This is a genomic window from Nocardioides sp. Soil796 (genome assembly GCF_001429525.1).
Taxonomy (GTDB): Bacteria; Actinomycetota; Actinomycetes; order Propionibacteriales; family Nocardioidaceae; genus Nocardioides.
Genome location: NZ_LMSQ01000020.1, coordinates 230,500 through 288,170 on the forward strand (window position 1 = coordinate 230,500; position 57,671 = coordinate 288,170).

General features: G+C 68.9%; 50 protein-coding genes and 1 pseudogene (1 of these 51 running past the window's edge). 11 read left to right on the plus strand and 40 right to left on the minus strand.

Annotated features, from left to right (window positions below):
- From ASH02_RS26485 to ASH02_RS27400, 3 genes and pseudogenes are all read right to left on the minus strand, one after another.
- Positions 1 to 318 (minus strand): annotated as a pseudogene (locus tag ASH02_RS26485) (hypothetical protein); the annotation flags it as partial.
- 108 nt (positions 319 to 426) lie between these two features.
- A complete protein-coding gene (locus tag ASH02_RS27165; protein WP_056683529.1) occupies positions 427 to 1,590 on the minus strand; it encodes a helix-turn-helix domain-containing protein in 1,164 nt (387 codons plus the stop codon).
- Complete coding sequence (locus ASH02_RS27400; protein WP_082563877.1) at positions 1,587 to 2,693, minus strand: LuxR C-terminal-related transcriptional regulator; 1,107 nt, start codon at positions 2,691 to 2,693, stop codon at positions 1,587 to 1,589. Before ASH02_RS27400 ends, ASH02_RS27165 begins: the two co-directional genes overlap by 4 nt.
- A gap of 306 nt (positions 2,694 to 2,999) precedes the next feature.
- Here ASH02_RS27400 and ASH02_RS22215 point away from each other — a divergent pair, with 306 nt between their 5' ends.
- Entirely contained in the window at positions 3,000 to 3,533 is a 534-nt protein-coding gene (locus ASH02_RS22215) for a hypothetical protein (protein ID WP_156388744.1), read from the plus strand.
- Positions 3,530 to 4,042 (plus strand): hypothetical protein, encoded by a 513-nt coding sequence (locus ASH02_RS22220; protein WP_056683538.1) that lies wholly within the window; start codon positions 3,530 to 3,532, stop codon positions 4,040 to 4,042. Before ASH02_RS22215 ends, ASH02_RS22220 begins: the two co-directional genes overlap by 4 nt.
- Positions 4,043 to 4,047: 5 nt before the next feature.
- Here the strand turns inward: ASH02_RS22220 and ASH02_RS22225 are convergent, their stop codons facing one another.
- Complete coding sequence (locus ASH02_RS22225) at positions 4,048 to 4,974, minus strand: NAD(P)H-dependent flavin oxidoreductase (protein WP_056683541.1); 927 nt, start codon at positions 4,972 to 4,974, stop codon at positions 4,048 to 4,050.
- A gap of 155 nt (positions 4,975 to 5,129) precedes the next feature.
- On the opposite strand from ASH02_RS22225, the gene ASH02_RS22230 reads away from it, so the two are divergent.
- Positions 5,130 to 6,326: a TetR/AcrR family transcriptional regulator gene (locus ASH02_RS22230; RefSeq protein WP_056683544.1), complete on the plus strand. Its 1,197-nt coding sequence runs from the start codon at positions 5,130 to 5,132 to the stop codon at positions 6,324 to 6,326.
- A 32-nt stretch (positions 6,327 to 6,358) separates the two neighbouring features.
- Here the strand turns inward: ASH02_RS22230 and ASH02_RS22235 are convergent, their stop codons facing one another.
- From ASH02_RS22235 to ASH02_RS22355, 25 genes are all read right to left on the minus strand, one after another.
- Positions 6,359 to 7,126, minus strand: a complete 768-nt coding sequence (locus ASH02_RS22235) for an enoyl-CoA hydratase/isomerase family protein (RefSeq protein ID WP_056683548.1) — start codon at positions 7,124 to 7,126, stop codon at positions 6,359 to 6,361.
- Positions 7,123 to 8,910: an acyclic terpene utilization AtuA family protein gene (locus ASH02_RS22240; RefSeq protein ID WP_057295470.1), complete on the minus strand. Its 1,788-nt coding sequence runs from the start codon at positions 8,908 to 8,910 to the stop codon at positions 7,123 to 7,125. Before ASH02_RS22240 ends, ASH02_RS22235 begins: the two co-directional genes overlap by 4 nt.
- A complete protein-coding gene (locus tag ASH02_RS22245; RefSeq protein WP_156409833.1) occupies positions 8,907 to 9,716 on the minus strand; it encodes a TIGR03084 family metal-binding protein in 810 nt (269 codons plus the stop codon). Before ASH02_RS22245 ends, ASH02_RS22240 begins: the two co-directional genes overlap by 4 nt.
- Positions 9,713 to 10,471, minus strand: a complete 759-nt coding sequence (locus tag ASH02_RS22250) for an enoyl-CoA hydratase/isomerase family protein (RefSeq protein ID WP_056683557.1) — start codon at positions 10,469 to 10,471, stop codon at positions 9,713 to 9,715. The genes ASH02_RS22245 and ASH02_RS22250 overlap by 4 nt, the downstream gene beginning before the upstream one ends.
- Positions 10,468 to 12,465, minus strand: a complete 1,998-nt coding sequence (locus ASH02_RS22255; protein ID WP_057295472.1) for an ATP-binding protein — start codon at positions 12,463 to 12,465, stop codon at positions 10,468 to 10,470. The genes ASH02_RS22250 and ASH02_RS22255 overlap by 4 nt, the downstream gene beginning before the upstream one ends.
- 11 nt (positions 12,466 to 12,476) lie before the next feature.
- Positions 12,477 to 14,066 (minus strand): carboxyl transferase domain-containing protein, encoded by a 1,590-nt coding sequence (locus ASH02_RS22260; RefSeq protein WP_082620981.1) that lies wholly within the window; start codon positions 14,064 to 14,066, stop codon positions 12,477 to 12,479.
- 130 nt (positions 14,067 to 14,196) lie between these two features.
- On the minus strand, positions 14,197 to 14,424 hold the full coding sequence (locus ASH02_RS22265) for a hypothetical protein (protein ID WP_056683566.1): 228 nt from the start codon (positions 14,422 to 14,424) through the stop codon (positions 14,197 to 14,199).
- Complete coding sequence (locus tag ASH02_RS22270; RefSeq protein ID WP_057295474.1) at positions 14,421 to 15,473, minus strand: peptidyl-prolyl cis-trans isomerase; 1,053 nt, start codon at positions 15,471 to 15,473, stop codon at positions 14,421 to 14,423. Before ASH02_RS22270 ends, ASH02_RS22265 begins: the two co-directional genes overlap by 4 nt.
- On the minus strand, positions 15,470 to 17,758 hold the full coding sequence (locus ASH02_RS22275) for an RND transporter (protein WP_082620982.1): 2,289 nt from the start codon (positions 17,756 to 17,758) through the stop codon (positions 15,470 to 15,472). Before ASH02_RS22275 ends, ASH02_RS22270 begins: the two co-directional genes overlap by 4 nt.
- A 2-nt stretch (positions 17,759 to 17,760) precedes the next feature.
- A complete protein-coding gene (locus ASH02_RS22280; RefSeq protein ID WP_056683572.1) occupies positions 17,761 to 19,059 on the minus strand; it encodes an MlaD family protein in 1,299 nt (432 codons plus the stop codon).
- Entirely contained in the window at positions 19,059 to 20,312 is a 1,254-nt protein-coding gene (locus tag ASH02_RS22285; protein ID WP_056891609.1) for an MlaD family protein, read from the minus strand. The genes ASH02_RS22280 and ASH02_RS22285 overlap by 1 nt, the downstream gene beginning before the upstream one ends.
- Complete coding sequence (locus ASH02_RS22290; protein WP_057295475.1) at positions 20,309 to 21,757, minus strand: MlaD family protein; 1,449 nt, start codon at positions 21,755 to 21,757, stop codon at positions 20,309 to 20,311. Before ASH02_RS22290 ends, ASH02_RS22285 begins: the two co-directional genes overlap by 4 nt.
- Positions 21,754 to 23,049: an MlaD family protein gene (locus tag ASH02_RS22295; protein ID WP_056683582.1), complete on the minus strand. Its 1,296-nt coding sequence runs from the start codon at positions 23,047 to 23,049 to the stop codon at positions 21,754 to 21,756. The genes ASH02_RS22290 and ASH02_RS22295 overlap by 4 nt, the downstream gene beginning before the upstream one ends.
- A complete protein-coding gene (locus tag ASH02_RS22300) occupies positions 23,046 to 24,425 on the minus strand; it encodes an MlaD family protein (protein ID WP_056683585.1) in 1,380 nt (459 codons plus the stop codon). The genes ASH02_RS22295 and ASH02_RS22300 overlap by 4 nt, the downstream gene beginning before the upstream one ends.
- The gene (locus ASH02_RS22305; protein WP_056683588.1) at positions 24,422 to 25,645 is read right to left on the minus strand and encodes an MlaD family protein; all 1,224 of its coding nucleotides are present in this window, start codon (positions 25,643 to 25,645) and stop codon (positions 24,422 to 24,424) included. Before ASH02_RS22305 ends, ASH02_RS22300 begins: the two co-directional genes overlap by 4 nt.
- 5 nt (positions 25,646 to 25,650) lie before the next feature.
- A complete protein-coding gene (locus ASH02_RS22310) occupies positions 25,651 to 26,496 on the minus strand; it encodes an ABC transporter ATP-binding protein (RefSeq protein ID WP_082563881.1) in 846 nt (281 codons plus the stop codon).
- Positions 26,497 to 26,540: 44 nt separating this feature from the next.
- On the minus strand, positions 26,541 to 27,416 hold the full coding sequence (locus ASH02_RS22315; protein ID WP_056683591.1) for an ABC transporter permease: 876 nt from the start codon (positions 27,414 to 27,416) through the stop codon (positions 26,541 to 26,543).
- A gap of 8 nt (positions 27,417 to 27,424) precedes the next feature.
- Positions 27,425 to 28,297, minus strand: coding sequence for an MlaE family ABC transporter permease (locus ASH02_RS22320; protein ID WP_235530134.1), 873 nt, complete (start codon positions 28,295 to 28,297; stop codon positions 27,425 to 27,427).
- Positions 28,294 to 28,815 carry a flavin reductase family protein gene (locus ASH02_RS22325; RefSeq protein ID WP_200950087.1) on the minus strand — a complete coding sequence of 174 codons (522 nt, stop codon included), beginning with the start codon at positions 28,813 to 28,815 and terminating at the stop codon, positions 28,294 to 28,296. The genes ASH02_RS22320 and ASH02_RS22325 overlap by 4 nt, the downstream gene beginning before the upstream one ends.
- Positions 28,812 to 30,107: a bifunctional 3,4-dihydroxy-2-butanone-4-phosphate synthase/GTP cyclohydrolase II gene (locus ASH02_RS22330; protein ID WP_057295476.1), complete on the minus strand. Its 1,296-nt coding sequence runs from the start codon at positions 30,105 to 30,107 to the stop codon at positions 28,812 to 28,814. Before ASH02_RS22330 ends, ASH02_RS22325 begins: the two co-directional genes overlap by 4 nt.
- Before the next feature lie 39 nt (positions 30,108 to 30,146).
- A complete protein-coding gene (locus ASH02_RS22335) occupies positions 30,147 to 31,652 on the minus strand; it encodes an aldehyde dehydrogenase family protein (RefSeq protein WP_056683597.1) in 1,506 nt (501 codons plus the stop codon).
- A gap of 43 nt (positions 31,653 to 31,695) precedes the next feature.
- The gene (locus ASH02_RS22340) at positions 31,696 to 33,243 is read right to left on the minus strand and encodes an acyl-CoA synthetase (RefSeq protein ID WP_235530135.1); all 1,548 of its coding nucleotides are present in this window, start codon (positions 33,241 to 33,243) and stop codon (positions 31,696 to 31,698) included.
- Between the two features lie 185 nt (positions 33,244 to 33,428).
- The gene (locus ASH02_RS22345; RefSeq protein WP_056683603.1) at positions 33,429 to 34,268 is read right to left on the minus strand and encodes a hypothetical protein; all 840 of its coding nucleotides are present in this window, start codon (positions 34,266 to 34,268) and stop codon (positions 33,429 to 33,431) included.
- 78 nt (positions 34,269 to 34,346) lie between these two features.
- Positions 34,347 to 34,832, minus strand: coding sequence for a hypothetical protein (locus tag ASH02_RS22350; RefSeq protein WP_056683606.1), 486 nt, complete (start codon positions 34,830 to 34,832; stop codon positions 34,347 to 34,349).
- 11 nt (positions 34,833 to 34,843) lie between these two features.
- A complete protein-coding gene (locus ASH02_RS22355) occupies positions 34,844 to 35,305 on the minus strand; it encodes a nuclear transport factor 2 family protein (protein ID WP_056683609.1) in 462 nt (153 codons plus the stop codon).
- Positions 35,306 to 35,550: 245 nt separating this feature from the next.
- Here ASH02_RS22355 and ASH02_RS22360 point away from each other — a divergent pair, with 245 nt between their 5' ends.
- From ASH02_RS22360 to ASH02_RS22380, 6 genes are all read left to right on the plus strand, one after another.
- The gene (locus ASH02_RS22360) at positions 35,551 to 36,027 is read left to right on the plus strand and encodes an SCP2 sterol-binding domain-containing protein (protein WP_235530136.1); all 477 of its coding nucleotides are present in this window, start codon (positions 35,551 to 35,553) and stop codon (positions 36,025 to 36,027) included.
- A 50-nt stretch (positions 36,028 to 36,077) separates the two neighbouring features.
- Positions 36,078 to 37,313: an acyl-CoA dehydrogenase family protein gene (locus tag ASH02_RS22365; RefSeq protein WP_057295477.1), complete on the plus strand. Its 1,236-nt coding sequence runs from the start codon at positions 36,078 to 36,080 to the stop codon at positions 37,311 to 37,313.
- Between the two features lie 192 nt (positions 37,314 to 37,505).
- Positions 37,506 to 37,712, plus strand: a complete 207-nt coding sequence (locus ASH02_RS22370) for a hypothetical protein (protein ID WP_156388746.1) — start codon at positions 37,506 to 37,508, stop codon at positions 37,710 to 37,712.
- Positions 37,709 to 37,873: a hypothetical protein gene (locus ASH02_RS26265; RefSeq protein WP_156388747.1), complete on the plus strand. Its 165-nt coding sequence runs from the start codon at positions 37,709 to 37,711 to the stop codon at positions 37,871 to 37,873. Before ASH02_RS22370 ends, ASH02_RS26265 begins: the two co-directional genes overlap by 4 nt.
- A gap of 4 nt (positions 37,874 to 37,877) precedes the next feature.
- Positions 37,878 to 38,207 (plus strand): DMT family transporter, encoded by a 330-nt coding sequence (locus ASH02_RS22375; protein ID WP_056683622.1) that lies wholly within the window; start codon positions 37,878 to 37,880, stop codon positions 38,205 to 38,207.
- Between the two features lie 45 nt (positions 38,208 to 38,252).
- On the plus strand, positions 38,253 to 38,636 hold the full coding sequence (locus ASH02_RS22380; RefSeq protein ID WP_056683624.1) for a VOC family protein: 384 nt from the start codon (positions 38,253 to 38,255) through the stop codon (positions 38,634 to 38,636).
- 11 nt (positions 38,637 to 38,647) lie between these two features.
- On the opposite strand, the gene ASH02_RS22385 is transcribed toward ASH02_RS22380, so the two are convergent.
- The 11 genes from ASH02_RS22385 to ASH02_RS22435 form a co-directional block, all read right to left on the minus strand.
- Positions 38,648 to 39,475 carry an alpha/beta fold hydrolase gene (locus ASH02_RS22385; protein WP_156409834.1) on the minus strand — a complete coding sequence of 276 codons (828 nt, stop codon included), beginning with the start codon at positions 39,473 to 39,475 and terminating at the stop codon, positions 38,648 to 38,650.
- 5 nt (positions 39,476 to 39,480) lie between these two features.
- Positions 39,481 to 40,905, minus strand: coding sequence for a wax ester/triacylglycerol synthase domain-containing protein (locus ASH02_RS22390; RefSeq protein ID WP_200959223.1), 1,425 nt, complete (start codon positions 40,903 to 40,905; stop codon positions 39,481 to 39,483).
- Positions 40,902 to 42,392: an HAD-IB family hydrolase gene (locus tag ASH02_RS22395; RefSeq protein WP_156393674.1), complete on the minus strand. Its 1,491-nt coding sequence runs from the start codon at positions 42,390 to 42,392 to the stop codon at positions 40,902 to 40,904. The genes ASH02_RS22390 and ASH02_RS22395 overlap by 4 nt, the downstream gene beginning before the upstream one ends.
- On the minus strand, positions 42,392 to 44,629 hold the full coding sequence (locus ASH02_RS22400; protein WP_056891615.1) for a glycerol-3-phosphate 1-O-acyltransferase: 2,238 nt from the start codon (positions 44,627 to 44,629) through the stop codon (positions 42,392 to 42,394). Before ASH02_RS22400 ends, ASH02_RS22395 begins: the two co-directional genes overlap by 1 nt.
- Positions 44,626 to 46,170, minus strand: coding sequence for an acyl-CoA synthetase (locus tag ASH02_RS22405; protein WP_056683635.1), 1,545 nt, complete (start codon positions 46,168 to 46,170; stop codon positions 44,626 to 44,628). The genes ASH02_RS22400 and ASH02_RS22405 overlap by 4 nt, the downstream gene beginning before the upstream one ends.
- 220 nt (positions 46,171 to 46,390) lie before the next feature.
- Positions 46,391 to 47,545, minus strand: coding sequence for an acyl-CoA dehydrogenase family protein (locus ASH02_RS22410; RefSeq protein WP_056891616.1), 1,155 nt, complete (start codon positions 47,543 to 47,545; stop codon positions 46,391 to 46,393).
- A gap of 16 nt (positions 47,546 to 47,561) precedes the next feature.
- A complete protein-coding gene (locus tag ASH02_RS22415) occupies positions 47,562 to 48,596 on the minus strand; it encodes a TIGR03617 family F420-dependent LLM class oxidoreductase (RefSeq protein ID WP_056683642.1) in 1,035 nt (344 codons plus the stop codon).
- Positions 48,593 to 50,773 (minus strand): 3-hydroxyacyl-CoA dehydrogenase NAD-binding domain-containing protein, encoded by a 2,181-nt coding sequence (locus ASH02_RS22420; protein ID WP_235539100.1) that lies wholly within the window; start codon positions 50,771 to 50,773, stop codon positions 48,593 to 48,595. Before ASH02_RS22420 ends, ASH02_RS22415 begins: the two co-directional genes overlap by 4 nt.
- 41 nt (positions 50,774 to 50,814) lie before the next feature.
- A complete protein-coding gene (locus tag ASH02_RS22425) occupies positions 50,815 to 52,026 on the minus strand; it encodes an acetyl-CoA C-acetyltransferase (protein WP_056683645.1) in 1,212 nt (403 codons plus the stop codon).
- A 136-nt stretch (positions 52,027 to 52,162) separates the two neighbouring features.
- Complete coding sequence (locus tag ASH02_RS22430) at positions 52,163 to 52,612, minus strand: pyrimidine dimer DNA glycosylase/endonuclease V (RefSeq protein WP_056683648.1); 450 nt, start codon at positions 52,610 to 52,612, stop codon at positions 52,163 to 52,165.
- Entirely contained in the window at positions 52,612 to 53,877 is a 1,266-nt protein-coding gene (locus ASH02_RS22435) for an MFS transporter (RefSeq protein WP_235532603.1), read from the minus strand. The genes ASH02_RS22430 and ASH02_RS22435 overlap by 1 nt, the downstream gene beginning before the upstream one ends.
- A gap of 212 nt (positions 53,878 to 54,089) precedes the next feature.
- Here ASH02_RS22435 and ASH02_RS22440 point away from each other — a divergent pair, with 212 nt between their 5' ends.
- Together ASH02_RS22440 and ASH02_RS22445 are read left to right on the plus strand one after the other, a co-directional pair.
- Positions 54,090 to 55,607, plus strand: coding sequence for an SDR family NAD(P)-dependent oxidoreductase (locus tag ASH02_RS22440; RefSeq protein WP_056683653.1), 1,518 nt, complete (start codon positions 54,090 to 54,092; stop codon positions 55,605 to 55,607).
- A 52-nt stretch (positions 55,608 to 55,659) separates the two neighbouring features.
- Positions 55,660 to 57,671: the 5' portion of an aryl-sulfate sulfotransferase gene (locus tag ASH02_RS22445; RefSeq protein WP_156393675.1), read on the plus strand. It continues 148 nt past the right edge of the window; only the first 2,012 of its 2,160 coding nucleotides appear in the window; the start codon lies at positions 55,660 to 55,662; its stop codon lies off the right edge, out of view.

Genomic DNA, 57,671 nt, shown 5'->3' on the forward strand with positions numbered 1-57,671 from the left:
GGGGATGCCGTTGGTGGAGGCGGTCTGGACGATCTTGTCGCCGGACCCGCGGGGCACGCCGAGGCCGATCTCGCCGGGCTGGGAGTAGCTGGCCGGGTCCTCGATCGCCTGCGACGGCACGGTGACGGCGCCCTCGTCGCTGGTGGACGGGGCCGCAACGCTGGCCGCGCCGGTACCGGCGCTGACGAGACTCGCCGTCCACGCCGCCGACACGACACCGAGGACCACGAGAGCGGCGCCCCGATCTGCGTGGCGTCGTGCCCGTCGAGTGATGGTGCGTGCTCCGGACCGACGAGGTCCTTGGATGTGCCTGCTCATAGTTGCTTCCCTTTCGCTGCCGCACTCTCAGCGTCACGGAAGTGTGGTGTGAGCCACATCGCTCGGGAGGAGGAGATCCCTCACCCGAAGAGGCAGGGCCGGCGCCGGTCAGCTGACGGTCGTGCCCGCCACGCACGCGATCGCCTGGGCCCGGTTGGCCACGCCCAGCTTGCGCAGGATCTGCTTGACGTGGGACTTCACCGTGTCCTCGGTGATCACCAGGCGTGAGCCGATCGCTCGATTGCTGGAGCCCTCGACGATCAGGTGCAGGACCTCGACCTCGCGGGTGGTCAGCTCGGAAAGGACCTCCGGAGCAGCCGGCAGTCTGCCACTGACTCCCAGCAGGTCGGTGCCCGGGGCAGGGTCCATCGTGTCGAGTGCGGACCCCAGCACCGACTCGACCTGCGCGCGCTGGTCCCGGACCCGCTCGAGCAGCACGAGCCGTTCGTGGATCCGGGTGAGCCCCTCGGCAAAGGCCCACAGGACGTCACGATCGACCTGGTCCACGCGCCGCGACGTGGGGAAGTGGTCGGCATGGAGGAATCCGCCGACCGACCCCGCAGCCATCAAAGGAGCCACCACGTAGGAGGTCGACTGCCCCGACTCGATGATGATCTGGCGGTGCACGGTCGCGCTTCCGGTGTCGTAGACCGCTGCCGGCCGACGTTCCGTCAGCAGCAGGGTCTCGGGCGTGTCCCCGCGCAACGCGATACCGGTTCCGATCCACTCGGAGAACCACGACGAGTCGCTCTCGGTGAAGAACGCCGTGCTGGGCACCCACGAACCGTGGTCGACCCGGGAGAGGACCACCCGCCCGAAGTCGCAGCGGTTGACGATCTCCTCGCAGACGGACTCGAGCATGTCGACCGAGTTCGGCAGGGTGCGCAACCGGGAGAGTCCGTCGCCGACCGACTCCAGGCGACGGGTGCTCGAGAGCAGCTCCTCCTGCTGGAGCTCGAGCACCAGCTGCTGCAGGTCCAGGGCCAGCAGGTAGAGTCGACGCGCGGTCAGCTCGTCGACGGGAGCCGACAACTCGGCCCGTTCGGTGCAGAAGCGGGCCAACCTGGACAGGCGCGCCGGCGAGGTCCGGTCGCACCCGGGGTCGGTGACACCGGGGTCGGGGACCATGGTGTCGGGGTCCGCGTGCAGTGCGTCGGTCAGGTCAGCACACAGCTCGGCAGCACGCCGGCGGAGCCCGCGGTCGAAGTGCGTGTGCCCGCCGCGACGCGGCAGGGCGAAACTCACCGCTCGGGAACGGTCGCCCGGGATCATCGGCGCTCACCTGCCGCGAGGTACTGGGCGATCGCCTGCGAACGATTGGTCGCCTTCATCTTGCGGAGGATGTGCTTGACGTGCGACTTCACCGTCGTCTCCGAGACTGTCAGGCGGTCGGCGATCTGGGCGTTGGTCGCCCCACCGATCAGGAGCGCGAACACCTCGCGCTCCCGCGTCGTGAACCGGTCCTCGATCCGGGCCGGCCCCAACTCCCCGGTCGCGGGCGCGTTGCTCCTCGGACTGGGCACGGCGAGGGTCACCGGAGAGCTCGTCAGGTCCTCCACCGCCTGCTCGGCCGCAGCCAGGGCCGACTTGATGTGCTGCTTCTGGGCCATCAGCTTGTCGAGGAGGGCAAGTCGCTCGAGGATCAACCCGACTCCGTTGGCGAATGCCCGCACCGCGGCGACGTCGCTGTCGACGATGGAACGCCCCGAGGCGTCGGTGTCGACGTGGAGCAGCCCGAAGACCCGGTCTCCGGTCAGGATCGGGGCCACGATGTACGACGCACTGCCGCCGACGTCGTGGAACGGCGCGAAGGTGCGCGACTGGACCGCGGTGTTGCGCACCAGCGCCGGTGCCCTGCGGCGCAGCGCCTCGGCCTCGACCATGCCGCTGGCCAGTGCGATCCGGTTGCCGCGGAGCAACTCGGCCATGGCCTGGTTCTGGTCGCTCCCCGAGTCGGTGGCGTGCCAGGCGACGGGGAGCCACGACGAGTCCTCGACCCGCGACACGAGCACCCGGTCGAAGTCGCACCCCCAGGCGAGCTCGGAAGCGGCCGAGCGCAGGACCTCATCGACGGTCCGCGCGTTCTGCAGCCGCTCGAGGGCTACGTTGACCCGCCGGGCAGCCAGAAGTGGCTGCGCCATCAGGTGCTGGACGGTGTCGGTGACTGCCGCGACCTCACCGGCCAAATCGGCCAACGACGTCGGGGCGTCCGTGGCCCAACGTTCCGCGGCCCTCTCCAGGACCTCGACGTCGGGTGAGCCCGGTGGCAGGTGCGAGACGTCGAGGAGGGAGCGGATCGTGGCCGAGAGTCGGACCCTGCGCTCGTCGATGTCCACCGGCGACAGCGCCGGAGGGGAGTCCGCAGTTCGTGCCATGAGTCGCACCCTTCGAGGCCACTGAAGTTACTTACCGTTTACTTTCTGTTTACAGTTTCAGTGAGGAAGGTCATACTGTCAACCAGTAAAGGCGCCAAAACCCGACACTAGGTTACGTCGGCGAAGATTGGGAATCTCTCCCAAATGGTTAGCCCCGTATTTACTTACAGGGTCGCCCAGCCGCCCCGAACGACGTTGGGCGGCGTGATCAAGGAGCCGAGGAGTCAGATGTCTGTCCCGCCAGATCCGGGGTTCGTAGAGCACAACGACCCACCACAGCCCGAAGTCACGGCCGACGAGAAGGACTTGTCCCTATCCGGCCTCTCCCGGGTGGACGTACGTCGAGCGGTCGGACTCACCCTCACCGCTCTGCTGGTCGTGGGCGTGCTGGCCAGCGCCTTGCTCGCCTGGCAGGCCCGGGGTGAGGAGACCTCGCCGACGGACGGCCGCGCGGCCGGACGCGACGCCGCCGTCCAGGCCGCGACCGACGGGTTGAAGGCCTTCCACACGATCGACTACCGCGACCTCGACGGGTTGATCGACACGTGGTCCGACGTCACCGCCGGGCAGCTGCACGCGATGGTCGGCAAGGGCGAGAAGGCCGTGTTGCGCGACCTGAAGAGGTCCCGCACGGTGTCCACCACCGAGATCGGGCGCATCGCCCTCAGCTCGTACGACGCCGACGCGGGCGAGGCACGTGCGGTGGCCCTCGTCACGATCCAAACGAAGAAGAAGGGCACCGAGAAGACCACACGGGTCACCGAGTTCCTGTGCTTCGTGGAGCGTGGATCCGACGGCTGGAAGCTGTCGGCGATGCAGAGGCTGGGAGGTCAGTCGTGAGGTTCCGGCCCCCGCAGTCGACAGGCGCCCTCGCCGTCCTCGCCATCCTCGTCCTCCTGGTCACCGGGCTCGGGGTGGCCCTCGCGGTCAGGGGAGGTGACGATCCCGAGTCGGTGGAGAACGTGGCGTTCCTCGACGACGGGACGACCGAGCTCGTGATCCAGGACGTCGAGCAGCTCGTGAAACAGGTCTTCTCGATCGACCCCAAGCGCGTGCGCACCACGCGTCGCGCAGCCGAGGCTGCACTCGTTGACGAGGCGATCAACGAGTACGACCGCCTCTACAAGCCCTTCCTGGCCCAGGCCAGGAAGGGCGGACTCAGTCTCACCACCACCCCTCGCGCCATCGGGGTCGTGGAACTCACCGGTGACGACGGGCGCCTGCTCGTGCTGGCCGAGCAGACGGCCACCTCGCCGGACGGCCGGAGCACGACAGGCGAGGCCCGCTTCGAGCTCGACGTCGTCCAGCAGGGTGGAACGTGGAAGGTCTCCGGGATCGAGCTGCTGTGAGGGGGTCAGCCCGCACCGAGGGCCGACAGCCCGATCAGCGCCTCGTCGTACTCCCGGCGCACCCGAGCCACCAGCTCGTCGACGGCAACGACCTCACGGATGCTGGTGACTCCGTGTCCCGCACTCCACACACTAGGGTCGGCCACGAGCCGTTCCTGCTGGAAGTCACCTGCGCTCACCGGCCCGGCCTCACGGCCTTCCAGCCACTGGGCGAGCAGGCTGGCCGGGAGTCCGCCCACCTGGTCGCTGAGCCGGACGTCGTCCATGCTCGCCTCCACGACGGCGGAGCGGTACTCCTGCGACGCGAGGCTCTCACGGGTGGCGATGAACGGGGTGCCCATGTAGGCGAGGTCGGCACCGAGCACCCGGGCGGCGAGCAGCGCCACGCCGTCCGAGACCCCACCCGCAAGGACCACCGTTCCGGCGAAGAACTCACGCACGGCGCGCACGAAGGCGAAGGGATTGGCCGCGCCGGTCTGGCCCCCGGCGCCAGCCGAGAGCAGCACGAGCCCGTCCACACCGGCGTCGGCAGCCTTGCGGGCCTGGGCCAGCGTGGCGACATCCGCATAGACCTGACATCCCGAGGCGTGCAGGGTCTCGAGCACCGGGGTCGGCGAGCCGACACTCGTGATCACGAGCTCGATTCCGTGCTCCACCAGGCAGGCGGTGTCCTCGTGAAGGCGAGCGTTGGTCCGATGCACGACGAGGTTCGGGGCGATGGGTGCCGCCGGGGCGTCAGCCAGGTCGCGCCTCATGCCGGACAGCCACGTGTCCAGCTCCGCCACGTCGCGGGCGTTGTGCGTCGGGAAGGACCCGATCACGCCGTTGCGGCACGCCGAGACGACCAGCTCGGGGCCGGAGACCCCGGTCATCGGGGCGGCGACCAGGGGGACGGTCAGACGACGTCCGAAGTCGGTGGTGGCGGTGCTCATGCGGACCTCCAGGCAGCAGAAGTAAATGGTGGGCGGCATGACAGTAGGAGCCTCGCCGTACCGTTGATTCCCCATCCTAACCGAAAAGTAAATCTTGAGTAACCTCACGATCATCTGTTTGGATGGTTGCGGAGCATGATCAGGGGAGACCGGAGATGGTAGTGACAGCACGGCCGGCGCCGGCCGCACCTCGACGACGTCCTCGAGACCGCAAGCAGCAGATCATCGCCGCAGCGGGCGACCTCTTCTACCGCCACGGCTACGCCAACGTGAGCACCGGCCAGATCGCGGAGTCCGTCGGCATCACGGCCGGGGCCCTCTACCGCCACTTCTCGAGCAAGCAGGACCTGCTGGCCCACGCACTGACCGACGCGTTCGAACGCGGCACGGACGCCGTCGGGGATGGCGAGCCACCGCCCCTCGAGGACATGGTCGCCGAACTCGCCACGACGGCCGGCGTACGCCGCGACCTGGGCGTTCTGTGGAGCAGGGAGACCCGACACCTCGAGAGCGGGCGCCGAGCAGAGGTGCGGGCGCGCTTCTTCGCGTTCGTGGCGCGGTTCGCCGCACAGCTGCACGCCAGGCGGCCGGAGATCTCGCTCGATGACGCGGACCTGCTCTCCTGGTGCGTCCTCGCGGTGCTGACCAGCCCCTCGTACCACCGCACCCCGATGTCGGAGAGCGGGGTCAAGGACCTCCTGCAGCGCAGCGCCCTGGCGGTCGCGTCCGCGCCGATCCAATCCACGCCCATCGACTCGGCCACAGCGGGCGCCAGGGTGCGAACCGGCCTGCAGCCCCACTCGCGCAAGGAGGCGATCCTCGCAGTCGCCACCCGGCTCTTCAACGAGAACGGCTACCAATCGGTGACCATGGACGACATCGGCGCCGAGGTCGGCATCACGAGCACGGCCGTCTACAAGTACTACCCGAGCAAGGCCGACCTGCTCTCGGCGACCATCGCCCGCGCCTCCGTGCCCCTGCAGCTGGGCCTGAACAATGCCCTGGCCGCGGCCTCGACCCCCGAGGAAGCGCTGCACAAGGCCCTGGCCGCGTACGTCGACTTCGCCATGGTCCACCACGACCTGCTCGGCATCCTCGTCTCCGAGGTGGGCAACCTCCCGAGCGACCATCGCCACGACGTGCGCCGGTCTCAGCACGACTACGTCGCGGAGTGGGTGCGCCTGCTCACCGAGACCCGGCCCGAGCTCAGCACGCCCCAGGCCCGCTACCTCATCCAGGCGATGCTCACCGTGGTCATCGACACCTGCCGCACCCAACACCTCAGGGAACGGCCGAGCCTTCCCGAGGACCTGCGCCTGGTCACCACGCGAATCCTCGCCGTCGAGCTCTGACGCCCTGTTCGTCCGGCCCGGGCACGCGGGGGTCAGCGTTCGCGGAAGCCCTCGAAGGACTTCTGCGCCGATTGGGAGCCCAGGACGGAGGCCTGGCTGAGGGCCTCGAGCTCGAGGGACGACTGCAGGGTCCCGCCCGTGCTGGCGTTGAGCAGCCGCTTGGTCATCGACATCGCCATCCGCGACTGGGCAGCGAGGCGGTGGGCGAGCCCGGTCGCGGTCGACAGGGACTCCTCGGCACTGGGGACCACGAAGTTGACCAAGCCCAGTCGCTCGGCCGTGCCGGCATCGATCTCGTCCGCGAGCAACATCAGCTCCTTCGCCTTCTGCATGCCCACGAGCCGCGGCAGCAGATAGGCACCACCGAAGTCGGGGACCACACCGCGCCGCAGGAAGACCTGGCAGAAGCGGGCGTTCTCGGAGCACACGATGAGGTCGCACGAGAGGGCCAGGTTGAACGCGCCGCCGTAGGCGATGCCGGCCACGCTGGCGACCACCGGCAGCGGACTGTTCCAGATGGTGAGGGCAGCACGCTGGTAGGAGCGCATGAAACGGATCATCGCGTCGTCGTCGCGGCTCAGTCCCGCCTCGAGGACTCCTTCCGCGTCGCCACCGGAGGAGAAGTGCTCGCCCTCGCCGGTCAGGACCATGGCGTGCACCCGGTCGTCCCGCTCCGCTGCCACCACCTCGTCGCACAGCTGCTCCGCCGTGGAGGCACCGATCGAGTTGATCCGCGAGGGTCCGGACATGGTGAGCACCCTCACCGGGCCGTCGTCACGGACCAGGATCTCGGTGCTCATCGTCGGCTCTCTTCCAACTCGATCAGCGCCACCGGCACGTCGACGTGTCGCGAGCGCAAGTACTCCCCCAGGCCCTTGGCCTGCGGGTCGGGTCGGGCGGTCTCGGCGACGCCGGCGCCCAGGAGGCCCACGACGACGAAGTTGAGGGCGTTGAGCCGGGGCAGCGCCCATCGCCGGATCTCGAGGTCTGCGGCCTCCGGCAGCAGCTCGCGGAACCGCTCCACGGTGAGGTGGGCGTCGAGCCAGGCGAAACCGCGCTCGTCCTCGGTCCAGATGCCGACGTTGGCGTTGCCCCCCTTGTCGCCCGAGCGCGCACTGCACACCGTGCCGAGCGGGACCCTGCGGGTCTCACCCGCGATCGCTGTGACGTCGGTCCCGAGGGCCGACACCGGCTGGGACTCCACGGGGGTGGCGGTGGGTCCGTGCGGCACCACTCGTCTGGTGCCGTCGGGCAGCACCACGCTGTGCGTCACCACGTCGAGAGGCACGAGCGTCGGCCAGTAGACGCCGTACGCGCTGGCGTCGGCGGGCGGTGTCGTGGTGTGGAACCCGGCGTACCCGCCGACGGCGAGCTCCATGGTCGCGTTGGCGAACCGTCGCCCCACCTTGTTCTTGTCCGCCGACTTGACGGTCACCCGGAGGTGGGCGGTGGCCTGCTCGTTGGTCTCCGCGTCGGGGCGGTCGAACCGCAGGAGCCGTACGTCGACCTCGTCGAACGTGTCCTCCCCACCGAGGACGTCGAACAGCTGCGCGCGCGCCCAGTCCGCCTTCGCCTCGATGTCGAGGCCGGTGAGCACGAGCGTCATGGTGTTCCGGTAGCCACCGAGCTGGTTGATCGCGACCTTGAGGTCGGGCGGTGGCGCGGTGCCGGTGGCTCCGGAGATGAGCACGCGGTCGGGGCCCTGCTGCTCGAGGCGGAGGGTGTCGAAGTGTGCGACCACGTCGGGGTTTGCGTACGCCGGGGACTGGATCTCGTAGAGCAGCTGGGCCGTGACCGTGCCCGGAGAGACATGGCCGCCGCTGCCGACCTGCTTGGTGATCACGACCTGACCATCGGCAGCCACCTCCGCGATCGGGAACCCGGGACGGCGTTTGTCGGGGACGGCCGGCAGGCGCGAGTAGTTGCCACCCGTCGCCTGGGGCCCGCACTCGATGACGTGGCCGGCCGCCACCGCGCCGGCGAGGGCGTCGTAGTCGGTCCGGTCCCAGCCGTGCCACCACGCGGCGGGCCCGACGACCAGAGAGGCGTCGGTGACCCGGGGGCACACCACGATGTCGGCGTCGGCCCGGAGGGCGTCGACAATGCCCCACGCGCCCAGGTAGGCGTTGGCGGTCACGGCCTTGGTGTTCGAGTCGGCCAGCGCCTTGCCGGTGTCGAGATGGGTCAAGGGATGTCCGGCCGCGACCAGCTCCGGCAACCGGTCGGTGAGGTCGTCTCCCTCGATCCACGCGATCCGCGGGGACAGCCCCAAGGTGGCGGCCAGCTCGTGCAGCCGATCGGTCAGGCCCTCCGGGTTGAGCCCCCCTGCGTTGCTGACGACCTTGATCCCGCGATCGAGGCAGGTCCCCATCACCCGCTCCATCTGGGAGAGGAAGGTCTTCGCGTAGCCACCCGAGGCGTCCTTCTGCCGCGCCTTCCAGAGGATCAGCATGGTCAGCTCGGCGAGGTAGTCGCCGGTGAGCACGTCGACATCGCCGCCCTCGAGCACCTCCCAGGCGGCGGCGACCCTGTCGCCGTAGAACCCCGAGCAGTTGGCGATGCGGACCGGACGACGATTGTTCACGAGATCTCCTTGGCCAGCAGTGAGGGCCGCCGCCCGTCGGAAGGTGCTCCGGCGAACGCCTGGGCGATGGACATCCATTCGGCCGCCGCGTGCCCGCGGACGACCAGGTCGGTGTCCGCCACGTGGCGGCGCTGGGTGACCACGAAGCAGAAGTCGAGCGCGGTGCCCGTCACGGACTGGGCGGCATCAGGTGGCCCCCAGGTCCACCGGTTCCCGTCGGGCGCCGCCAGGTCGATGCGGACCTCCGCCTCGGGCGCGGGCCTTGCGCGGAGCACGTAGCTGAAGGCACGTGTCCTCACCCCCAGGTGAGCGATGTGTCGAAGCCGGCTGGTGGGCACGCACTCCACGCCGAACGTGTCGGAGATGTCGAGACCGTGCGCCCAGGTCTCCATGAGGCGTGCCGTCGCGCAGCTCATCACGCTCATGTCCGGGCCGTACCACGGCACCCGATCGCGCGCTTCGGCCTCACCGAGGACCTTCAACAACGTCGCACGGGAGTCGGCGAACCAGTCCGCCAGGTCCACGACCGGTGTCTCGCGGAAGCGCTCGGCCACCCGATCGGGGAAGTCGGGCCCGAGGGCCATCAGTGCCTCGGCCTCGCGTCGGAACCGGTCAGGCTCGGTGATCGCGATGATGGCCGCCTCGTCGAAGAACGCCAGGTGGCTCACCTGGTCACGCACCGCCCAGCCGGCTGCCGGTGTGGCCAGCTCCCACTCGGAGGCGCTCAGGCCCAGAAGGAGCCCGGCCAGGTCGGTGGTCTCGGCCGCCAGGTCGGTCACCATGTCATTCAGGGTCACGGCGGTCATCGTCCCTCCCATTGGGGTGCTCGCTTGTCGCGGAAGGCCGCCGGGCCCTCCTGGGCGTCGGCGCTCAAGTAGACGGGTTCCCAGATGCGCTCCGCCTCGTCAAAGGCTTCCGCGAGGGGCATCTCTGCGATCAGCCGGGCGGTGCGCTTGCCGGCCATCACCGAGAGCGGCGCATTGGCGGCGATCCGCTCGGCGAGCTTCTGGGTCTCCTCGACCAGGTCGTCCGCGGCAACCACCTTGTTGACCAGGCCGACCTCGCGGGCGCGCTCGGCACTCATCATGTCGCCGGTCAGAAGGATCTCCATGGCCACCCGCGGCGGCACCAGCCAGGAGAGCGGAGCGGCCCACGGGGCACCGCGACCGACCTTGACCTCACTGATCGCGAACCTCGCGGTGTCTGAGGCAATGCACAGGTCAGCGGTCTGGGCGAGCAGGAAGCCACCGGCCAGGGCCACCCCGTTGACGGCGGCGATGGTCGGCTTGGAGACCTCGATGTTGCGGCCGAACTGAGGCACGAAGTCGATCGGCGGGACCGTCAACGCGTTGTCGGCCATCTCCTTGAGGTCGCCGCCGGCGCAGAACGCCTTGTCCCCGGCGCCGGTCAGCACGAGCACCTTGGCGGCATCGTCGGAATTGAAGCGCCTGACGCCGTCGAAGAGGCCGTCGCGGACCTCCTTGTTCAGCGCGTTGCGGGCCTCCGGACGGTCGATGGTCAGCCAGGCGACGCCGTTGCGCACTTCGTAGGTGACGCTCACGACTCCTGCTCCTCCACCACCGCGAGAACGGTGCCGAGCTCGACGGCCTGTCCGACCGAGACGTCGATCTCGGAGACGCTGCCGTCGACCGGGGCAGAGACGCTGTGCTCCATCTTCATCGCCTCGAGCACGACGACGGTCTCGCCCGCCTTGACGGTGTCACCCGTCTCGACCGCGATCCTGACGACGGTGCCGGGCATCGGCGCGAGCAGGGATCCGGGGGCACTCTGCGAACCCGGTTCCGGGAACCGGGGCGACTCGATGAGCGTCGTTGCACCGAGCACACTGTCGACGAACGCGATGTCGTCGACGCGACGCACGGTGCAGGTACGGCGCACGCCGCCGACCTTGAGGTCCACCACGTCCGGCGATGCATTGAGCACGGTCGTCCCGGGCTGGGCCTCGCCGTTGACACTGACCTCGATCGCGCCCCGCGAGTAGCGGTAACGCACGTCGTACTCATCACCGTCGAAGCCGTAGACGGCCTCCTGGAAGCCGCTCGGCACATTGCGCCAGCCGGTCGGCACGTGTTCGAGGACGCGCGCGGTCTCACGGCGGGAGGCCTGGTCGGCCAGGGCGGCCGCGATCGCGTGGACGGTGACCGTCTCCGGAGCCCGCCAGGACTGCGCGAGCGTCATCGGGTCGTGTCGACCGAGGTAGCCGGTGTCGATGGTCCCGGCCGCGAACTCGGGCTCGCGGAGGATGCCGACCAGGAGCTCACGGTTCGTGACGACCCCGTGGAGGCGGCTGTCGGCCAGCGCCCGGGCGAGGGTACGCCGGGCGTCGTCGCGGCTGGGGCCGTGTGCGATCACCTTGGCCAGCATGGCGTCGTAGTGCACGCTGATCACCGAGCCGTCGACCACCCCGGCGTCGACCCGGATGCCGGGGAGGTCGGGCACCGAGAAGCCGTGCACCGTGCCGGTGGCGGGCAGGAAGCCTGCGGCAACGTCCTCGGCGTAGAGACGCACCTCGATCGCGTGCCCGTTGATGGTGGCGTTGAGGGCCTCCTCGGGCAGGGGATTGCCCTCGGCGACCAGCAGCTGCAGACGGACCAGGTCGAGGCCGGTGATCATCTCGGTGACCGGGTGCTCCACCTGGAGACGCGTGTTGACCTCGAGGAAGTAGAACCGGCCGTCGGAGCCCATGACGAACTCGGCGGTGCCGGCGCCGACGTACCCGATCGCCTTGCCTGCGGCGATCGCCGCAGTGCCGAGCTCCTCACGGAGCGCCTCGTCGACGACCGGTGACGGCGCCTCTTCGATGATCTTCTGGTAGCGACGCTGAATCGAGCACTCACGCTCGAACAGGTGGACCACGTTGCCCTGGGTGTCGGCGAAGATCTGCACCTCGATGTGGCGAGGCGAGTCCAGGAAGCGCTCCAGGAAGATGGTGCCGTTGCCGAACGAGGTCACGGCCTCGCGACGCGCGCCCTCGACGGCTTCCAGCAGTCCGTCGGCGTCGTTGACGATCCGCATGCCGCGGCCACCACCGCCGTACGCCGCCTTGACGAGCACCGGGTAGCCGATGTCCGAGGCCACCCTGGCGGCCAGGGCTTCGCCGTCGATCGACGCGTCGTCGGAGATGGTGACCTGCGGCAGAACCGGTACGCCGGCGTCCGCCATGATCTTCTTGGCCTCGATCTTCGAGCCCATGCTGTCGATCGCCTCGGGAGGAGGACCGACGAAGATCACGTCGGCCTTGGCGCACTCGCGAGCGAAGTCGGCGTTCTCGGAGAGGAAGCCGTAGCCCGGGTGGATCGCGTCGGCGCCGGTGGCCTTGGCCGCCGCCAGGACGAGATCGGAGCGGAGATAGGTGTCACCGGGCGAGGTGCCGGGGAGATGGACGGCCTCGTCCGCCTCGTGCACCCACGGCGCGTCGGCGTCGGCGTCCGAATAGACAGCGACGCACGCGATGTCCAGGTTGCGGGCCGTGCGAATGATGCGCGAGGCGATCTCGCCCCGGTTCGCGATGAGCAGCTTGCTGATGGTTGCCATGGGTTCCGTTCTCACATTCGGAAGACGCCGTAGCCGCGTCTGCCCTCGATGACCTGGGTGTGCACCGCGGAGAGCGCCATTCCAAGCACTGTGCGGGTGTCGCGCGGGTCGATCACGCCGTCGTCGTACAGCCGTGCGCTGGTGAAGAACGAGTGCGACTCGGCGGTGATCTGCTCCTCGATCTGCTTGGTCTTGATGGCGTCGGCCTCGAGGTCGAACTCGCGGCCGGCGGCCTCAGCAGCCTGTTTCCCCACGATCGACAGCACGCCGGCGAGCTGCGACCCACCCATCACGGCGAGCTTCGCGTTGACCCACGTGAACATGAAGCGCGGGTCGTAGGCGCGGCCGGACATGCCGTAGTTGCCGGCGCCGAAGGAGGCCCCGATGTTGATCGTCAGATGCGGCACGGTGCTGTTGGTGACGGCGTTGATCATCTTCGCGCCGTCCTTGATGATGCCGCCCTGCTCGTAGTCCTTGCCGACCATGAAGCCGGTGCAGTTCTGCAGGAAGACCAGCGGGATGTCGAGCTGGTTGGCCAGCATGATGAACTCTGTGCCCTTCTGGGCCTCCTCGCTGAACAACACACCACGCGCGTTGGCCAGGATGCCCACCGGGTAGCCGTGGATCGAGGCCCAGCCGGTGACCAGGCTGCTGCCGTAGAGCGGCTTGTACTCGCTGAAGCGGGAGCCGTCGACCACGCGGGCCAGGACCTCCTTCGGGTCCACCGGCACACGGAAGTCCGCGGCGGCGATGCCGAGCAGCTCGTCCTCGTCGTACAACGGCGCGTCCGGCTCGTGGCTGGGAGCCGGGCCGTGCTTGCGCCAGTTGATCTCCGACATGATCTGTCGCCCGATCCGCAGGGCATCGCGTTCGTCGACCGCGAAGTGGTCGGCCAGGCCGGAGACCCGGGCGTGCATGTCCGCACCGCCGAGCTCCTCGTCGTCGGACTCCTCGCCGGTCGCCATCTTGACCAGGGGCGGGCCACCGAGGAAGACCTTCGCGGCGTTGTCCACGAGCACGGCGTAGTCGCACATGCCCGGCACGTAGGCGCCACCGGCGGTCGAGTTGCCGAACACGAGGGCGAGGGTCGGAACACCCATGCCGGAGAGCTCGGAGAGACCCTGGAAGATCTTGCCCGCGGCCACGAAGAGCTCGGACTGGGTCGGCAGGTCGGCACCACCGGACTCGACCAGGTTGATCACCGGCAGCCGGTTGGTCTTGGCGATGTCGAGGGCGCGGAGGTTCTTGCGCAGCGTGTAGGGGTTCATCGTTCCGCCGCGGACCGTCGGGTCGTGGGCAATGATCACGCACTCGACACCGGAGACGACGCCGAGGCCGGTGACGATGCTGGCGCCGACGGTGAACTGGGTTCCCCAGGCCGCCAACGACGAGAACTCGAGGAACGGCGCGTCACGGTCGAGCAGCAGCTCGATCCGCTCCCGGGCCAGCATCTTTCCGCGGGCGCGGTGCCGGTCGCCGTACTTGGCCCCGCCACCGGCTCGCGCCAGGTCCAACTGCTGCTCGAGCTCCGCGAGAGCCGCCTCCTGGACGGCGCGGTTCTCCTGAAACTGATCGCCGCGGGGGTCCACGGCCGTACGCAATGTCGTCAACGTCTTTTCCTCCTGCTGTACGGCCACCGGAACCGGTCGGCCTCACACTGGAAATGGTCTCGATTTCGCCGAACGTCGGCGTCGTCGTCGGGGAGGTTGTTACCCCTCCCAAAGGGGGGGATCAGCGGCTGTCCAGCACGAGGTTGACCGCCAACACGACGGCCCACGTGGCGAAGAGCAGGCCGATCAGGAAGCACGACCTGGCGCCCCGCTTCAGTGAGCGGAGCTCCTTGTCCCGTCGGGCCATGGACGGTCGTTCGGGGACGAGCTCCTCGACGTTGCGCAAGCCCCACAGGCTCAGTGACACGAAGCCGGCTGCGACGAGGGCACTGATCAGGACCGGGGTCATCGGTCTTCCAGGGTCCCGGGGCTGACACCGGCGTCGGCCGGCGGCTCGTCGGCGTTCTTCGGGCGGTAGTCGTCGGCGTACTCGACGTCGGCGTCCTTGATCTCGTCCTTGAGCCACTCTCGCCAGGCCTTGAGTGCTGCCTCCGAGCGGGCTGCGTCCGCGACCTGGTCCTTGACCCTGGCGAAGGGCATGGCCCGCCCGGGAGTCACCGCGACGACCCGGCCGACGTTCCAGCCGTAGGGCGTCTTCACGGGTCCGAAGACGCGGCCCTCGCCCGCTGCGAACGCCGGCTCGGCGAACGCCTCGTCGAGCTCCGCCGCGGTGACAGTGCCCAGGTCACCGCCCTTGTCGCGGGTCGCGTCGTCGAGCGAGACCTTGCGTGCCACGGTCGCGAAGTCCGTCCCGCCTCGTACTGCGGCAACCACCGTGCGGGCGTCCTTGCGGTTGCTCACCACGATGTTGCTCAGGCGACGCTGCTCCGGGAGGGCGAACCTCGACGGGTCGTCGTCGAAGTAGGACCGCACGTCGTCGGCGCCGACTCCGTCGACCGCGTCCTGGGTGATCTCCCGGAAGAGTAGGGCGATCGCCTGCTGGCGCTTGATCTCCTCGAGTACGTCGTCCTCGCTGATCCCGAACTTCGCCAGCAGCTGGTTGAAGTCCTTGCGCGGGTCGGCCAGCTGCTCCTCGAGCATCGCGGCGAGCGTGTCACGGGCGGACTTGTCGGAGATCACGATGTCGTACTCCTCGGCGGCATCGTCGAGGATGAGGCTGACCGCGACGGCCTTGGCGGCGTCTCGCTGGAAGGTGTCCTGGTCGTCGGCCGCGGCGGGCTTCTGGATTCCGTACAGGGCACCGAGCGCGTCGACCCGCTCGTCGAGGTCGTGCTGGGTGATCACCTGGCCGTCGTACTCGAGGACGGCGTCCTCGGGCAGGCCGGTGAACATGCGGTAGCCGGCACCCGCGCCGACGGCGACCACCGCCACCAGGGCGACGAGTGCCCCGACCCGGGTTCGCGTGCGTTGCGGCAGGGAGAGCTTGGGGATCTTCACAGCTTCACCTTCATTCGAGTCGGTTCGGTCTGGTTGACTGCGGGCGCGGCCACCGGCGTCGGGGAGGTGGTCAGTCGCATGACCTGTGCGGCCAGGAGCGACAACCCGACGGTGGCCGCGAGGAAGAGCCCGAAGTCACGAATCACGGCCAGCCCCGAGACGATCAGTGCCAGGTAGCCGGACGCAGCGGCCGCGGCGGCGACCAGGACCGCCCGGCGTACGACGACGCTCCGTGGGCCGACTCGCCCGGCGCCGAGCAGGACACTGAACTCGCAGGCCGTGGCGGTGGCCAGGCAGCCGAGGGTGACCGTCAACGGCGTGAGTGAGACTCCCAGGAACCAGGCACCCGCCAGGCCCCAGCCGGTCGCCAGTGACGCGGCGCCGACCGCACGGAGGGCGTCGGCCCGTCGGCGGAGTCCGATGAGCAGCACCAGGCCGGCCGCACCGATCCCGGCGAGGCTTGCCAGGTAGCGGTCCTGCGACACCAGCTCGTAGCTGCGTCCGGTCACGACCGGGAGCCCGGCGAGATCAACGGTGGTGCCGTCCGGTGGCGGCGGGAGCGCTTCGCGCAGGTCCCGGAGCAACTGCTGCTGCTCGCCCACGTCATCAAGCTCGATCCCGAAGCTGAGCACGGCCTGGCGCCGGTCGTCGCGAATCACGGAGCTGCGGAGGTAGTGAGGCATCTGGTCGAGCCCGGCCTGGATCTGGGAGACCGTGGGGTTCTCACCGAGGAAGGCCAGCAGCGAGGGAGGGCTGGCCACGGGGTGCAGCCGATCCCCGAAGCGGCGCAGCGTGATCTCCTGTGCACGGTTCATCCAGGCCAGGTTCGCGGGCGTGAGCACGTCGTCCCCGCGGACGAAGACCTGCACCTCACCGGCCGAGCCCAGCACCCCTTCGGCGTACGTCGCGTCGTCGAGCTCCGGGACGCCCTGGGCCAGCTGCTCCGGCTGGGCCGCGATGTCGAGGTGCGGCAGTGCCAGCCACCCGACCAGCCCGATCGCCCCTGCGCCCATCAGGACGCCGAACCGTGCGAGCGGCGACAACGCCCTGCCGCGCACCGGCACAGCGGCCGGCTCGAGGGTCGCCTCGGGCACGTCGGGCAGTTCCGCGGAGCGCGGGGCCAGCTTGCTGATCAGCAGGCCGAGGGCCACGGCGATGAGGACGCCGGTGGCCAGTGCGATGCCGAGGTCTCGGACGAAGGGGACCGGGGAGATCGCCAGCGACAGGAAGCCCGCCGCTGCGGCGACGGCAGTCACGATGACCCGGCGACGGTCGGCGCCGCGGAGCAGGTACGCCGGGAAGTCGCTGCCGGTGCCCATGATGATCGGCAGGAACGCCACCACGCCCAGGGACAGGGGGTGGTCCAGCCAGCCGAACAGCGCGAGCGTGATCGCGGTCGCGCCCAGTGTGGCCACCAACGGAAGGAGCCGTGCCCGGCGACGGGAGAGCCACGGGAGGAAGGCGTAGCACGCCCCGATCAGGACCAGGGCTACCGAGCCCAGGAGCGGGATCTCGTGCCGCAGCATCCCTCCGAGACCCGAGGCGATCACCGGCATGCCGGTGACGGTCACCTTGGTGGTCTGGAGCCCGGCGTCCCCGACCGCCTTCTTGGTGCGCTCCACGAGTCGTTCGGTGGCCGCCTGGTCGAGGCCCTCGCGGGGCCGGACGACGATGGCGATCGCATTGGGACGGGGCACGACGAAGCGCCACTGCTGACGCGGCTCGCCCTCCTCGTCGAAGACGACCGCGCGGACGAAGCCGGGGTTGCGCAAGGTGGGCAGGCCCGCGGGCAGGCCCTTGGCGAGCAGGCTGCCGTAACGGACGTCGAACTTCGCGACCGCCGCGTCCGCCGCCTTGGTCGCCTCGGCCTTGCTCGCTCCGGCCGCCCGGGCACGTTGCTCGGCGTCCGCTCGCAGTCCGTCGCGGCGGCCCGAGATCGTGGCCAGCATGTTCTGGGCCTGGCCGGCGACCTGGTTGAGCACGGTGCCGGGGCCGTAGACGACGGCGACGTCGGGCAGGCGGGAGAGTTCCCCCTCGAGCCCGACCAGCGCGGTGATCTGTTCCCGACCGAGCAGTCCTCCGGACTTCTTCGACTCCGCAACCACGACGATCGGGTCACCCCCGAACGAACGGGCGGCTTCGAGACTCGCCTTCTGGCTCGGGTCGTCCAGCGACAGGAAGGAGGCGCTGGTGGTGTCCGTGCGCACCTGGCTCAGACCGATGCCCACCATCGCGATCGCCATCGCGATGAGCACCAGTCCGAGCAGGCGACGCAGCGGAGTCACGGTTACCGTCCGTCCCTCTCCACACGCGGGTAGTCACCCTTGAACGGACCGGGAGTCGCTCCGGTGCCGGGTGCCGGGTAGGGGTTGGTGTAGTTCCCCAGCAGTCCGTCGGTCGAGATCGGCAGGCCCGGCGAGTGGGTGTTCACCAGCGGGGTCAGTCGCAGGTAGTAGGCGCCGCTCTCGTCACGGTAGTTGAGCACCGCGTTGAAGTTGGCGAAGTACGCCGCCAGCTCCGGACCGTAGGGCTTGACGTAGGCGAGCATCGGGTTGACGTCGGCCAGGGTCGCCTGGGCCGTCGGGATGATCGACTGCAGGTCCTTGCTGATCGTCGGCACCCGCTTCAAGGTGGCCGGGGCCTTGTCCAGCACGCCCGACATCGAGGGAAGCATGCGGCGCAGGTCGGTGGTGGTGGACGGGAGCTCGCGCAGGGCGAGGGAGAGATCCGGTCCGGCGGCCCGCAGGTCGGTGGCGACCGGCAGGAGCGCCGTTGCCAGCGATTCCAGCGAACCGGACGCCGTCGATGCCGTGTCGAGGACGCCGGGCGCCAGGCGCAGGGTGTCCTCGATCGCCTGTCGCTGCCCCGCGGTGGAGGCCGTGAGCCGGTTCGCGTTCTTCACCAGGCTGGCGATCTGTCCCTGACCGGTGTCCAGTGCCGCGAGGACCTGGGTGGTCTCGCGGGCCAGCGCCGTCAGGTCGGAGGACTGGGCGGCGATGGCGTCGAGGGCGGTGTGACCCTCGCGGCCGAGGTTGCCCATGCCGGTCAACAGCGCCGCCGTGTCGGACTTGGTCCCGGAGGTGCCTTCACCGAGCGAACGGAGCAGGCTCCTCAGGTCGCCGCGGGTCTGCTCGTCCACGCTGGCCAGGACGTCACGGAGCTGCACACTCGGCTCCACGGCGTCCTCCGGGAGCTCGGTGCCGGAGGGCAGCTCGGCCCCCTTGCCGTCGGTCAGGGCGAGGTAGGTCTCGCCGACGAGCGAGCGTTCGGCGAGCCGGAGCTGGGCACCCTCGTGAAGGGGGGCCTGCTCGTCGTCCAGGGCGAACTCGACCTCCAGCCCGCCACCGTCGAGGCGCTCGACCGAGCGGACCTGTCCGACCCGGACGCCCGCGATCTGCACCTGTCCGGCCATGACCAGGTTGTCGACGTCCTTCATCTTCACCGTGGCGGTGTACTCGCCGGAGTCGATGAAGGGGCGCTTGGCACCTGTTCCGGAGTAGAAGAAGTACATGATCATCGCGACCGCCGCGAAGAACGCGACCAGTGCCAGGGTCCGCCCGGCAGTCGCACCGATTCCGAATCTCATCAGTTGTCTCCTCGGCCCTGGTCGAGCTTGTTGGGAAGGACAGCGGCGCCGGGGAGCGGCACCATCAGGTGACCGCGGATGATGCCGCCGTTGGCGTCACCGGCACCGAAGACCGACGAGGTGTTGTAGACGAACGCGTTGATGTCGGTCAGGTAGTTCATGACGGTCAGCGTGTCGTGGTCCAGGCGCCCGGTCACCGTGCGCAGGGTGCGCAGCGACGTGCCGGCGTCGGCCACGGTCGGTCGCAGGTCGGCGATGACGCCGGTGGCCTGGTCGAGCACCGGCTTGGCGGAGTCGAGCGTGTCGCCCAGGTTGCCGATCGTCGACTGGAAGCGGGTCAGGGCGGGCGGCAGGTCCTTCGAGGCCTTGTCCAGGTTGTCCAGCGTCGGGTCGAGCTGTGTGGTGAGCTCCTGGGTGCTGCCGAGGGCACGACGGAGTTGGACCGTGAGCCCGGGGACCTCCTTGAGGCTGGCGCGCAACGCCTTGTCGCTGCCAGCCAGGACCGACAGGGTCTGCTCGGTCGACGACGCGAGCCTGGTGATCCGCTCGTCGTTGGATCCGACGGCCTGGGAGATGTCGCCCAGGGCCGTGACCAGCGTCGCGATCCGCTCCTTGCGGGTGGCCAGTTCCTTGACGACCGGCTGCAGGGAGTCCAGCGTGTCGGAGGTGGCACCAAGTCCCGGTGGAAGGTTCTGCGGGGCCCGTGCCAAGGCCACGTCGGACTCGAGCAGCAGGTCGGTCAGTGCTGACTGAGAGCGCTCGTCGAGGTGGCCGAGGATCTCATCGGCCTGGATCGGTCGCTTGGTCTGGGTGACCGGCAGGACGTCACGTTCGGTCATCCGGCCGGCCGACTTGGTGCCCGGGTTCAGCTCCAGCTGCATCTCGTTGAGCGGGTTCTTCGGACGGAGCACCGCTTGGGCGTTCTTGTAGATGTCGTAGTTGCCGTCAAGCCTCATCGTGACGACAGCCGTGCCGTCGTCGGTCGCCTCGGTCTGCGTCACCGCGCCGACCTTGACCCCGGCGATGGTCACGCTGTTCTGGCTCTCGGGGTTCAGGCCGGGAACCTGCGCGAACTCCGCCTTGACGATGGTCTGGTCACTCCACGGGGCGCTGCCGCCCAGGTAGGACTTGATGATCACTGCGGACAGGACGCCCAGCATCATCAACACGGTCAGTGCACCGACGTCGCGGCCCAGGCCGGGAACGGTCTTCAGGCGCTCGATGTGGGCCGCGAATCGACCTTGCTTGCTCATCGTGTGCTCCTCGAGACGAGGGGAAGCTGGAGCGAGTCCAGCCCGGTGTTGGGCAGGATGGGATCGGCGGACGGGGGCGACGTACCGAGCGGAGGCTTCGGCTCACCGTCGTTGGCGCCCTCCTCAGGCCCGGCCGGCAGCAGGAAGCCCGCCGACTCCAGGTACTGGATCAACGACTTGCTGATCACGCCACCCGGGGTGTTGACGCCGACACCGGCCATCAGTCGTCCCATCGCACCGTTCTTGTCGTGGAACTTGAAGACGTCGGCGGTGTCGGAGAGCAGGTAGCCGACCTCTTCGTAGAGGAGGTTGTCGTTTCCTCCACCCTCGTAGAGGCCCTTGCCCTTCCAGGACGAGTTGACCGCCTTCTTGACCGGCCCGTTGAGCCGGTTGAGGACGGGCCCCTTGAAGTCGTTGAGGACTCCGGTCGCGTCGATGCTGGTCGGCACGAGGTCCTTGACCAGGGGCCGGGCGTCGCGGACTACCACCCGGGCGTCGGCGATCACCGGACGCGCGGTCTCGAGCACGGTGTCGAGCTCGGCCAGCACCGGGTCGAGCTCACGGGCCGCCGGCCGGAACGACTTCGCGGTGGTGCCCAGCTTGTCGAGCGTGCTGTCGAGGTCGGCAAGCCCGGCCCGGGTCACCCGCATCGTCTCGGGACCGTTATCCAGGGTCTCTGCCAGAGGGGTCCTCGAGTCGGCCAGGGCGGACGACACGGTGCCGAGGTCGGTCAGGATCGAGTCCAGCTGTCCGCTCTCGCTGTTGAGGGCGGCGGAGGTGTTGCGCAGCCCGTCGACCACACGTGTCAGGTCCGTGGCCGGAACCGTTCCGCGCAAGTGCGAAAGCACCTCGCTCGCGGGTTCCAGCGTTCCTGGACCGTTGGTGAGCAGCCTGCGCAGCTCCCGGTCACCTGTCCTGTTCATGGTCCGGTCGAGGTTCTTCACCGTCCCCTTGACCGCGTCCGAAGCATCCGGCGTGACGGCGCTCAGGACCCGGTCCAGCTCGACGGGTACCGTCGTGCGCTTCACCGGGATGGTGCTGCCCTCACGGACGTCACCTTCCTCGCCGCCGGGCACCAGCTCGACGTAGTAGGTGCCGCCCAGGACCAGGGTGGGACGCACGTTGGCGCTGGGCGCGGTGCCGAGCTTGTCGCGGGTGCCGTCGTGGAGCTTCATCTCGACGACGGCCCGGTCGCCCTCGGATCGTTCGACACCTGTCACGGTGCCGACCTCGACGCCGGCCAGCTTCACGACGCTCTGGTAGGGCACGAGCTTGTAGGACGCCGAGAACTCCGCCTGCAGGTTCTCCCCCGAGGCGAGGGTGGTCTCGACCTTCGGCCGGTTGAAGGCAAGCAGGGCGAATCCCAGCAGGAACACCATCACCATCACCCCGGCCGCCTTCGGCGTACGTGGCTTGAGGCTGGAGGCAAATGATCGGGCACTCATCGGGTCACCCCTTCGGGCAGGCCCGGGGGCAGGCCCTGGGCACGGTCGTATTGGGCAACACCCGGTCGCGGGTACTGGTTCTGCGGAAGGTTCCCGGAGCGGAGGAGTCCGCCGGTCACAGTGTTCACACCGGGTGTGACACCGAGCCGTGCGTAGCGCACACCCGGGTTGGGTCCCTGCGAGACGAAGCTGGCGCCGCGCAGGAACAGCTGCGCCATGTCGGTGGAGTAGCGCGACAGCACGCGCAACGGCGTGAGCAGGTCGCCGACCGCCTGCCGCACCTCGGGCACCAGGGGACGGGCATCGGACAGGGTCCGGGTCAGGTCGTCGACTGCAGGCAGGGCCAGCTCGGACACACCGGGCACCTGGTGGGCGACCGGGACGGCATCCACCAGGAAGCCGCGAAGATCCTTCTCCGACTTGCCGAGTGCCTTGGCACCGGGTTCGAGGGCGACCATCGCCTCCCGGGTGCGAGACAGGGGCGCCTGCAGGCTGTCCATTGCCTGGTCGACGTCGTCGAGCGTGCCGGGGAGGCGGCGTACGGTCTCGCGCAGCGGCGTTCCCGAGTCGGTGGAGATCGCGGTCAGGGTCTGGTCCGACTGCCGCACCAGCTGTGCGATCTCCGACTCGCGCCCGTGGAAGCGCGTGGCCAGCAGGTTGGCGCCCTGCAGCAGCTCCGCGAGATCCGCGTCGGGGTCGGCGAGGGCCTTCGACACGGCGCCCACGTCGCCCAGCAGGTCAGGGGCCTCGGCAAGGAACGCCTTGAGATCCGTGCCGTGGCCGGCCGCTCCCCCGCCGACCTCGCGCAAGGTCCGCGTGGCGGCGGCGCGGGTCTTGGGGTCGAGCACGTTGAGCAGCTGGTGCAGGTCCGCCGAGTCCTCGGTCTGTGTCACCGGGATGGGTTCGCCCGCCAAGCCACCAGCCTTGCTGGTGCCGGGGTCGAACTCGACGAACTTGGTGGCCAACGCGGAGAGGTCCCAGACCGCCGCGGTGGCGTCCTTGTAGACGTCGACGTCGCCGTCCAGCTCCAACGTCACCAGGGCCGCGTCGTCCTTGTACTCGACGGCCTTGACCCGGCCGATCCTCTTGCTGTTCTGGCGGACGGCGTCGTTGGCACGCAGGGAGTGCACGTCGGAGACGAGGGCCTGAACCTCGGTCGTCTTCGCGAACGGCATGCCGGTCTGTGCCTTGAAGGTCAGGAACAGGACACCGGCGAGCACGACGAGCACGACGATGCCTGCCCGGAACGCGACCGATCGCGCCAGGAAGTCGGGGGTCACCTTGACAGTCACTTCAAACCTCCGAGAAGTTGTTCGAGCAGCGCGTTCTCCTGAGGCTGGGAGAGGCCGGTGGCACTCTTCTCCGTGCTCGGCGGCGCCGAATCGCTGGTCGGTGGTGCCGTGTTCTTCGGAGCGCCGGGGCGGCCCGGCAGCGGGACCTCGGGTGCCGCGGGCACGGGCAGTCCGTGCAGGATGTCGTCCGGAAGGGCCGGCACGAGACCGGCGGCGGTGTCGCCCAGCGCGTTCGGCGACAGCGGGACCATCGCCTTGAAGTAGTGGCTGATGGCGTCGTAGTCGCTGGTCGCCATCGACCAGCCCTTGACGAACTCGAGGAGGTCGGTCAGGTGCTGGCCGCTGACCGCCCCCGTGGTGAGTCGCTCCGCCGCGGCGCTGGTGGGCACCAGGTCCCGCGCCGTCGGGCGGAGGGCCGCGGCGACCGGGCCGGCCTGGGCGAGCAGCTCGTCGGCCTTCTTGAGCACCGGGGGCAGCGACGCGAGGGCCGGATCGGCCGCGTCCGCGAAGCGCTGTAGCTCACCACTGATGTCGACCAGGTCGTCAGTCACCGGACGGAGGGAGCCAAGGGTGCGGGTCGCCGGGTCGGCGACGCCGGCCAGCTCGGCCAAGGCCGCCCGGGAGCTGGAGATCGTGCCGGGCAGACGCTCCAGGGCGCTCTGCAAGGTCTCGCGTTCGGCGGCGACGATGCCCAGGGCATCGGTGGTCGAGCTGACCAGGTGGTCCAGGCTGCGACCCTTCTCGGTGCCGAGGGCCGAGGCGACGGGTTGGACGTTGTCGACCAACTGGCCGAGCAGCTCGTTCTGACCCGACAGGATCGCGGCGAGGTCGCGGCTCTGGGTCATCGCCGGCCCGAGCGCGGCGATGGCGGCGTCGGTCTGCTCCCCCTGGCCCTTCAGGGCCTCTCCGGACTCCGTCACCAGGGCAGCGAGTGCCGCCGAGGTCGGTGTGTCGAGTGAGCCGAGCACGTCCTGCAGGTCGACGACGCGTGCCGTGTGCTTCTGCGAGATCACCATCGGGTCCTCGAGCTCCGGAGAGTCGGGGCTGCCCCGGTCGAGCGCGATGAACCGCTCGCCGAGGAGGTCCTGGGTGGTGATCGTGGCGGTGACGTCCTCGTGCAGCGGGAGGACGGAACGGTCCAGCACCATCTCGACCTCGGCCTTGCCGTTCTCGAGGTCGATGTCGGTGATGCTGCCGACCTGGACGCCGGCGGCCTTCACCACGTTGCCGGCCACCAAGGGGCTGGCGTCGCTGAACACCGCGGTCACCCGGACCTGGTCGTCGGCCACGTCGTCACTGACGAAGTGGTTTCCGACCATGGCCAGGCCGACCACACCCACGCCGACGGCGGCCAGCTTCTTGGGGTTCGGCTTCATCGGATCTCACTTCCGTTCGCGTCGGTCCACGGCTGGTTGACCGGTTGGCCGGGTGCCGGGCGCGGGTTCTGACGTGCGGTGGGCAGGGGAACAGGGGTCTCGTTGAGGGCGCTGGTCCCGGGGGCCAGGAGACCGGCCCAGGTGTGGCCCGCACCGTCGTAGGGCGCGAAGGCCTGGCCCCAGTTGAAGAGGCCGCCCACCGCCTCGGGGGTGTAGGGGCGGAGGAACGAGATGGCCGGTCCGAGGTCGCCGACGAGGTCGTCGGCAGTGGGGAGGACTGCGTGACTGGTATCCAGGAGCTCGGGCGTCTGCTCGAGCAGCTCGTCGGCCGAGGACAGCAGGGGACGCAGCTGCGCCACGGTCGGCCGAAGGTCGACGAGGGTCGGCGCCAGGTTCTTGCTGACGCCGGGCAGGTGACTGACAGCCGGGCGCAGGTCCTCGAGCAGGGCGACGGTCTCGGTGGACGCACCGGGCACCTTGTCCAGCGTGTTCTGCGCGGTCCTCAGGGTCCCGGGCAGCTTGTTCAGCGTGCTCGAGAGGTCTTCCTGGTGCCCGGCGATCGCACCCGTGGCAGCATCCAGGTCGGAGACCGTCGACGCGATCGACTCCCGGCGCGAGGCGGCGACGTCGGTCATCCGGCTGAGCTCCTTGACCAGCGACCTGATCGCCGGGCCGTCCTTGCCGACCGCGCGGAGCACCTCACCGAGGGCGTCGACGGTGCCGGCCGCACCACGGATGGTGCGCCGCAGGTCGTCCTCGTGCCCGTCGACGCTCTTGTCCAGCTGCCCGATCAACGAGGTCAGCCGCTTGCGGGTCGGGGCATCGAGGGTGGACAGGACCTGGTCGACCTCGACCTGGTGCGACTTCGCCTCCAGGTAGGAGCCGTCGGGGACACGGGAGTTCTTCTCGGGTCCCGGGTAGAGGGTGAGGACCCGCTCGCCGACGGCGGAGACCCACTCCACGCGTGAGGTGGTGCCCTCATGGATGGGGCCGAAGTCGTCATCCAGGGAGATCGTCACCACGGCCTTGCCGTCCTTCACCGCGAGGTCCTCGACCTGGCCGGCGTGGTGGCCGTTGATCCACACCGGAGTGCGCTCGGACACCTGGGCGGCCGAGGGCATCACCATCTTCACCTCGTAGTCGTCGTCGCCCGCCATGGTCACGCCGCCGACGACGACGGCAGCCACCGCGAGGGCGCCCAGAAGAGGTTTCGCACGCATTGCCATCAGTCCATCCCGAGCGGGCCGACGGAGTCGCCGGAGAGGAACTGACGCACGAACGGCATGTCGGAGTTGAAGGCTTCCTCGGTCTCGCCGTAGTGGATCAGCTTCCCGCCCCACACGACACCCACGTAGTCGCTGACCTTGCGGGCGGTGCGGATGTCGTGGGTGACCAGGACGTAGGTGCCACCGTGCTCGGCGTGCATCTTGAGGATCAGGTCGTTGAGCAGGCTGGTGCGGACCGGGTCCAGACCCGAGTCGGGCTCGTCGAACATCACGACGCTGGGGTTCAGCACCAGTGCGCGAGCGAATCCGGCTCGCTTCTTCATGCCGCCGGAGACCTCACCTGGATACTTGCCGACCGCTCGGGTCAGGCCGACCTCCTCGAGGTGGCCCATCACGATCTTGCGGATCTCCGACTCACGCTTGTCGGTGTGCTTGCGCAGCGGGAACGCCACGTTGTCGTAGATGTTCATCGACCCGAACAGGGCGCCGTCCTGGAACAGCACGCCGAAACGCTTTCGGATCTCCTGCCGCTCCTTGGCAGAGATGCCCCAGATGTCCTGGCCGAACACCTCGACCACACCCGAGTCGGGTTCGAGCAGGCCGACGATGTGCTTGAGCAGCACGCTCTTGCCGGTGCCCGACGGGCCGAGGACCGTGGTGATCGCGTCGTCAGCGAAGTCGATGTTCAGCCCGGTCAGCACGTCGAAGGAGCCGAACGACTTCTTGACGTTCTTGATGTTGACGCTGTGCGTCACACCGTCCGCGTGGTCTGCCACGATGCCGTTGCTGTAGATGTCCTCATAGGACCTGGTCTCACCCTCGAGAGTGAGCTGCTGGTGGGACATGACGAGATTCCTTTCGGGAAGACGTGGGTGCCGGGGCCGGCGCGCTAGAAGCTGATGGGCGCGCGGGAGAGGGCGCCGAAGAAGAGCTGCTGGAAGACCGCGCCGAGCACGCTGACGATGACGAGGTTGATCACCATCGACTTGGCGGTGGCCTTGCCGACGCCCACGGGTCCACCGCTGGCGTTGTAGCCGTAGTAACAGGCCACCAGGATGATCAGGATGCCCATGATCGAGCCCTGCAGGAGCGAGAGGATGAGGTCCTGTTGGGTGGTGAACGACCAGAACACCGACAGGTAGCCTCCGGCCGAGACGCTGTGGAACACATGGACGTTCAGGTAGTACCCCAGGATGTACATCAAGCCGGTGCCAGTGACGAACATGAACGGGGTCACGATGACGATTGCCAGGATCCTGGTGGTGACCAGGTAGGCCCGGGAGTCGAGGCCCATCACCTCGAGCGCGTCGATCTCCTCGCTGATTCGCATCGACCCCAGCTCGGCGACCAGGCCGCAGCCGACCTTGGCCGACAGGATCCAGCCCCACATCTCCGGGGCCACGGTGTAGTCGCCGGTCGAGCTGAACACCGCGGTGTAGCCACCGGCGCCGAGCTGGGCGAGCAGGTAGTGCGCCTCGAGCGCGATCTCCGCGGCGAGCATGCACATCATGAACCAGATGATGAAGGTGCTCTTCAGGATGATGATGCCGGCCTGGCGCAGCACCTCGGTGCCGTAGTGGCGGACGTCGGGGAGGCTCTTGAACACCCCGAAACTGAACGTGGCGATGCTGCCGAGGTCCGCAAGAAGTGAGGAACCGTCGCTGTATCCGCCCATGCCGCCGGCGCTGGCGGCGCTCGGCTGGTTGTCGTCCTCGTCCTCGCCCTCGTCGGACCGGTGCGTGGCATCGTGTGTCGTGGTTGTCATGGGAGCCCCTACCTACTGATCAGCATCTCGGGGTTGAGCCCGAGCATCGTGGCGTTGACGATGAAGTTGAAGACCCAGACCGCGGCGAACGAGAGCACGACGGCCTCGTTAACGGCCCGGCCGACGCCCTCGGCGCCGCCCTTGGCGGTGAGTCCCTTCTGGGCGGAGACGATCCCGATGAACAAGCCGATCAGCATGCACTTGACGTTCGTGCCGACCAGTTCGGGAACCGTCATGGAACCGAGCAGGTTGCCCAGGAAGGCGCCCGGCGAGGTCGTGCCCAGCGTGGTGGCGGAGATCATCGCCATCGACATGCCGAGGAGGCTGCCGAGGATGTTGAAGCCCACCATCATCACGGTGATGGCGATGACGCGCGGCAGCACCAGAGTGCGGATGGCGTCGATGCCGAGCACCGTGAAGGCGTCGAGCTCCTCGCGGATCTTGCGCGCGCCCAGGTCGGCGGTCATGGCCGTCCCCATCACACCTGCGACGGCCATGCCGGTCGCGAAGGGGGAGATCTCGCGCAGACTGGCGAACACGAAGTAGGTGCCGAGCCGGTTGCCCGCGCCCAGCAGGCTGACCAGGTCGTAGGCGTAGTTGGCGATCAGGAACGAGAAGCCACCGACGGCCAGGGTCACGGGGAGCCAGCAGAACCGCAGCATGTGGTACATCTCGTCGCGGGTGGCCCCCCAGTAGCCGCGGGGCTCCTTGATCGCGGTCTTGACGAGGTAGCCCAGCAGCTGCCCTCCCTCGCCGACGTCGACCAGGACCCGACGTACGCCCGACGGCGACTTGTGCATCACCCGTCCGCTGAGGGTCAGCGGCCGGGTGATGTCGGAGTTGTCCTCGGACGCCGGGCGTGCCTCGGTGTCGACACTCACCGGAAGTCTCCCTCGGCCATCTGGTGGTCGAGGTGCCGGAACTCACGCTGGAAGTAGAGGACGGCCGGGCGGTCGTCCAGGTCCACCTCGATCACTCGGGCGACCAGGATGGTGTGGTCACCGCCGTCGTAGCGCTCGTGCGCCTCGCACTCGATCAGTACGGCGGCGTCCAGCAGAACAGGCACACCGCGGTGGTCCGGCAGGAACTCGCCGCCACCGAACTTGTCGACCCCCTTGGTGGAGAACCGGTTGATCAGGTCGATGTGGGCGGCGCCGGCGATCTGGATCGACCACTGGTCGTTCTGGAGGAACGCGTCGTGGCACTGGGCCGTCTTCGCGAGGCAGACCAGGACGAGGGCCGGGTCGAGTGAGAGCGAGCAGAAGGAGCTCGCCGCGAAGCCGCGGGGCTCGCCGTCCGGCCCGGTCGTCGTCATGAGGGTGACGCCGCTCGGGAAGGCCGACATCGCCTCACGGAACTTCTCGGGGATGTTGCTGACAGGGGTGGCGGTGCTGGTCACGATGCGCTCCGTTCGTGGGCGGGCAGGGCCTGCTCGTCATGGGGGATGGCGTTGAGTGGCTCGTCGGCCAGCTCGTGATCGAGTCGTGCGGCCTTGGCACGCAGGTAGCCGAGGTTGTGCTCGTTGGGCGCGACCTGGAGGGGCACTCGCTCGGAGATGGTCACGCCGTAGTCGGAGAGCCCGTAGAACTTGGCCGGGTTGTTGGTCATGAGGCGCACCGACGTGATGCCCAGGTCGCGGAGGATCTGGGCGCCGACGCCGTATTCCCTGCTGTCGACCGGCAGTCCGAGCGCCAGGTTCGCGTCGAGGGTGTCGAGGCCCTCCTCGTCCTGCAGCTGGTAGGCCTGCAGCTTGTGGCTCAGGCCGATGCCGCGGCCCTCGTGCCCTCGCAGGTAGACCACGACGCCGGTGCCGTGCTGTCCGATCCGCTCCAACGCCAGGTTCAGCTGCTCACCGCAGTCGCACCGGCGGGCGCCGAACACGTCGCCGGTCAGGCATTCCGAGTGCACCCGGACCAGCACGTCGCGCATCCCGTCGGGGTTGCCGTGGACGAATGCGACATGCTCGGTCCCGTCCACGTCCGAGCGGTACGTGCTGGCCCGGAAGACGCCGTACGGCGTGGGCACGGCGGCGGTGGCCGTGCGCTTGACGAGGGTCTCCCGGCGCATCCGGTGGCGGACCAGGTCCGCCACCGAGAGCAACACCATCTGGTGCTCGCGGGCGAACTCCAGGAGGTCCGGCATCCGTGCCATGGTGCCGTCGGGGTTCGTGATCTCGGCGAGCACGCCGGCCGCCTGCAGCCCGGCCAGCCGGCAGAGGTCAACTGCGGCCTCGGTGTGTCCCGAACGCTGCAGGACGCCGCCGGGGCGGGCACGGAGAGGAAAGACGTGTCCGGGCCTGCTGAACTGCTCGGCGCCGACTCCCGGGGTGGCCAGGGCCCGCGACGTGATCGCGCGATCCGCAGCCGAGATGCCCGTGGTGGTCACGCCCTTGAGGTCCACCGAGACGCTGAACGCAGTCCCCCGGGGATCGCTGGCCGCCTCGACCATGGGAGGCAGGTCCAGCTCGTCGAGACGATCGCCGGCCATCCCCACACAGACGAGCCCACTGGTGTGGCGGATCACGAAGGCCATCGACTCGGCCGTCATGTGCTCGGCCGCATAGATGAGGTCGCCTTCGTTCTCACGGTCGCTGTCGTCGAAGACGACCACGCCGCGTCCGAGCCGCAGCTCTTCCAGTGCAGCCTCGACGCGCACCTGGCCGTCGTACTGCTCGTCGGTGTGGGGATCCATGGTTCTTCGCCTCGTTCGCTCTCCTGGTGGAAGGGACGGTCAGGCCGGCGTGCTGAGCACGATCGCGTAGGCCTTGTTCTCCACGCCGCCGGAGCGGTCGACGGAGATGTACTTCTGCTCGGTGTACTCGTCGAGTGCGTCGGGGCCGCCCTCGCGACCAAGGCCGCTCTGCTTGTAGCCGCCGAAGGGGTACGCCGGGTGCAGCACGTGCCAGTCGTTGACGAAGACCATTCCGGCCTCGAGCTGGCGGGCCACATCGAGCGTCCGGGCCTCATCGGTGCCCCACACTCCGGCCGACAAGCCGTAGTCGGTGTCGTTGGCGATGGCGACGGCCTCTTCGACGGTGTCGTAGGTGAGCACCGTCAGGACCGGACCGAAGACCTCCTCGCGGGCGATCTTCATGTCGTTGGTGACATCGACGATCACGGTCGGCTCGACGAAGTTGCCGTTCGCGAACTCCGCTCCACTGGGCGCGCCACCGCCGACGGCCACCTTGGCGCCCTGGGACTCAGCGGCCTCGATGTGGGCGAGCACGCGGTCCCGCTGGTCCCCGGTGATCAGCGGCCCGATGTCGGTGGCCGGGTCCAGCGGGTCGCCGATGGTCATCGTGCTGACCCTGGCGACCAACCGCTCGATGATCTCGTCACGCTTCGACGAGGGCACCAGCAGGCGGGTGCCCGCCTCGCAGGCCTGGCCGTTGTTGGCCATGCAGGCGTAGATGGAACCGTCGATGGCGACCGAGAGGTCGGCATCGTCGAGGATGATGTTCGGGCCCTTGCCGCCGAGCTCGAGGGTCACCTGCTTCACCGTGTCGGCCGATGCGGCCAGGATGCTCTGGCCCACGGACGTCGAGCCGGTGAAGGCGACCTTGCGTACGTCGGGGTGGGCGCTCAGCCGGGCACCGGCGTCCTCGCCGTCGCCGACGACCACGTTCAGTACACCCTTGGGCAGACCGGCCGCCTCGAACTCCTTCATCAGCTCGAGCGCGATGAGCGGTGCGTGCTCGTCGGGCTTGAGTACGACGGTGTTGCCGGCCAGGAGCGCGGGTGCGACCTTCCAGACAATGGTGAGCATCGGGATGTTCCACGGCACGATCGCGCCGACGACGCCGAGCGGCTCGCGCCGCAAGATGCCCTCCGCAGGGACCGGGCCGATCGCCGGGCCGGCCTTCTCGAACTCGTAGTCAGCCGCCTGGGCCGCGATGTACTGCATCTGCGCCACGGAGAGGCCGATGTGCAGGGCACCGGTGATGCGGATGGTGGCCCCGTTCTCACGGGTCTGCAGCGCGGCCAGCTCCTCCAGCCGGGCACCCATGCGCAGCGCCGTGTCGTTGATCAGCGCGGCCCGCTCTGCCGGCGGGGTGTTGCGCCAGGTGCCCTCGGCGTGCGCTGCCTTGGCTGCTGCGACCGCGGCGTCGACCTCGGCCACCCCGCCCTTGGCGACCGTGGCCACCAGCTCGCCGGTGGCGGGGCTGCGGATCTCGTACTTGTCGGCGGTGTCGACCCACTCGCCGTTGATGTGGAGGTTGTAGTGCGGAGTGCTCATGGGACTGCTCCTGTTTTCGAAGTTGCGGGGTTTGTCGTGCGGGTCAGCCGACCTGGCGGTCGCGGCCTTCCCAGAACGGGAGGCGCAGCGTCTTCTTGTCGACCTTGCCGGCCGGGTTCACCGGCAGCTGGTCGATGAAGTCGACCGTCTTGGGCGACGGGATCGATCCGAGCTCGGCCTTCACGTGGGCCTGGATCTCCTCGGTCGTGACGGTCTGACCGGGCTTGGTCACGACGAAGGCGTGGACGGCCTCGCCCCACTTGGGATGGGGCACGCCGATGACCGCCGAGCCGGCCACCGCCGGGTGGGCGAGGATGACATCCTCGACCTGCCGCGGGAAGACGTTGAACCCGCCGCTGACGACCAGGTCCTTCTTGCGGTCGACGATGTAGAGGAAGCCGTCCTCGTCGAGCCGCCCGATGTCGCCGGTGTGGACCCAGCCGTCGCGCAGTGCCTCGGCGTTGCGCGAGGAGTCGACGTACCCGAGCATCTGTCCGAGCTGGCGCGAGCAGACCTCGCCGACCTCGCCGATGGGCAGCTGGTTGTCGTCATCGTCCTGGATGCTCACGTCGACGAACGGGATCGGGCGTCCACCGGAGGCGAGCCGGCGCACGTCTTCCTCGGTGTCGACGCGGTGGTCGACCTTGCGCATGCACGACACGTAGCCGGGCTCCGTGCCGGCGTACGTCTGGATGAAGATCTGCCCGAAGACCTCCAGCGCATCCTTGAGCCGCTCGGGTGCGATCGGGGAGCCCGCGTAGATCATCGTGTTCAGCGACGACAGGTCGTAGTCGTCCCGGTTCGGGTGGTCGACCAGCAGGTAGATGATCGTGGGCACCACTGCGGTGGCGGTGACCCGGTGGGTGGAGATCGCCTTCAGCAGTCCGTCCACCTCGAGGCCCGGCAGCATCACGTTGGTGCCACCTCGGATGAACGTCGGCATCACGAAGATCTGGGTGAAGTGGGTCAGCGGCGCACCGTGCGCGAACACCTCGCCGTAGCGGGTGTCGCCGATGTCGAGGCTGGAGGTGATGCTGTAGTGGGCCCAGGTGAAGTGCGACTGCACGACACCCTTGGGCTCACCGGTGCTGCCCGAGGTGAAGAGCACGTAGCACTCGTCGTGCTCGTCGATCTCGACGTCGGGGCGGCCCGCGGGCTGCTTCTCGACGAGCGTGCCGAAGTCGTGGTCGGCGGAGTCGGAGGGGTCTCCGCCGACCCGGACGTAGGTGGTCAGTTGCGGCAGGTCGTCCCGCAGCTGCGCCACCACGTCGTCGAAGGAGGCGTGGTAGATGAGCGTGGTCGCCTCGGTCTGGTCCAGGTTGGCCTGCTGCACCGATGCCGAGGCTCTGGTCGGCATCTGCACCAGCACGGCGCCTGCCTTCCAGATGCCGTGCTGCGACGGGATGAACTCCAGGCTGTTGGGCAGCAGGAGTCCGACCCGGTCGCCCTTCTCGACGCCGAGCGAGACGAGCGCCGAGCCGATCCTGTCGGAGAGGTCGCGCAACTCGGTGTAGGTGACGGAGCGGTCACCGTCGACGACGGCGGTGCGGTCCTGGTAGTTCGTGCACGCCCTGTCAAGGACGTCCGGCATTGTGCCCCACATGACTCCTGCTTTCCTGCGATTCGCGGGCGGTCGACGCGCATCCGGTGTCGGCAATCTCCGCGGTTCTGTGATGTGTGCCACGAACCTAAAACGGGGGTGAGGACGGTCACGACCTTCCCGAGGATGAAGCCCCTGCCCCCTTGGGGTGAGGCCCCTCTCCTCCCCGGAACGGGCTACCGAACTGCCCCGGGAGAGGTGGTCGTCTCGGCCTCCTTGGGCGCGCCCATGCGCGGCTGCTGGGTCAGCAGGAGCTGAGAGGCCCACCACAGGGCAGTGGCCGCCAGCCCGACGCTTGCGAATGCGCTGAGGAAGAGCAGCCAGTCGCTCGGGTTCGCCGAGGAGTTCTGCAGGATCACCGTCGGGAACCCCGCACCCAGGACGTCGAATGCGAAGTTGCACGGGAAGAGCGCGAACAGCGCAAGGTGGTGCACCTGGCGGGTGGCCTTGAGGCTCAGCACCGCGGCCAGCACCGCGAACCCGGTGATCTGGGTTCCCTCCATGAAGGCGATGAAGAGTGGGTAGTCCAGCACTCGCCACGGCGACTCGCCGTAGTAGACGTAGAGGTCGAGGTTGATTGCGGTGATCTCGAAAGCGGCGGTCGTGCACGTGGTCAGTGCCGCGATCCTGAAGATCCGCGCCCTGGTCGTTCCCCTGCTCAGCGAGCGGTAGAGGACGAGGGCCGGAAGGCCGAACACCATGACGTACGCCGGCATGACCCAGACCGGTTGTGGCAGGCCGAAGCTGGTGAAGAGCGTCCACTGGTCGCCGTTGTCCAGCCAGTGCAGGTGGTAGGCGATGTCGTACATCGGCTCGATGAGGCTGCCCGTGGCAACGGCCAGGACCAGGACGACCGGCAGGATGGAGCGTTCGTCACGCGCGATCCTGACCGCGTAGGCCAGGAGGATCGCAGTGCCGGCCCAGAGCACCAGCGTCGCGACCGTCTGCATGGTCGTGTTCAGGGGCAGGTCGTACGGCGGCGAGGGGGGTTGGGGAACGCTGACGGAGAGGAGCATGGGCTTTCCTTCTGACAGGTCGGGGGATGCCGAACGGCCGAAGACAGAGATGTCTCCGGCCGTCGGCTGGCGGCGGTGTCAGCCGAGGGAAGCCGGGTCGAAGCCCTCTTCCCAGTAGTGCGGGGTGATCAACGGAAGGCCCAGCTGCTGGAAGACCGGGTTCTCGTTCACGAACGACGAGTCCAGGATGATCTTGCCGTCCTCGTTGAACTCCAGGAACGTGGAGCCCTTGCTGGTCAGCGTCTTTCCCTCGACGGGGAACCCTCGGTAGGTGTCGGCGCCCTCGACCTTCCAGTCCCAGTGGAAGAACAGGTGACCGTTGCCCTCGAAGGCGTCGGTCACGGTGACGGACTGGACGCCCAGACCGTTGTCGAGGTCCTTGTTGGTGAAGATCGCCAACTGCTCGGTGAACTCCGAGTCCTGGGAGATCGTGTCGCCCAGATGGTCGACGACCATCCGGGTCTCGATGCAGAACTCCTCGGAACCGGCGTACAGCTCGCGGTGGGCGCTCAGGTCGTTGTGGCGGGTCTCGGCCCACTTCTTGGCGAATTCAAGGTTCGTCATGTCAGCGCCTCTCAGACGTTCGCGGGGGTCTTGGCGGCGAATGCGACCTTGCTCGCACCCGGTACGCCGACGTCGGCCAGGATCGAACCGGAGTCCCACCACGACGACTCACGGACGATGCGTCCGTCGTCGTCGTACTGGTGGAAGGTGTGGCCCTGGGCGAAGAAGGGCTTGTCCTCGACATCGAAGCCGATGAAGTTGGTGCAGTCCTCCGGGGACCACTCCCAACGGATCAGGCCGCTCTTGTGGTCACCGATGTAGCCGCGGATGCGGAAGTTGTGCACACCGAGACCGTTCGTGCGGTCCTTGTTGGCGTACAGCGTGAAGATCCGGCCGAGGTCGCCCTTGTCACGGATCTGGTACTGGTCGAGGATCGGGTCCTCGAACACGAAGTCGTCGGCGTACATCGCACAGATCGCCTCCGAGCTGTCACGGAACGCCTTCAACCACTTGACGGCAAATGCGTAGTTCATGGTTTCTCCTTGTCTGGTCCAGCTGCTGGGTCCGTCGGTCCATGTGAGACGAACCACACGACATCGACCGTAGGAGCGACCGCGCTGGCGGACTTCCCCCCGCGGGAGGATCCCTACTGCTCTTCGGAGGGGCGCCCGGTCCGGCAGAGCGACGAGACAGCGCGGTTGCACCCCTTGGGAGATGCAAGACCCCACTTGGGGGTGACGCGCCCGCCACTCGTGCCGTCCTACCGTCGATCCGGGTCGTGACCAGACCCACCGGCACCGCCCGAGCAGCACCGCTGGGGCCCACACCTGGAGGTACGACGTTGAGCACGTTCAAGGACGCTGACGAGGTCTATGCCTACATCGGCAAGGCCATGGAGGCCTGTGTCTCCGACCCGAAGTTCGTCGAGGCAACCAAGGACGGCACGCTCGTCGTCCTGATCAAGCAGACCGACCCGGAGTCCTACATCCTGGTCGACTTCCCCGGCCAGAAGGTGCTCGTGGGGGATGCGGCAGCAGCCGCGTCCTCGACCGTGCAGCTGCGGATGAGCTCGGACAACGCGAACCGGTTCTGGCAGGGGAAGCTCAACTTCACCCTTGCCATGGCGCAGCGCAAGGTCAAGCTCGACGGCAAGCGCACCACCGCCATGGGCCTGCTGCCCCTGACCGGGCCGATCTTCGAGACCTACAAGGCCATCCTCACCGAGGCCGGCCGCGAGGACCTGCTCGTCGGCTGACGGCCGTTCCTCTCCCTCTGCCACACGGCAACGACACGACTGGAGCCACCATGACTGAATCAATCACCGAAGCCGAGTTCGACAAGGTCTTCGCAGAGGCCGAGAAGCTCTCGGAGTTCTTCCGAGAGATCGGCCCGAAGTACGACACCGAGAACACGTTCGCCTACCCGTCCATCGAGGCGTTCAAGAAGAGCGGCCTCGGGGCCCTCCCCGTGCCCAAGCAGTACGGCGGCCTGGGCGGCGACCTGCTCGCCACGTCGAAGGTGGTCAGCGAGCTGTCCAAGGGCGACTCCGCGATCACCCTCGCCTACAACATGCACTACATCATGGTCGGCATGACGATGGGCCTGATGAGCGAGACCCAGAACAAGTACTGGCTGGGCCGGGTCGCCGACGGCGACATCATGTTCGGTCCGTTCTCCGAGCAGCGCGCCGGCTTCAGCGGCCTGGCCGACATGAAGGCCATCCCCCAGGAGGGCGGCGGCTGGAGGCTCTACGGCAAGAAGGTCTGGGGCACGCTGTGCGAGGCCGCCGACATCATCACCACCAACGCGACCATCACCGACGCCGACGGCAACCTCCCGGAGAACTTCGAGGACCGGGTCAACGCCGAGTCCTTCTTCATCGGTGAGTTCCAGGTAGACGAGAACGGCCAGGGCGACGGCATCAGCATCGTGAAGACCTGGGACGCCCTGGGCATGCACGCCACGGGCACCCAGACCATCGTCTTCGACGGCTACTACGTGCCCGAGGACGGCTTCATCTGCGAGTGGCGCTCCGGCGCGTTCGGCGTACTCGAGTGGGCGTCGCTCATGTTCGCCAGCATCTACCTCGGCATGCAGTCGCGCATCCTCGAGGAGTCCCGCGCGGTCCTGTCCAAGAAGACCCTGGGTGCCGTCTTCGGCGCCACGGTTGCCGCGGACGTCAAGGTGTCCAACGTCGGGCACATCATCGACGGCGTCGGTGACATGGCCTCGCGCTACGAGCTGTCCCGCCGAGTGCTCTACCGCACCTGCACCGAGGTCACCGAGGGGTACGACGACAACTGGCCCATGGAGCTCAGGTTCCCCTACATCGGGCTGGCCAAGACCTTCATCGCGGACAACGTCATGCACATGAGCCGGCACGCCATGAGCATGGTCGGTGGCTCGTCCTTCAAGAAGGGCGCCATCTTCGAGCGCCTCTACCGCGACTCGGCCGCCTCCATGTTCCAGCCGCTGAACGCGGACCAGTCGCGCACGTTCATCGGTGAGCAGCTGCTCGCCCCGGAGGAGCTCGAGGACTGATCCGCCCCCCGATCCGCCCGGCCGTCGCAACCGCTCCCGACTCTGCGACGGCCGGGCGTTCTCCATTTCCGGCCCCGTCCCAAGCCGGCTCAACCCCAAGGGAGGACACACCCACCTCCCCGGGACGATGTGGCCGGTCCCCCGGATCCGTAGCGTCATAAGCCCAAACATCCTCAACAGGTGGTGATCAAGATGGAGACAGAAACCGCTCCGGAGGTCCTGCTCGATCGGCTCCGTCGTGAGCTGCTTCGTCTGGCCAAGGCCGAGGAGGAGATCGCTCTCTCCGAGTCCGCGAACGTGCACTACTGGGAGCCCTCGCCGCTCTCCGCAATCGCGCACCGCGCCGCGGCGACCCTGCTTCGCGAGAACGCGAGCCGGATCGGCGGGACCGCCGCATGAGTGCGACCGCTACCGTGCGTGGGACGAGGTCTGTCTGGCACACGGTCACGCTGCCCGTCGAGGGGCTCTCCCGCGAGGTCGAACGCCTGCGCCGGAACGGCGCGGTCATCACCGGCAGTCGCCGTACGGCAGACGGCTACGTCCTCACGTACGTGGTGTGACGCGATGTGGTGGTGGTTGGCCCTGGCCATTGCGAGCGAGGTCGCCGCGACTCTGTCGCTGCGGGCCTCGGAGTCCTTCACCCGTTTGGTGCCGTCGGTCTTCGTGACGATCGGTTACGCAATCGCCTTCTACGCGCTCTCGAAGGCCCTCACGAACGGCATGACCGTCGCGACGGCGTACGCCGTCTGGTCGGGGATGGGCATGTTCGTGATCGCCGCACTCGGCACCCTGCTCTTCAAGGAGCAGCTCAGCCTCACCCAGGTGGCCGGGCTCGCCCTGATCGTGGTCGGCATCATCGCGTTGCAGTTGGGCGCCACCACGGCCCAGGCCTGAGTCCGGACCGGGCGCCCGTCACGGCGTGCGTGCGAGGCTGAACGCATGGACGTCCTGAGCAGTCGGATCCTGCTGCACCCCACGAACCCGCCACGGAGCCACGCGTTCTATCGCGACACGCTCGGCCTGGCCATCCACCGGGAGTTCGGGACTCCGGGCAACCCCGGCGTGGTGTTCTTCCTGGGCAACGGCCTGCTCGAGGTCAGTGGCCAGGCAAACGAGCCGCCGCAGGGCATCGCCGTCTGGATCCAGGTCCGCGACCTCGAGGCCGAGCAGCGGCGGTTGCGGGACGCCGGAGTTCGCATCGTTCGTGAATCCCGTCGGGAGCCTTGGGGACTGCAGGAGATGTGGATCGAGGACCCCGACGGCGTCCGCCTCGTGCTGGTCGAGGTTCCGGCGGACCATCCTCTTCGCAAGGACACCCGGTAGCCGACGACCGGTCAGGTCGTGGTGCCCGCGGACGCCGCCGGGACGCGGGCGGTGAACTCGAGGATCGTCCGGCTCACCAGCCGGGGATCGTCGTACATCGGCACGTGACCGACCCCGCGAAGTGGCACCAGCTCGGCGTGCGGGATGAGGTCCCTGTAGACGCGCCCGTAAGGTTCGTAGGGAATGGTCCGGTCGGCCACCGGCCAGACCAGTCGCACCGGACAGGCGCTGTCGATGTCGAACCTGTCGATCGATCCGTGCTGGTCGATCCACCTGAGCAGCCCCTCGAGCAGCAGACAGGCGCGCGTCTCCTCCACCATCTGCAACGCGACGTCGTTCGGGATCAGGTCCCCTCGCTCGAGTGCCAGGCCGAGGGCGGCACGTCGCAGTCCGGGCCGTGACATGAGGTTCCGGGTCGACGACCACTGCGCACTCCGCCGGGTCAACCGCATCAGCCGGACGATCCGCTGCTGGGCGGCCCGGGTGTCCCAGGCTCCCGCCGGCGAGAACGCGACCACCGACATGGCCCGGCCTCGCTGGGCCAGCTCACAGGCGACCCAGCCGCCCAGGGAGTTCCCGACCAGGTGGGCACGGTCGATCCCCTGCCGGTCGAGCATCTCCTCCACCGCGTCCGCGACGGGTCCGATCCCATGGGCTCCCGCGACGAGGCCGGGGCCTCCGAGGTGACCGGCCAGGGTTGGCGCGAGGACGGTGTGCTGCTCCTCCAGGGCGGGCACCACCGGTCGCCAGATCTTCCAGGTCATGTTGATGCCGTGGAGCAGGACCAACGGGCTTCCGCCCCCGCCCCGGTGCATCTCGAGCCCAGGTGACTCGGGCATCGCGGTCACCGCAGCCACCTGGCGGCTCCGGCATCCGGTCCGGCGAGGGCCAACACCTCGGTGAAGCCGTCCTCGAGGGAGGACAGGAACAAGTCACCGTCGGTGAACGCGGCCGCGTCGTAGTTGACCCCGATGCAGCAGGTCGCCAAGTGCGACACGAGAGTGATCATCGCGGGGCAGCCCGGCAGCGGCGCGAAGGGATAGAGGCGTTCGACCCTGGTGCCTGCGAAGTGGACCTCCTCGCGGGCACCGGGAACGTTGCTCGCCTGGAGGTCGCTGCTCCTGGCCATGTCACCGGCGATCTGCGCGATCACCGAGGCCGGCAGCCGGGCCAGCAGCGGGGCCAGCACCCTGATGTTGTCGAGCGCTGGCTCCTGCCGTGCGGTCCGGACCAGCTCACCGATCGCCTCGATCCGCTCCCGGGGGTCAGTCACGCCCACCGGCCCGGCGAGGCGCGCGGTGGCGAAGCGGTTGCCGCCACCGCCGTCGCCGTCGCGGCGTACCGAGATCGGGATCGCCATCGGGATCGCGTCGACCGGTGCGCCGAACCCCTCGTGGTAACGGCGGTAGCCGCCGAGGAGGGCGGCGATGTAGGCATCGTTCAGCGAGCCACCTGCCGCCTTGGCCGCGGCCCGGAGGGAGGCCAGGTCGACGTCCAGGGCGGCATAGCGCCAGTTCACGCTTCGCCCGGCCAGCAGGGGCGAGGGGGCGGCGGGTGGCGGCGAGAGGACCCGCTGCAGGGAGAGCCCGTAGCGGACGCCGTCGAGCAGGGACTTCCCCGGATCGGCGACGACCCGTCGTGCCGCGGCACCGGCCCGGCGTACGACCGAGGGTGCGGAGCGGGCCGAGTCGAGGGCCTGTGCACCGAGAACGCCCCATGCGGTCATCCCGCCCCGTTCCGGGCGGGGACCTGCGCGCTTGGTAGTCGGCAGAGAGGAGTGCAGCATCTTCATCAGCTGCAGCGTTCCGACCCCGTCGGTCGAGGCGTGGTGCAGCTTCAGAACGTACGCCGCCCGACCGTCGGGCAGGCCTTCGAACAGCGTTGCCTCCCACGGCGGACGACTGCGGTCGAACGGGCTCATCGCGATCTGCTCGGCCGCGGAGAACAGGTCCTTCCAGGTGGCACCCGAGCGGAGGGTCGAGCGTCGCAGGTGGAAGTGCAGGTCGAACTGGGGATCCGGCGACCAGCGCGGTGCGGCCAGGCCGAACGGCGGTTCGACCACGCGGTGCCGCAGTCGCGGCACCCCCACGAGCGCGTGCTGGTGCGTGGCCACGAAGTCGGCCCAGTCGGGGGCCCGGTCGAGCACCTCGAGCGCGATCATGGTGGACTTCAATGCGGGATCCGCCTCGGCCCGCCACATGACTGTCTCGATGGGGTTCATCGCAGGGTCCTGGCCCCATCCGTCCTGGGCGATGGCCGTGGCGTTCACGAGGTCTCTCCTTGTGCACGGCCCGACGGAAGGGCCGGCAGGTCCGGTCGACCCGGCCAATGGGCGAGGGTCTGGACGAACTGGTCGCGTACGTCGCTGACGTGTCGCTCGATCGACTCGACTCTCCAGTCGGTCGTCTGCACCGGCGGGAGTACGACGACTTCGACGACCCCGGGGCGCAGCGTCTGGGCTCCGCGCCACATGACGTCGCCGGCACCACGCAACACGATCGGCACCATCGGCACCCCTGCCTGCATGGCGATGTGGAAGGCGCCCTTCTTGAATGGACCGAGGCGCGGTGTCGGCGACCGCGTGCCCTCGGGGGAGAGCGCCAACGAGACCCCCTCGTCGCGGATCTTCGCAATCGCCGGGGCGAGCGCCCGCTTGGCCTTCTCGACGTCGCCCGTGCGCTCGACGAACGCGACGCCGGCGATCTGGAACAGCTGGCCGAAGCCGGGGATCTTCCTCGCCTCCGCCTTGGCGACCCCGGTCCAGCGCTGGCGGAGCAGCTTCATCACGATGACCGGGTCGAGCTTGCTCTGGTGATTGAAGACGAACACGCAGGGCCGTGCGCCCCAGAGGTGCTCGTGTCCCTCGATCACGTCGACGGTCACGCCGGCCAGCGCGAGGCCGACGTCGGACCCGACGCTGCCGGTGATGTCGAAGACCTGCGAGCGGGACCGGTTCAGCAAGCCCAGCCCGATGCCGGCCCCGAACGCGGTGGCGAAGGCGCCGTAGAAGCCAGCGGTCCGTGCGATGTCCTTCACGCTCGGGCGACCAGTGCGGGGCACGCAGTCCAGGACCGCCCAGCCGCGCTCGCCGGCCTCGGCGCGCAGGCCCGGCTCGGGAGAGACCGCGACGGCGTTGCCGACGGCGGAGAGGAAGGGGATGTCCTCGGTTCCGTTGCTGTAGGCGTGGGAGCGGGCCAGATCGAGGTTCTCGACGGCGGCCAGTTCCGTGACGGCGTCCGACTTGCCCCTGCCCCACAACGGAGCGCCCAGGACCCGCCCGGTCATCACCCCGTCGTCGACCTCGAGTCGGGTGCAGAGGGTGTGCTGGGCGTCGAGTGCGTCGGCCATCGGCTGCACCTGGAACCTCGTCGCCGAGGAAGCAAGGACGACGGTGTGGCCCATGTCGTGGTGCGCCTTCACCAGCTCCCACACCTCGAGGTGCAGTCGACCCGCAATGCTCTCCTTGAACAGGGTCTCGCCCAGCTCGATCAGCTCGACCTCGGTCTTGCCGGCCCAGGCCCGGCAGCTGAGCTCGAGCAGGCTGAGGAACTCGGCAGCGGTGTTGACGCCACGGAAGCCGGCCCACACGGTCTGGGCGAGTTCGCTGAGGCCGATCTCGCGGCCACGGACCCGGTGTCCGTAGAACGCCGACGCCGAGAATCCAGTGATCACGGTGCCGTCGTAGTCGAAGAACGCGCCGATCTCGGGGCCTCCAGGGCCCGCGTAGATCTTCCGGAGGAGGGTGTCGAGGCTCATCACGTCTCGCGCTCCTTCAGGATCTCTTCCTCGAGATCGGCGATCCGGCTCATCCGGGCGAGGACGTCCGTCACTGTGGCGGCGAACTCGACCCGCGCCCGGCGTACGGTCTCGGCGTCGCCCTCGACGAGGCCACGGTGCCTGGCCAGTTTCAGCGCGGTGGCGTAGAGCTCTCGGGAGACGGAGTCGGCGCGGTGCAGACGCCCCTGCAGCCACATCTGGTGACCGAGACCGAGGCACTCGACCAGCAGTGCCTCCTCGTCCAGGGGGATGCCGGGCTCCTTGCTGAGCAGCGCCTCCGCGACCACGAGCTGGGCGTCGAAGAACGAACGGAACGCGCGGTGGGCGACCAGCACCTTCGAGGAGGCTAGGAGGTTCGCCAGCCCACTCTCGGTGCCGGCCCTCTCGAACCAGTCGGGATCGAACAGCTCGCACTCCGCGACGACGTCAGCCCGGAACTGCCTGGTGGTCGGGAAGAAGAACTCGAACTTCAGCAGGTCGCGCAGCCGCACCGCCTCGGCGTACGCCTCGTCACGCGGGTTCGTGCCTTCCTCGCCGTCGCCCACGTGGAGCAGCGCGAGCTCGACGATGGCCCGCGTCACGAGATGGTGGATCGCCCCGTTCCGGTAGAACGCGGCGACCCGGTGCTGACCCGGCGAGACCGACCAGACCGGCTCGGGGCCCCCCGAGTAGAGCGTGGTGACCCCCGACTCCACGAGCTTGTCCAGCGTCTCGAGGACGGCGTCGTCCGAGCGGAGCACGTCGGCCGGCCCGGCGAGACCGCGCGAGTCCAGGTAGTCGAGGAGCGGGAGTGCCACCCGACGGATCTCGGCCAGCGTCAAGGCCCGGTGATGCGTACCCAGAAGTGCGAACGTGACCAGGGCCGTGGGAGTCATCAGGGTCGCGCGGTTGATGCCGTCGCAGATCCGGAACGCCACCTTCTCCAGCTGCGCATTTCCCTCGCCGGCGTCGGCGAGTGCCTCTCTCAGTGAGAACGGCTCCCCGAACTGCACCCATGCATTGCCGCTGTTCCTCAGCTGACCACGGACGTAGCGGGCCAGCCAACGACTGCCCTCGGCGGCCTTCTTGGCGCCACCCTGCTCATCGGAGAGCGCGCCCACCTCGGACATGTGGTCGTAGACGATCGACACCGGGACCAGCTGGACGTCGTCGGTCCGGTTCTCCCGGAGCGCGCGGGTCAGGTAGGAGAGCAGCCCGAACTTCGGCGGCCGCAGCTTCCCGGTGCGGGTCCGCCCGCCCTCGATGTACCACTCGAGGTTGAACCGCTTGGCCGCCAGATGGGCCAGATACTCACGCAGCGCCAGCTTGTAGGCGCCGTCGTTGGCGTTGGCCCGGCGGATGAAGACCATTCCGGCGCGTTTGCCCAGCGGACCGATCGGCCAGATCGCCATGTTCGCGCCCCCCAGCGTGTGGTTGCGCGGGAAGTCGTGGGTGTGCAGCACCTCGCCGAGCACCAGCGGGTCGGCGTACGAACGATGGGCGGGCAGGAAGATCAGGGCACTCTTCTTGTTCAGCGCCCGGAGCGGCTCGAGGCTGTCCTGGTCGACGTGGACCTTCCACGCACGGGAGTGCATCGGGGAGAGCACCGTTCGGTAGGCGTCGATGGCGGCCGGGCTCTGGACGGCGACCAACTCGGTCAGGCAGTCCTGCACCTCGTCGAAGACCGCGTCGTACGTCGTGCCCGTCTCGGCCGCGAAGGCGCGCACCTTGTCGCGCAGTCGCGCCGAGGAGGCGATCTGCTCCGCGACGCGACGCGGCACCTTGTAGCGGTCGCCGATCAGGCGTCGTTCGGCCCGATCGCTGGACAGGATCGCCGCGTGCCTGATGAATTCCTCCATCGAGTCGCCGCCCTGGTGTTCCTCCGCGAAGCGCCTGCGCAGGTCGGCCAGGGTGGCCGCCTCCCCGACGACGATGGTCACCGCTCCGGGGACACGTCGCGCCAGCAACGGCTGGGCGACGGGCCAGGGTCGCAACGGTGTGAGATGGCCGAGCACGTCGGTGGCCCGGCGGGTGCTGCTGCCCGGCGCGGCGACCCAGGCCACCCGCGCCGGCACCAGCAGGGCCTCTTCGTCGAACTGCTCCGCCAGCCACCCGTCGTCGACTCCCCGGACGCACGAGCCGGGATGCGTCTCCCGTGCCCACTCGGTGACGAGTCGTCGCTCGGTGCGTGAGCGCACGTCGTGGAGCACGACGACCGGCCGCGTCGTGACGGTCATCCCTTGGCCGCCTTCACGTACGCATCGCGCAGGATCCCCTTGACGAGCTTGCCTGTTGGCGTTCTCGGGAGGCTCTCGGAGAAGTCGATGCTCCTCGGCACCTTGAAGTGCGCCATCCGGTCACGCACGAACGCGAGAAGCTCCTGCTCGAGTGCGGGCCCGGTCTCGACACCCGGAGCCGGTTGGACGACGGCCTTGACCTGCTCCCCCATCTCGTCGTCGGGAATGCCGAAGACCGCGAGGTCGAGCACCTTCGGGTGCAGGGCCAGGCAGTCCTCGACCTCTTGCGGGTAGATGTTCACACCACCCGAGATGATCATGAACGCCTTGCGATCGGTGAGGAACAGGTAGCCGTCCTCGTCGACGTAGCCGATGTCACCGATGGTCGTCCACGTCTCGTGGTCAGGGTGCTGGGAGGCCCGGGTCTTGTCGGGGTCGTTGTGATAGGCGAACGGCATCGTGTCGCGCTCGAAGTAGACGGAGCCGACCCGGCCGGCGTCCAGCACCTCGCCGTCCTCACCGCAGATCCGCAGGGTTCCCAGGCCCGCCTTGCCGACCGAACCGGGCCTCTCGAGCCACTGCTCGGAGTTGATCAGCGTCAGGCCGTTGCCCTCGGTGCCGCCGTAGTACTCGTGCAGGACCGGACCCCACCAGTCGATCATCTGCTGCTTCACGTCCACCGGGCAGGGCGCGGCCGCGTGGATCGCGCAGGCCAGCGTCGAGACGTCGTACGACGCACGCACGTCGGGGTCGAGCTTCAACATGCGCACGAACATGGTGGGCACCCATTGGCTGTGGGTGACGCCGTACTTCTCGACGGCCTCCAGGGACCGCACCGCGTCGAACTTCTTGCCGAGCACCAGGGTGCCGCCGAAGTAGTGGACGATGCCGCCGAAGCGAAGCGGCGCCGCGTGGTAGCCGGGTGCCGGTGAGTAGTAGACGGTGTCGGGGCCGAAGCCGTACATCGGACCGAAGACCCCGGCGAAGGGGTCGCCGGGCTCGCTGACGAGGTGCTCCGGCAGCGGTGGCTTGACGCCCTTCGGCTGGCCGGTCGTGCCCGAGGAGTAGAGCATGTCGGCGCCGCGGCGCTGATCGGCGAGCGGCTCGGCAGACACCTTGGCCAGCGCGTCCTCGAAGGAGTCGTGTCCGCGGATGGCGCCGCCGAACGCGAGCCGCAGCTCGATGCCCGGGCTCTGCGCGACCAACGCCTCGGCCAGGTCGGACACCTCAGCCGATGCGACGAGGGCACGGGCACCGCAGTCCCGCACGATGTAGCCGGCCTCGTCGGCCGACAGGTTGTAGTTGACCCCGGTCACGTACAGCCCGGAGCGCAGTGCGGCCCAGTAGGTCACGAAGAGCTCGAGGGAGTTCGGCGTCAGGAAGGCGACGTGGTCTCCTCGTCGCAGGCCTGAGTCGTGGAAGACCCGGGCCAACCGCGCAGTGGCCTCGTCGAGCTCGGCGTAGGTGAGTGAGGCACCCGTGTCGGCGACGACGATGGCGGTCTTGTCCGGGGTGGACGTGGCGAAGGTTCCTGGGTACACGCTCTCTCCTGCCTGGGTGACAAGGCTGCCGGGAGGTCCTCGGCCGGCGCTCGCGGACCTCCCGGCAGGTGCAGCGAGACCAACGATGGAGCACCGACTGGGGCGGGCGGATCACCCCCAGGAAGCAAATGCCTCCTCCCGCCGGGCCGGGCGAGGAACGGCTGGGACAGGGTCGGCTTCACCGGAATCGCGGCGGTCGGTCGCGTCAGCCGGGAATGCGTCAGTAGGACCTCGGCAGCCCCAGCGAGTGCTGCGCGACGTAGTTGAGAATCATCTCCCGGTTCACCGGGGCAATGCGCAACACGCGAGCCAGGCCCCACAGCGGGATGAGTCCGTATTCGGTCGCCACCCCGTTGCCCCCGTGGCACTGGATTGCCGCGTCGAGCGCGGCCAGCGCCGCCTCGGCCGCGAGGTACTTCGCCATGTTGGACGCCTCACCGGCGGGCAGCTTCTGGTCATGGAGCCAGGCTGCCCGTGCCGTCATCAGGGCAGCAGCGTCGATGTCGATCCGGGCGGCGGCCAGCGCGTGCGCCACTGCCTGGTGGGAGCCGATGGGCACCCCCCAGACGGACCGGCTGTTCGCATACTCGGCGGCGCGGGCGAGCGCATACCGACCGATGCCGACCAGGAGTGCCGCACCGGTCACCCGTTCGGGATTGAGGCCGTGGAACACCTGCTTGAATCCGGCGCCCTCGACGCCGATGAGGCGATCGGCCGGGACGCGCACGTCGTCGAAGAACAGGGTGAACTGACGCTCGGGCAGGCTGACCGCGACCGGCAACGGTTGCGCCACCAGACCCGGAGCATCCGTGTCGACCACGAAGAGGGAGAGCTCCGCGGCACCGGTCTCCGGATCGGTACCGGTGCTTGCCACGACCAGCACGGCGTCGGCGACGTCGATGCCGGAGATGTAGTGCTTCGTTCCGCTGAGGACGTACTCGTCGCCGTCGCGTCGGGCCGTGGTGGCGAGGTCATGCGCGTTCGAACCGGCCTCGGGCTCGGTGATCGCGAAGACGACACGGCCCTGGCCGCTGGCGAGCCGCGGCAACCATTGACGACGTTGCTGTGGTGTGCCGAACTCGGCGATCACCTCCCCGCTGATGGCACTGGCCACGAGCAGCAGGAGCAGTGGACACCCCGCCGCAGCGGTCTCCTCCACCACGACGGACAACTCGGCGAGACCGGCCCCGCCCCCGCCGTACTCCTCCGGGATGTTGATGCCGATGAACCCGCGCTCACCCAGCGCGAGCCACAGCTCCTCGGTGAACTCCCTTGCCTCTGCCTTCTTCGTGTAGTAGTCGTTGCCGAAGCTGCCACTGATTCCCGCCACTGCTGCCCGCAGTGCACGGTGCTCTTCGCTGGTCTGGAAGTCCATCGAGTGCTCCTGGGGTTCAGCCGGCAGCGATGCCGGCCACGACGGTCGCGCGGGCGGCCGCGCTGAGCGGGTACGGCGTGTAGAGGGTGAAGCGGTCGATGACCTCTCCGAAGCGACGGCTGATCTCGGCAGCGACCTCACTGGGACCACCGACGACGGCGAAGGCGTTCAGCACGTCGTCGTCGACCAGATCGTCCATCTCGGCCCACCTGCCCGCGACGGAAAGTTGGTGCAGCTCCTCGTGGAGCCCCTCCCAGCCGTGCAGCTGGAGGACCGATCGGTACGCCGGGGTCGCACCGTAGAACGCGATCTGGTGCCGCACCGCCGCGATCCCCGCGAGCAGCTCCTCCTCGGATGCGCCGGTTGCCACCATGCCCGGGTAGGCGATCACGAAGGAGGCCCGGTCACGCCGGTTGGCATCGAGCGTGCCCTCGATCAGGGGCAGCGTGGTCTCACGCAGGTAGCGCTCTGTCGTGAAGCCGTGGATGAAGATCCCGTCGGCGACGGAAGCAGCGACCTCAGTCATCCGCGGGCCCACGGCTGCCAGGAACACCGGCGGTCTCCCCCACGGGTGGTGTGCCGGAGTGAACATCGGGGTCATCAACGTGTGGTTGTAGAAGTCGCCGCGGAAGTCGAGGCGGTCACCCGACTCCCAGCTGTCCCAGATCGCATGCAGTGCGCCGATGAATTCGGCCATTCGCGCGGTCGGCCTCGACCAAGGCATTCCGTAGCGCCGCTCGATGTGTGCCTTGACCTGTGTGCCGAGCCCGAGGACGAATCGCCCACCGCTGAAACCCTGAAGGTCGTGGGCGGACGAGGCAACCGTCATCGGGCTGCGTCCGAACGCGACCGCCACCGCGGTCCCCACCGTCATCTCCCGGGTGTGCTCGGCAGCGATCAACGGCGGAAAGAACGGGTCCCGTCCGACCTCGGTGCTCCAGACACCGTTGAAACCGCACGCCTCCGCAGTGGACAGTTGGTCGATGAGAGTCGGCAGGTCGCCACCCTCGGAGCCGTCGATCTGGCCGCCGATGTTGGCGTCGACCTTCATGCTCCCGATGCCTCGGAGACGGTCTCGGCCAGGGAGGCCGGCGGGCGGAAGCGGGAGCCGTACTGCTCGGCCAACTGCTCAGCGCGCGCCACGAACCCGGGACGTCCGCCGTCGAACTGGTCGAGGAACCGGAGGACCCCACCCGTCCACGCAGGGAAGCCGATGCCGAGAAGGGAACCGACGTTGGCATCCGACGGCGCCTCGATCACGCCCTCGGAGTGGGCGGCCCACGCCTCGAGAACCTCGGCGAAGAGAAGCCTGTCGGCCAGGTCCCCCACCGTCGGAATGTCGTCACCCGGGGGGAAGGCCTCCGTGAGGCCGGGCCAGAACCCGGTACGTCGTCCCTTCTCGTCGTAGTCGTAGAAACCACCACCGCCCGCGCGCCCCACGCGTCCGAGGTCGATGAGCCGGTCGAAGGTCGTGTGGCCGGGATGGGCCTCCCATTCCTGACCGGCGACCGTCGCAGCAGACCGCGCCTCCTCGCGTACGTCCCGCGGCAGCGTCAGGGTCAGCTCGTCGAGGAGCTGGAGCGCCCCCGCGGGGTAGCCCGCCTGCAGGGAGGCCTGCTCGATGCTGGCCGGGGCGACCCCCTCACCCACCATGGCAACGGCCTCGTTGAGTCGAGAGATGATCACGCGGCTGGTGAAGAAGCCACGGCTGTCATTGACCACGATCGGCGTCTTCCCCAGCTGCAGCACCAGGTCAAAGGCCTTGGCGAGAGTGGCGTCGGAGGTGGCTTCCCCGCGAATGATCTCCACCAGCGGCATGCGATCCACGGGAGAGAAGAAGTGCACGCCTACGAAGTCCTCCGGGCGCCGCACCGAGGCGGCGAGTGAGGTGATCGGGAGGGTGGACGTGTTCGAACCGAGAACCGTGTCCTGCCCGACCACGCCCTCGACCCTGCCGAAGACCTCGGCCTTCAGCTCCGCGTTCTCGAAGACTGCCTCGATGACGAAGTCCACGTCAGCGAGATCCTCCACGCGGTCAGAGACGGTGATCCGGTTCAGCAGCGCGTCCTGGTCAGCCTGGGTGCGCTGTCCACGACTCACGGCCTTGGCCTCGACCTTCTCCGCATGGGCGCGCCCCTTCTGCGCGCCGGCCAGTGTCGTGTCGACCAGGACCACGTCGATGCCGATCTTCGCCGATGCGTAGGCGATTCCGGCGCCCATCATTCCGGCGCCGACCACGCCGATCCGCCTCGCCCGGTACGACGGCTGATCGTTCGGCCGGCTGGCACCCCCCTTGATCGCCTGGAGGTCGAAGAAGTTCAGGTTGATCAGGTTCTTCGAGATCTGGGCCGTGGCGAGCTCCACGAAGTAGCGGGTCTCGATCAGGCCTGCCGTGTCGATGTCGACCTGGGCACCCTCGACCGCCGCGGCCAGGATGGCGCGCTGGGCGGGGGCCGGAGCACCTCCGGTCCTGGCCCGGAGCGTGGAGGCGAGGAAGGGAAGATCCGCACTCAGGGCGCCCCTGGTCGGAGTGCCGCCCGGGATGGCGAAACCCTTGGCGTCCCACGGTTGCGCGGCGTCGGGGTTCTCGACGATCCATTGCCTGGCTCTCGACAGCAGCTCGTCCGCCGACTTCACCAGCTCGTCAACCAGGCCGAGCTCCTGCGCCTGCTGCGGACGGAACCGCCTGCCCGACAGCAGGACGTCGTCGAGCGCCTTGCGCACTCCGAGGAGCCGCACAGTTCGAATGATGCCGCCGCTGGCGGGCAGGAGGCCCAGACCCACCTCCGGCAGACCCAGTTGCACCCTCGGCGAGTCCAGCACCACCCGGTGGTGGGTCGCGAGTGCCAGCTCGAGGCCTCCGCCGAGCGCGGATCCGTTGATCGCAGCGACGACCGGGCGGCCGAGACCTTCGAGCAATCTCAGCTGGCCCTTGAGGTGGTTGAGGTGCTGGGTGAATCGGGTGGCGTCCTCGGGTCCGAGGGCCACGATCTCCTCGAGGTCACCTCCCGCCACGAAGGTGGACTTGCCTGAGGTGATGACGACTCCGGAGATCGAGTCCCGTTCCGCCCGCAGGCGCTCCACCGTCTCCGCCAGCTCCGCGACGAAGCGCGCGTGGACGGTGTTCACGCCCTGGGTGGGGTCGTCGATGGTGAGGACGACAATGCCGTCGTCCTCCTTGCGCCAGGTGAAGATCGGCTGATCGCCGGATGTCGGAACGCTGGTCACGTGCTTCTCCTCAGTGGTTTCTGGAGTGGGGTCCGGCCGGGTCACAGGCGCTCGATGATGGTGGCGATCCCCATGCCGCCGCCCACGCACAGGGTCACCAGGGCACGTCGCTCCTGCCGAAGCTCGAGCTCGTCGAGGACGGTCGAGACGAGCATCGCTCCGGTCGCCCCTAGGGGGTGCCCCATCGCGATGGCACCGCCATTGACGTTGACCTTCTCGGCCGGGATCTTGAGGTCCTTCATCCACTTCAGCACCACCGACGCGAAGGCCTCGTTGAGCTCGAAGAGATCGATGTCGGCCAGCGTGAGGCCCGCGGTCGCCAGGACCTTCTCGGTGGCCGGCTTCGGGCCGGTCAGCATGATCGTCGGGTCGGCGGCAGTGATCGCCGTGGCCACCACACGACCCCGCGGCTCCAGGCCGAGGTCCCGACCGACCTGCTCGCTGCCCAGGAGCACCAGCGCGGCCCCGTCGACGATCCCTGACGAGTTGGCGCCTGTGTGCACGTGGTTGATCCGATCCACCGTGTGGTACTTCTGCAGGGCGACCGCGTCGAACCCCAGTTTGGTCCCCGGGACCTCGAAGGACGGCGCCAGTTCACCGAGCGAGGCGACCGTCGACTCCGGGCGCCGGTGCTCGTCGTGATCGAGAACGAGCACACCGTTCTGATCCACGACGGGTACGACGGAGCGCTTGAACCGGCCTTGGGACCACGCCGCCTCGGCGCGCTGCTGGGACGTCACCGCAAAACCGTCGACGTCTTCCCTGCTGAAGCCCTCAAGGGTCGCGATCAGGTCGGCGCCGATGCCCTGGGGCACGAAGTGGTGGTCGTAGGTCGTGGTCGGGTCGGTGAAGAGCGCCCCGCCGTCCGACATCATCGGCACGCGCGACATGGACTCCACTCCACCTGCCAGGACCATGCGGTCCCAGCCGGAACGAACCTTCGCTGCGGCGATGTTCGTGGCCTCCAGGCCCGAGGCGCAGTAGCGGTTGATCTGGACGCCGGCAACGGTCTCCGGAAGCCCCGAGACCTGCGCGACCGCCTTGGCGATGTCACCGCCCTGCTCGCCGATCGGGGTGACGACACCGAGAACAATGTCGTCGATCACGGAGGGATCCAGCTCGGGCAGACGGCCCCGCAGCTCATCGACCAGGCCTGCCACCAGGTCGACCGGCTTCGTTCCGTGAAGTGCGCCCTTCTTGCCACGCCCACGGGGCGTCCGGATCGCCTCGTAGATCATCGCCTCGTGCGTCATGCGTGCTCCTTCGTCGGTCGGCCCGAACGACGCTAGAAGGCGGCCTGCGCGACGGCATCACCCTCCGGGGGGAGGTTGCGGCACCCGCCGGGTGGGAGCTTGCCGGAAAGGAGGGCCCAGAGCGACCGAGCTCGGGTCAGTCGGGCCGCGGCGCGGGGAGCACGACCTCCCACGGCTCGACCGGACCCGGGTGCACGACGAACAGCGAGTGCACCCGGGCCTCGGTGGCAAGGAGGGACAGGTGCCTCTCCGGATCGCGCAGCGCCACCTTGGCCAGCAGATGCCGCCACTCGTGGGCGACCTGGCCCTCGGTGACCGGCATCCGCAGGGCCGGGTCGGCCTCGGTGACGACGCGGGCCCGGTCGAAGTTGTAGCCCCTAGCGTCGGCCTCGTCGGCGATGCCGTGCAGGTACGTCGCCACGGCGGCGACCGGATCGTCCGTAGCCCGGAACCGGGTGAGCTGCGGGTGGTTGCGATAGCCCTCGGTCAGGCCTCGCAGCACCTTCTGGGCCAGCAGGGTCTCGCGCCAGCAAGCGACCAGGCCCTTCACGTCGAGCTGCTCCGGGTGCAGCGACCAGACCCGCATCAGTCGGCCCTCGCCAGCCGGTAGCGCATGAACGCGGGTGCGGCGATCGCCGCTGCGATGGTCAGCACCACGACGAGTACGCCCCCACCTGCCGCCGCGGTCGCCGTACCGGCCATGGCCGCGGCGCCCCCGTGGGCGACGTCCGCGATGCGCGGGCCGCCGGCGACCACCACGATGAAGACGCCCTGGAGCCGTCCGCGCACCTCGTCGGAGGCGGCGCTCTGCAGCATGCTCTGCCGGAACGCCGCCGAGACCATGTCGGCCGCACCTCCGACCATCAGCATCGCGATCGCGGCGCCGAGCATCACGCCGCCGCTCCCGTTGGCGAACCCGACGAAGAGGCCGAAGAACGCAATCGCCAGCCCCCACACGAGAATCGCGATGATCACTGCCCTCCCCTGCCGCTCGACGCGGGAGACCCAGCCGGAAAAGACGCCGCCGATCACCGCGCCGGCGGGGATGGCCGCGAAGAGCAGTGCGAAGGCGATGCCACCGTTGCTCGGGCCGCCGAAGTCGCTGTCCGCCATCTCGGGGAAGAGGGCGCGCGGCATGCCGAAGACCATCGCGATGATGTCGACGACGAACGACATCATCAGCACCGGGTGGCCGCGCAGGTAGGCCAGCCCGTCGATGACCGAGCGCAGGCCCGGGGTGCTGGTCACTCCCTCGATCGGCAGCGCCGGCAGGGCGACCACCGCCGAGAGGGTGGCGAAGAGGGTCACCGTGTCTGCCAGGTAGAGCCAGGCGTAGCCGAGCACCGGGATCAGCGCGCCGCCGATCATCGGGCCGGCGATCGCGCCGGCCATCATCACGGTCATGTTCAGGGAGTTGGCCGCCGGGAGCAGCCGCATCGGCAGGATCTTGGGCAGCACGGCGCTGCGAGTCGGCTGGTTGATCGCGAAGAAGGCCTGCTGCACGGCGAAGAGGCCGAGCAGGAGCCACACGTTCTCGTTGCCGAGGGCGGCCTGCACGCAGAAGAGCCCACTGGTGACGATCAGCCCGATCGTCGTGCAGAGCAGGAGCGTCCGCCGGTCCATCGCGTCGGCGAGCGCGCCACCCCAGAGCCCGAAGACGACCAGGGGCACGAGGCCGAAGACTCCGGTTAGGCCGACGTACGCCGAGGAACCGGTGATCGCGTAGATCTGGGCCGGTACGACGACCACGGTGAGCTGGGCACCGATGACGGTGATGATGTTGGCGATCCAGAGCCGACGGAAGTGGTCGTTGCGCAGTGGCGCGGTGTCGGCCATCAGTCCCCTCAGCACGAGTGACGACGCTACCCGCCGACCTGTCGCCAGTTCTTGCCGACCTGTCGCCAGTTTTGAGCGACCCGTCGCCAGTTCTTGTCGACCCGTCGCCAGTTTTGAGCGACCCGTCGCCAGTCTTGAGCGACCGTCGCCAGTTCTGCGCCAGAGCCGAAACTGGCGACAGGTCGATCGAAAGTAGCGACAGGTCGATCAGGGCCTAGAATCTGCCGGTGACCAAGCCGCCCGCCCCTTCCGACCCCACCCTCGACCGGATCGACCCGGACGAGCTGGCGACCGCGGTGAAGGTGCTCGGCCAGCTGCACGAGCTGCCCACGGACCACCCCGACGTGACAACGGTCAAGCACGCCGCCTCCCACATGTACAAGGCGCTCAAGCAGGCCCGTCGGCTCCGCAAGCGCGAGGCCGAGGCCGCCGCCGACCGGGCCGTCATCGAGGCCACCGCCACCGGGTCGAGGATGCGGATCGACGACGAGACCCAGGGCATCCCGCTGGTCTCGAACGCCGCCGGCGCCTTCGCGGGCGAGCTGCTCAAGCCGCGCGGCTGCTACATCTGCAAGACCGACTACACGCTGGTCGACGCCTTCTACCACTGGCTGTGCCCCGCCTGCGCCGCCATGTCGCACGCCAAGCGCGACCAGCGCACGGACCTGACTGGCAAGCGCGCGCTGCTCACCGGCGGCCGCGCCAAGATCGGCATGTACATCGCCTTGCGGCTGCTGCGCGACGGCGCGCACACCACGATCACGACCCGCTTCCCGAAGGACGCCGTACGCCGCTTCGCCTCGCTCGAGGACAGTGGCGACTGGCTGCACCGGCTCAAGGTCGTCGGCATCGACCTGCGCGACCCCACCCAGGTGATCTCGCTGGCCGACGACGTCGCCGCCGACGGTCCGCTCGACATCATCATCAACAACGCCTGCCAGACCGTACGCCGATCGCCCGGCGCCTACAGCCAACTCGTCGAGATGGAGTCCGCACCACTCCCGACCGACCTCGAGCTGCCCGAGATGGTCAGGTTCGACCACATCTCCGAGGCGCACCCGGCAGCCATCGCCGGCGCGTTGAGCAGCGACGCGGTCGCGCACCACGAAGGCGAGACCCTCGAGCACGCGAGGGCCGCCCACACCGCGGCCAGCCTCACGTCGCTCGCCCTCTCCGCCGGGAACGCCTCCCTCGAGGCGCACCTTGCCGGCACCGCCGTCGACGCCGGTGGGCTGCTGCCCGACACCCAGACCAACAACTCCTGGACCCAGGTCGTCGACGAGGTCGACCCGCTGGAGCTGCTCGAGGTGCAGTTCTGCAACTCGATCGCGCCGTTCCTGCTGGTCTCACGGCTGCGGCCGGCGATGCGTGCCGCCGTACAGGCCGGTGCCCGGAGGGCGTACGTCGTCAACGTGTCGGCGATGGAGGGGCAGTTCTCCCGCCGCTACAAGGGCGCCGGTCACCCGCACACCAACATGGCCAAGGCGGCGCTGAACATGATGACCCGCACCAGCGCGGGCGAGATGTTCGAGACGGACAAGATCCTGATGACCGCGGTCGACACTGGCTGGATCACCGACGAGCGGCCGCACCAGGAGAAGCTGCGCATCGCCGCCGAAGGATGGCACGCACCGCTCGACCTGGTCGACGGCGCGGCCCGGGTCTACGACCCGATCGTGCTGGGCGAGTCCGGCGAGGACCTCTACGGCTGCTTCGTGAAGGACTTCAAGCCCAGCCCCTGGTGAGGCTTCCGCTCGATCGCCTGACGATCGAGTCCGACTCCCGTACGGTTCGGGAGTGCTCCGTTCGTACGTCGTCCTCGCCCTGGCCGTGGCCCTCTCAGGCGCCGGCCCATTGTTGCCCGGCGGCCACGCGGCACCGGCCTCAGCAGTCGCAACGACGCCTGCCGCGGCACCCGTCCACTCGGTGTCCGTCGACGGCACGGGCGTGGCGATGTATCCCGCGTTCGATCCGTCGGTCGAGCGCTACGGCGTGACCACGACCGCCGGCACCGAGGGACGGGTCACGGTCACCGCGACCACCTCCGACCCGCGCGGAACGGTGCTGGTGAACGGCCGTCCGACCACGGGCAGCCGCACCATCACCGGCCTGGCCGAGGGCGACGAGATCTCGGTGATCATCGACGACTCCGCCGGCCACGCCGTCCACTCGCTCATCCACCTCCCCGCGGGCTTCCCGACGCTGGAGCGGACCACACCGGTCAGCGACCAGGTGACTCCCGGGCACGTGCTGCTGACGCTCTCCCGGTTCACCAGCGGACCGTTCTTCGAGACCGCGGTCGACCGCAACGGCGTCCCGGTGCACGTGCACACCGAGACCACCTCCTCGATCGACTTCAAGCGGCAGCCCAACGGCAGCCTGTCGTCGTCGCGGGCCTCGGCGGTCTCCCCCGGCCGCAACGGGCAGGCGCTGGTCGAGCTCGACGAGGCGCTGCAGCCGCTGCGCACCCACGAGACCGAGGGCCTGGTCAACACCGACCCGCACGACTCGATCCTGGCCGCCGACGGCAGCACCTACCTGCTCGCCTACGAGCGGAACCCGGCCACCCAGATGACCGACGCCGTGATCCAGGGCTTCGCCCCCGACGGCGAGCTGATGTTCGACTGGAACTCCGCCGACCACGTCGACATCGACGCCGAGACCGTCGAGCACGACGCCGGCGAGAAGGCCGACTACGCCCACATCAACTCGATCGTGCTCACCGCGGACGGCAACCTGCTGGCGTCGTTCCGGCACTTCAGCTCGGTCTTCAAGATCGCGCTCGAGACCGAGGACGGCCACGCGCAGGGCGACGTGCTGTGGCGGCTCGGCGGCCACCGCAGCGACCTCGACTTCGTCGATGACCCCTACTACGGGCCCTGCGCCCAGCACACGGCGAGCGAGCTGCCGAACGGGAACATCCTGATCTTCGACAACGGCTCGTACGGCGGCGGCTTCGACGAGTTCTGCATCAACCCCGACGACCCCGCAGGCCCGGAGGTCGCGCGGCCCTTCACCCGGATCACCGAGTACGAGATCGACGAGACCGCCGGGACGGCCCGGTTGATCTCCTCCTTCACCGAGCCCGATCGCGGGGCGCTCTTCGCCGGCGGCGTCGCCCAGCTTCCCAACGGGAACAGGCTGATCGGCTGGGCGTCGTCGCGCGCGGTGACCGCCACCGAGCTGTCCGCGACCGGCCAGAAGATCTGGGAGCTGCGCGACACCAACCCCCTGGTGAACGACCGGCTCTTCACCTACCGCGCGCACCTGGCCGCGATCGCCGACACCGAGGCACCCGTGGCGACCCTGCGTGGTCCGGTCGAGGGGTCGACGTACGTGCAGGGGCAGCGGGTCCCGGTCACGACCGACTGCACCGACCGCGGCGGCTCGTCGCTGGTCACCTGCCGGGTCACCGGGGCCTCGGACGGACTGCTCGCGACCTCCACGGCCGGCCACCACACCGTGCGGCTCACCGCGGTCGACGGCGCCGGGCACACCGTCGTCCGCACCATCGGGTACGACGTGCAGGCCGCCCAGCCGGACACCCAGGTGAAGAAGAGCACCGCCGCCCGCTACACCGGCATCGACGTGTACGGCGGCGCGGAGCGGCAGTCGATCACCCACCGACTGCTCAAGGCGGGACGGACCGGCATCAGCCAGGTGCGCCTGGTCAACGACGGCGCCAAGGCCTACCGGTTCCGGCTGCGCGGAACCGCGGGCAGCAAGCGGTTCGCCGTGGACTACTACGTGGGTTCGCGCCGGGTCACCCCCGCGGCAGTGGCCGGCACGTTGACGACGCCCTGGCTGCG

What these genes read in the sequence shown, in the direction of transcription:
- ASH02_RS27165 (WP_056683529.1), bottom strand. Translation starts at nt 1,590, where the DNA reads ATGATCCCGGGCGACCGTTCCCGAGCGGTGAGTTTCGCCCTGCCGCGT.
- ASH02_RS27400 (WP_082563877.1), bottom strand. Translation starts at nt 2,693, where the DNA reads ATGGCACGAACTGCGGACTCCCCTCCGGCGCTGTCGCCGGTGGACATC.
- ASH02_RS22225 (WP_056683541.1), bottom strand. Translation starts at nt 4,974, where the DNA reads ATGAGCACCGCCACCACCGACTTCGGACGTCGTCTGACCGTCCCCCTG.
- ASH02_RS22230 (WP_056683544.1), top strand. Translation starts at nt 5,130, where the DNA reads ATGGTAGTGACAGCACGGCCGGCGCCGGCCGCACCTCGACGACGTCCT.
- ASH02_RS22235 (WP_056683548.1), bottom strand. Translation starts at nt 7,126, where the DNA reads ATGAGCACCGAGATCCTGGTCCGTGACGACGGCCCGGTGAGGGTGCTC.
- ASH02_RS22245 (WP_156409833.1), bottom strand. Translation starts at nt 9,716, where the DNA reads ATGACCGCCGTGACCCTGAATGACATGGTGACCGACCTGGCGGCCGAG.
- ASH02_RS22255 (WP_057295472.1), bottom strand. Translation starts at nt 12,465, where the DNA reads ATGGCAACCATCAGCAAGCTGCTCATCGCGAACCGGGGCGAGATCGCC.
- ASH02_RS22265 (WP_056683566.1), bottom strand. Translation starts at nt 14,424, where the DNA reads ATGACCCCGGTCCTGATCAGTGCCCTCGTCGCAGCCGGCTTCGTGTCA.
- ASH02_RS22280 (WP_056683572.1), bottom strand. Translation starts at nt 19,059, where the DNA reads ATGAGATTCGGAATCGGTGCGACTGCCGGGCGGACCCTGGCACTGGTC.
- ASH02_RS22285 (WP_056891609.1), bottom strand. Translation starts at nt 20,312, where the DNA reads ATGAGCAAGCAAGGTCGATTCGCGGCCCACATCGAGCGCCTGAAGACC.
- ASH02_RS22290 (WP_057295475.1), bottom strand. Translation starts at nt 21,757, where the DNA reads ATGAGTGCCCGATCATTTGCCTCCAGCCTCAAGCCACGTACGCCGAAG.
- ASH02_RS22300 (WP_056683585.1), bottom strand. Translation starts at nt 24,425, where the DNA reads ATGAAGCCGAACCCCAAGAAGCTGGCCGCCGTCGGCGTGGGTGTGGTC.
- ASH02_RS22305 (WP_056683588.1), bottom strand. Translation starts at nt 25,645, where the DNA reads ATGCGTGCGAAACCTCTTCTGGGCGCCCTCGCGGTGGCTGCCGTCGTC.
- ASH02_RS22310 (WP_082563881.1), bottom strand. Translation starts at nt 26,496, where the DNA reads ATGTCCCACCAGCAGCTCACTCTCGAGGGTGAGACCAGGTCCTATGAG.
- ASH02_RS22315 (WP_056683591.1), bottom strand. Translation starts at nt 27,416, where the DNA reads ATGACAACCACGACACACGATGCCACGCACCGGTCCGACGAGGGCGAG.
- ASH02_RS22330 (WP_057295476.1), bottom strand. Translation starts at nt 30,107, where the DNA reads ATGGATCCCCACACCGACGAGCAGTACGACGGCCAGGTGCGCGTCGAG.
- ASH02_RS22335 (WP_056683597.1), bottom strand. Translation starts at nt 31,652, where the DNA reads ATGAGCACTCCGCACTACAACCTCCACATCAACGGCGAGTGGGTCGAC.
- ASH02_RS22340 (WP_235530135.1), bottom strand. Translation starts at nt 33,243, where the DNA reads ATGCCGGACGTCCTTGACAGGGCGTGCACGAACTACCAGGACCGCACC.
- ASH02_RS22345 (WP_056683603.1), bottom strand. Translation starts at nt 34,268, where the DNA reads ATGCTCCTCTCCGTCAGCGTTCCCCAACCCCCCTCGCCGCCGTACGAC.
- ASH02_RS22350 (WP_056683606.1), bottom strand. Translation starts at nt 34,832, where the DNA reads ATGACGAACCTTGAATTCGCCAAGAAGTGGGCCGAGACCCGCCACAAC.
- ASH02_RS22355 (WP_056683609.1), bottom strand. Translation starts at nt 35,305, where the DNA reads ATGAACTACGCATTTGCCGTCAAGTGGTTGAAGGCGTTCCGTGACAGC.
- ASH02_RS22365 (WP_057295477.1), top strand. Translation starts at nt 36,078, where the DNA reads ATGACTGAATCAATCACCGAAGCCGAGTTCGACAAGGTCTTCGCAGAG.
- ASH02_RS22370 (WP_156388746.1), top strand. Translation starts at nt 37,506, where the DNA reads ATGGAGACAGAAACCGCTCCGGAGGTCCTGCTCGATCGGCTCCGTCGT.
- ASH02_RS26265 (WP_156388747.1), top strand. Translation starts at nt 37,709, where the DNA reads ATGAGTGCGACCGCTACCGTGCGTGGGACGAGGTCTGTCTGGCACACG.
- ASH02_RS22375 (WP_056683622.1), top strand. Translation starts at nt 37,878, where the DNA reads ATGTGGTGGTGGTTGGCCCTGGCCATTGCGAGCGAGGTCGCCGCGACT.
- ASH02_RS22380 (WP_056683624.1), top strand. Translation starts at nt 38,253, where the DNA reads ATGGACGTCCTGAGCAGTCGGATCCTGCTGCACCCCACGAACCCGCCA.
- ASH02_RS22385 (WP_156409834.1), bottom strand. Translation starts at nt 39,475, where the DNA reads ATGCCCGAGTCACCTGGGCTCGAGATGCACCGGGGCGGGGGCGGAAGC.
- ASH02_RS22395 (WP_156393674.1), bottom strand. Translation starts at nt 42,392, where the DNA reads ATGAGCCTCGACACCCTCCTCCGGAAGATCTACGCGGGCCCTGGAGGC.
- ASH02_RS22400 (WP_056891615.1), bottom strand. Translation starts at nt 44,629, where the DNA reads ATGACCGTCACGACGCGGCCGGTCGTCGTGCTCCACGACGTGCGCTCA.
- ASH02_RS22410 (WP_056891616.1), bottom strand. Translation starts at nt 47,545, where the DNA reads ATGGACTTCCAGACCAGCGAAGAGCACCGTGCACTGCGGGCAGCAGTG.
- ASH02_RS22415 (WP_056683642.1), bottom strand. Translation starts at nt 48,596, where the DNA reads ATGAAGGTCGACGCCAACATCGGCGGCCAGATCGACGGCTCCGAGGGT.
- ASH02_RS22425 (WP_056683645.1), bottom strand. Translation starts at nt 52,026, where the DNA reads ATGACGCACGAGGCGATGATCTACGAGGCGATCCGGACGCCCCGTGGG.
- ASH02_RS22430 (WP_056683648.1), bottom strand. Translation starts at nt 52,612, where the DNA reads ATGCGGGTCTGGTCGCTGCACCCGGAGCAGCTCGACGTGAAGGGCCTG.